Raw genomic sequence first — 57,671 nt, 5'->3', positions numbered from 1 at the left:
ATAAACTGATCGAAGGCAGCATCGCTTTATATGCAGCATCAGCACGCAGTGTTTCTGCTTCAATATTGAAGAAAGCCGCTTGAAGATCCGGACGCCCTGCCAGATCTTGCGTCGGCATATTGTCTAGCGGGTTAATGATGGTTGGGAATGAACCGAGTTCAGCAAGAGTCGCCTCATTAGAATCCCCACTCCACTGCCCCGTTAACAAAACTAACGCGCGTCGACTTTGTGCCAGTTGCTCTTGGTAATCGGCCAAAGTTGCTTGAGTCGATGCGCTGCTCGTTTTGGCGTTATCTAGCTCTTCAAGGCTACCTAGCCCTGTGCGATAACGTTCTAAAACCAGCTCTTCGTTATTTTCTAGAATCACCAAGCGCTGCGTTTCAATATCAACAAGCTGCTGCTTCAAACTGATATCAAGCCAACCTCTCATCACACTCGCGACCAAAAGATCTTGAGCGCCCTGAAGGTTAGCCTGAGACGTCGCAATATCTTTTAACGCGGCGTTGTTTGTGTCTGCTAATTTCTGCCATAAGTCCAACTCCCAACCGACCGTGACATCCGTGGTATAGGTTTCAGTGGTGCTTGAGCCGTTAGTGCCTTCGTCAGATTGACCAGAAAAGCTCGCATCGACGGTTGGTAAGCGGTCGCCAGACGTCACTCCTTGCTGTGCATAGGCAATTTTGAGTGCTGTGATGCTTTGTTGAAGGCTTGGACTGTTCTGCAGAGCGCGCTCGATATAGAGGTCGAGCTCCGGCGCATTCACTAAATCGGTGAGTTGTAGGTTCTCAGCGTCTAGATCTTGTTTAATAGACGTTTGATCACTAGAAGCCTGTTGAATCAGCTTTGCGAGTAAGCTTTGTTGTGTCTGATTAGTGCTTTGCTCAGCTAACGAAACAAAGTCAGCCTGACTGGTTGTCGTGCAACCGATCAACCCGATTAGAGCAAGTGAAATAAGGGAATGTTTTAAAGGAAGATTCAATTTCATCTTCTTGTCTCCTGTAAGAATCGAGACAAGATAACGAGCTGGAGGTTAAGGGAGGGTTAAGGCGAACGTTAACCCTAAAAGAAAATGCAAAAAGTGAACGTTTAAACTTCTGTTTTATGCTTCTGACTTGCTAGAAAAGAGCCCACCGATCTTATAACCAATCGCATAGCAAACCACTGCAATAGTCACAAACACCAATGCCGAGAAGAAGTACGCCACCGATGCGGCGACACCAGTGCCCCATACGATGCTGAAGACTAAACCGTGGTAAGCCTCTTGCGGCCACTGAGAGATAGGGAACTGAGTACCACCAGCAATAAGATAAACCATCGCAAACAAGCCGATAAAGGCAGTGATAAGACCGATGAGAACGCGCATGTTCATGGGGAGACCTTTGATTTATTGGACTTGGTTGCCATTATTCTTAATCGAAAGCGGATGTGCTTAGTCGAAATCGAATGTTCTTAGCCGAAACCGAACGATATTAATCGCAACCTGATGATATTCAAGTATATCGGATAAAACAGGCTTGCTCTATTACTCTTCCGAGTGAGCCTTATACACGACAGAGTAATGAAAGTGGTGGTTTGAATCTGAATCAACCTAACCAGCAGGCACAAAAAAGCGGATACCCTTCTTACGTAAACTCCGTAAGTAAGATACCCGCTTTTACTAAATTTAAGCGCTTTTATTGAATCTAGCTACTTTAACTTAATCTAGCTTAAAGCAGGATGAAGATACCCGCTAAACATGCACTCATTAGGTTTGCTAACGTACCAGCCGCTACCGCTTTCAAACCTAAGTTTGCCACTTCTGCACGACGCTCTGGTGCCATAACACCGATCGAACCTAATTGAATCGCGATAGAACCAATGTTGGCAAAACCACACAATGCAAAAGTCACAATCACTTGGCTATGTTCAGACAGCAGAGCTTTGTTCTCAACGAAGTCGATGAAAGCAACAAACTCGTTCATTACGATCTTCTGACCGATGTAAGAACCCGCCATTAATACTTCATCACTCGGGATACCAATTAACCATGCAAGAGGCGAGAATAGGTAACCGAAGATAGCTTGCAGGGTAATGCCCGCAAAACCGAACATTTCGCCTAGACTTTCTAAACCCGTGTTCACCATTGCAATCACACTCACGAATGCAACCAACATAGTGCCGACAGCAACCGCCACCTTCATACCGTTCATTGCGCCACTTGCCAATGCATCGATCACGTTGCTTTGGTCAGCTTTATCTAGCTCAATGTGGTCGTAGTCACTCGGAGTACTACGCTCAGGAACAATGATCTTCGCCATCAATAGGCTGCCCGGAGCCGCCATGAAGCTTGCTGCAATAAGGTATTTAAGCTCAACACCTAATCCTGCATAGCCACCCAGCACACTGCCGGCCACTGACGCCATGCCGCCCGCCATTACAGCAAACAGTTCAGAACGAGTCATAGACTTTAAAAAGGGACGAATAAGAAGAGGAGACTCACCCTGAGAAAGGAAGATATTACCTGTTGCAACTAGAGATTCAGCTTTACTGGTGCCCAGCAGTTTTTGCACCGCTCCACCAAGAACTTGAATCACTTTCTGCATAACGCCTAAATAATAGAGCGCAGAGATCAAAGCACTGAAGAAGATAATGATTGGAAGCACGCGAATCGCGAAAATGAAACCTTCAGTAGCCAGATCACCAAATAGGAAAGCGATACCAACGTCTGCAAAACCAAGCAAGCTCGAAACGCCATTGCTTAGGCTTGTTAACGCCAGTTGTCCCCAAGGGAAATACAACACCAAAGCAGCGAAGCCGATTTGAAGTAATAGTGCACGAGAGACCGTTTTCCAGTTAATAGAAGAACGACTCTCAGATAGCAGACATGCGCAAGCAATCAGTGCAATAACACCGACAAGACCAAATAGAATATTCATAATGTGTCCTAGTAATCCTTAAAGAGTGAACATGAGCCAAACGAATGACATCAAAGGAATAGGACAAAGAACCGCAAGCAAAACGCTACGCGATGAAGGAGCTAACAACGTTAGCGACTGTAATAACGAGTTGTTCATGTAAAAATCACCTTATACAAGCAGTGGAACGTAGCTGGTCCGGTCCGTGGGGTCATTCACATATCCATGTGACGGCTTGTATTGGCTAAGCACCGGCTTAAAACCGGAAAAGAAGTATAAACAGTTAAGTGAGACTTTCATCACATTTTTTGACGCAAACGATCGCGCGGTCAAGGATTAAACAAAACGCTGTGTTTATCGTCATTTGTGTGCATAAAAACTGTAAACAACCTGTATGAAGTTGAATTTGTAATGTTAAGCCTTTAAACGTACGAGCGTAATCACTCGGTTAATTCTGTGTGATTCTTACTACTTTTCTGTGCTCTGCCTCATTTCCCGATACTTCAAGATTCATCTTAAGTTTAGATGCGTATATACTTTGTATGATCTCACCAAATAATTATCTATAAAATACTAATAGAGCTGATTAGATATAACAGCCATCGAGACTAAGAGAGGAAACACTTGAAGAAAATGGAAGCTCCGCACGACATGAACAATGGAGCTAAATTCAAAACAAATAGACATGGCTATGTGACAGTAGTTGAATATTATAATACCTATACTGTTATTGTCGCGTTTGAAAACACCGGAAATATCCGCGCTATCAGTGCGGCGAAATTACGTACAGGTCAGTTAACTGATCGCTCTGTCGCACCTGAATCTATTATGATTGGTGAAAAGGTTGAATCCGTTAAGCATGGAATATTGACCATTACCCAAGTTGAATCTGAAAATATTGTGGTACTAACCAATACTAATAACGAAGAAATTCGAATGTTATTACCAGCCGTACAAAAAATGAAAGATAAAGTCGAAGATGTTGAGAATGATAAAACTGAGGCTCCAAAACCAACCTCTCTTAGTCAATTAACAAAAAGAAATAAAAAGACCAAAGACGTCAATAGTATGCTTAAGAAAATGCTTACCGATTACGGTCGATACGATTAGTTATCTATTTTATTTCACAGATCCTCTAAATATTTGCCTTCCGAAAAATAAATACATTTACTCCTGCCTTTCTCAATAAGATACGTTGCATATTCGAGTAAAAAGTTAAATTTGATCAAAGTCTCATTCTGGATCTTTAACACAAATTAAAGAGATCTCCATCACAATCTCATTTTAGCTTTGTGATGGAGGTCTTATTGAAATCTGAATATTTCCATTATTATGCTCTCACACAATAAGAGAACGCAGTTTCTCAACCCCTAAAATCCAATTGAGACAAATATTATGAAAAAGATTCTTGTAGTTTGCGGTAACGGCCTTGGTACTTCACTAATGATGGAAATGGCAGTGAAAGAAGTGGCTAAAAAAATCGGTTTCGAAGCAGAGATTGATCACGAAGATCTATCTTCTGCAGCATCAAGCAATGCGGATATTTGGGTCGCGGCAACAGACGTTGCTAACCAACTGAAAGACGGTGGAAAAGAGAATATCATCAGCCTTAAAAATATTTTTGACAAAGCATCAATCGAAGAACAACTAAAAACTTTCATGTAAGGTCAAAATTATGCAAAACTTTTTCGAATTCATGCTCGGCTTATTAAAAGAGCCAGCAATCATGGTAGGCTTAATTGCTTTCATTGGCCTTGTTGCACAAAAAGCTGATATTTCTACTATTCTAAAAGGCACAATTAAAACCGTAATGGGTTTCCTAATTTTAGGTTTTGGTGCTGGCGCTCTTGTTGGCGCACTAAATAACTTCTCAGTTGTATTTACTGAAGCATTCGGCGTAAGTGGTGTTATTCCAAATAACGAAGCAATTGTTGCATTAGCACAAGAAGCATTCGGTTATGAAATGGCTCTAATTATGTTCTTCGCATTCGTTGTGAATATTTTATTGGCTCGCATTACTCCTTTAAAATATATTTTCTTAACGGGTCACCACACAATGTTCATGTCTATGCTAGTAGCAGTAATTCTGTCTACAGCAAACATTGAAGGCACAGCTCTAGTCGCAATCGGCTCTATCATTGTCGGTACATTAATGGTTGTGATGCCAGCACTAGGCCAAAAGTACACTGAAAAAGTAATGGGTACTGATCAACTGGCTATCGGTCACTTCTCGACATTGTCTTACATTGTGTCTGGCTTCATTGGTAGCAAATTCGGTGACACATCAAAATCAACAGAAGACATCCAAGTTCCTAAAAGCTTAATGTTCCTACGTGATACGCCAGTAGCGGTAGCAACAACAATGGCAATCTTCTTCATGCTTGCATCTATTATTGCGGGCGGCGAGTTTGTAGAAACAGTATCAAGCGGTCAAAACTGGGTTGTGTTTACCTTCATGCAATCTCTAATCTTTGCAGGTGGTGTTTACATCGTATTGCAAGGTGTGAAGATGCTAATTGCTGAAATCGTTCCTGCCTTTAAAGGTATTTCTGACAAGCTAGTACCGGGTGCAAAACCTGCTCTAGACTGCCCAATGGTATTCCCTGTAGCGCCAAACGCGGTACTTATCGGTTTCCTTTGTTCTTTTGCTGCTGGTCTACTAGCAATGGCAGTACAAGGTGCACTTGGTTGGACAATCATTGTAGCGGGCGTGGTTCCACACTTCTTCGTAGGTGGTGCGGCAGGCGTTTACGGCAACGCAACTGGCGGTTTACGCGGTGCAATCCTAGGTTCATTCACGCAAGGTCTGTGTATCTCTTTCCTACCGATGCTGCTACTTCCTGTACTGGGTGGCCTGGGTCTTGAAGCAACAACGTTTGCTGACTTTGACTTCGGTGTAGTTGGTCTGATTCTAGGGTGGATTGTTTCATGAGCCTATTCGATTTAATCGGTGACCAAGGCGTTATCATCAACTCTGAAGAAAACCTAACGGTTGATGCTGCGATTGATTTAACCTGTTCAACACTGCTAGCAAGCAACAAAATCGAAGCTAGCTATGTTGAAGCTATCAAACAAAAGCACAAGGACATTGGCGCGTACTATGTTCTAGCACCAAAGATTGCGATGCCTCATGCTCGTCCTGAAGATGGTGTGAACGAAGCATCTCTGCAAGTGACGGTGTTCAAGAAGGGTGTTGATTTAGAGTCGGAAGACAACGGTGACGTTTACCTTTCAATTACTCTGGCAGCGATGGACTCAGATAGTCATATCCATACTATTATGGCGTTATCGGAATTGTTCCAAAATGATGATGACATTGATGCCATTATCGCGGCGGAAACAGAGCAAGCGATCATCGAGATCTTAAAGCGCTACTAGCCTCAATTTTTAGGTCCTAACCTTTGGCTCCTGCTGATGTTTATCTCCTTAAAGCCCCCATTAAAAAAGCGATAGCCGAGGCTATCGCTTTTCTGTTTCTGGTGCTTAGTCATTTATTTCTAGCGTGAATTGAAACGTATGGCTTGCCAATTCATGATTTACAAAAAGGCATGGCTTACAAATGCATGACTAACAAGTGCATCACGCCAACGCCTCACAACCAATCAGCATTCACTAGCGTTAAAACGCGTACATTCTTTTATCGGTCGATAATTCAAAACAGTACTGTGCGTGTTTTTCAAGACATTCAAACACTTCTCTATCCAACTTATAGTTTTCAACATGGTTTATCAAAATAGCCATCGTCTGTTCTAACGTCATACCAGCACGATACGGACGTGACTGAGATAATGCTTGGAATACATCTACGACAGCGACGATCCGACTCGGTTGATCCAGCTCTTCAGCCGTTTTACCCATTGGGTAACCTGATCCATCTAACCTTTCATGATGATTGGATGCCCATTGGCATACCTGAGGAGAACTAAACAGCTCTTGCAGTGCGAATCGAGTGTCCGTTGCGTGGCGTTTGATGCAGCAATACTCCTCTTCGGTCAGCAAATCTGGCTTATGAAGAATGTCATTAGGTGTTTGCAGTTTACCGATGTCATGAACTAGACCCGCTAGGTAGAGTTTACGCTGAGTGGTATATGAATAACCCAGCTGTTTGGCAAGGTATTCTGAAAGCTGCCCAACCTTCAACGAGTGCTTAAAGGTAAACGAACTTTTGGTATCAACAACATTGGCAATAAATTCGGCAAAGGCCACCGTCTCATCCAACGACATCTGTTGAGAGAAGAATGGCACAGGCTCAAAATTATCCCTCATGTTCTCGATGTAAGGGATTTCCATCGAGAACCAAAAATCATCCAGATCGACCAACTCACACATGTGTTGTACAAGGTTGGTTTCGAACATCTCATCCGCTTGTTCAGTCAAACGTTCGATAATGCTCGCTTTTCCATCTGGTGTCAGGTTTCCATAACGATCAGAAGAGGTGATGCCGTATAGATAATCGACTCTGTCGGCAAGCATCACAATGGCGGCCAGTTCTTTTTCTAACTCGCTGATATGAATAGCCTTTAACTCAACCCACGGGGTGTGATGATAAAGAACCGGTTTAGCAAATATAGAAAGAACTGGGCACTCTTTTAAGATTTGGTAGCCCTTTTGACAATGGTGATAGCTCGAGTCGGGCACAAATCCAGAAGTTAAGCTGAGCTGCTCATCAATTTGCGATACACCACAGTCGTGAATTAACCCCAATGAAAACGCAAGTTGCGCCTGCTCCTCTTCCCATCCGACACTCAGTGCACATCGATACGCGATATAACCGACCCTCTGTCCATGGTTTTTGCTTTCGAAACCGACGTTATCAAGCGCCTTAGCAATACCAAATAGAGCCTTTCTCAGGTCTACGGTTACCTCTTGGCAATGTTGAATCATTATTTAAGCCTAGCATTTTTATAGTTTTTATATATTTAGGCTGCTAATACTAATGCATAGCTAATGATTATATACACAACTATTGTAAGGTTTAATGAGTTTCGTGATAGAACTAACGTATCACGAAAAATCCGTGCTACAAGTGGTTGCATATTGAAAACCATGCGACATTATAGTCTGCCGACCAAAAATCACTAAATCATCAGCCAAAAGAAAAGGAAATACATGTTTAAAACGATTATCGATAATGAACTATCCATTGCATTGGTTGAAGAGAGTTTCGCTTCTCACTATGCGGAAATCTCACAAAGTCAGAATGAGTATCTAAGCCAATGGCTTGTGTGGCCACCACATTGTAAAACCGAGCAAGACTTTAGGATCTTCATCCAGCGCTCGCTACACGATTATGCGGAAGGCCAAAGCATGACATGTGCGATTGTGTATAAAGATAATATCGTCGGTAACTGTAGCTTCAACACCATTGACCACAACAAACAGAAAGTCACGATAGGCTACTGGCTGTCTGAATCATACCAAGGTAAAGGGATAGTCACCCGTGTGGTCGAAAAATTGATTGATATTGCTTTCAATGAGTTAGATATGGAAAAGATTGAAATATCAGCTGCCACTGAGAACATGAGCAGCCGTAAAGTTTGTGAGCGCTTACATTTCACGTTAGAAGGTATTATAACTCGTAACGAGAACTTGAATGGCCGCATCGTAGACCACGCCATTTATGGACTTCATCGCTCTAAGCTCTAGGCTCTAGGCTCTAGGCTCTAAGCCTAAGCCTAAGCCTAAGCAGTCACTATTATGTAAATGAGCATACTAGAAAGCCACGGTATTCAGCCGTGGCTTTGTTATTTTACAAACCTAGAACCTAAGTAGCTCTCAGAGCGCCCAGTTATACGGTCTTAGGAATCACGATACTGAACTTGGCTCCACCACGGTTGCTGTCGTCGATTTTGATATCCCAAGAAAGCTTTTTAGCCGCTGAAATCGCAATCGCGAGGCCTAAACCCAAACCACCGGTGGTTGAGCTTCTGCTAGAATCCAAGCGAGAAAACGGAAGGAATACTTCGTCACGCCTATCTTCTGGAATTCCAGAACCGTTATCTTCAATGAGAACCAGCCAATTTTCTGAGTTCTCATCCAGAGTCATCCATACTTTGTCTTGCGTGTAATTGCCTGCATTCTTAAGAATGTTATCAAACACCAAACGCGCCATCGAGCAGTCGCATTTAATGGCACAATCTTGCGTTACATTTGATTCGAAGATCACGTTATCCAGTTCGGAGTAACGAATCCGGTCTAAACAATATTCAAGTAAGTTCGCTCTTACTTTTACCAGTTCAAAGAAAGAGTTATCCATGACATTCAATTTCGACAGCATGATAATTTCTGAGGTGAGCTCGTTGATATCCTCAATGTAGGTATCAATATCATCGAAAAGAACCTGCTGCTTCTCGGGGGCTCCCCTTCTCAAAATATCGGTCGCCAGCTGAATACGACTCAATGGAGTACGTACTTCGTGTGGGATAGCTTGAGCGAAGATATGACTTTGTTTTACTTTGCTTTCGATCTCTTCAGCCATGAAGTTAAAACTGCTGGCCAAATCAGAAACAGGATGGATGTCGTCCATGTCAGATCGAGTACTAAGCTTGCCCTTACCAAATTGCTTTTGCTTCTCAACCAATAGCTCTATTCTTTCTTGAAAACGCCTCACAGGTAAGTAAACACTTGCGCCAATCGCCACAATGACAGCCAGTAACAGTCCTAACAAAAAGTGCCTTTCTGAATCCTCATACCATTCAATCTCAGGAGAGAAGAAGTCCCCTACCTCACTGAACGCAAAGCTAGATTCTGAATTTGGTAACTGAAACACCGCCGAATAGAGATTGTTGTCACTGAGGTATATCGGCACACCGTTCAAGGTCGTATATAACTCACATCGTTGGCAAGGTGCCTCTCCCGACCAATTTTTCAACAGGCGTAAATTGAAGATATAAAATTGTTGGTAGCCTGTTCTATCGAGCTCTTTATATAGCGAGTTTTCCTGATGGTGTTGGCGAACATACTGCTCAGCAAAGTAAATGCCATCGTTAAGGAACGTTTCGATCTCGGTGCGTCGCATGTGCCCTTCACCAAGGTTCAAAAACAAGAATATCGTCGCCGACATCCCAGTCACAATCCCAAGGTATAAACGAGCAAACATCGAAACCGAGCGAAGTTTCGTAGCAATGAACTTACGCAACCAACATGTACCCCTTATTGCGAACCGTACGGATCAACTGCTTGTCTTTTGCGTGAATACGTAACTTCCGGCGTAAACCAGACACTCGCATATCAATCGAGCGGTCGTTAAACGAATAGTCAATTCCTCGAAACAACTGACAGCACTGGTCTCGAGTCACGACTTGACAGATGTTATTCACAAGAAGGTTTAAGATTTCAAACTCGGCAGAAGTAAGCTTAAGATTTTGCCCATACAGAGTGGCACTTTGAGCAATATTGTTGATCACAATATCGCATTGCTTTTCAGCCGTCTTTTCCGGCGCGATAGCAATAGGAGCAGCTCGACGCAATAACGCTTCAATTCGCGCCAACAAGGCATGGCCACGAATAGGCTTTGCAACGTAATCATCCGCGCCAAACTTAAATAAGCTTACCTCACTCATTTCATCGGCAGAGGCGGTCAACACTAAAATTATTCCATTGTAAAACTCTCGAGCCTGACGGCAAATTTGAGCGCCACTCATGCCCGGAAGCATCAAGTCCAACAGCACTAAATCAGGTTCAATACTGCGGATCGCTTCAAGTGCTAAATTCCCTTCATGAACAACGCTAACATCGTAGCCTTCAGCTTCTAGATAAAGCGTAGTTAAACGAGCTATCTCTTGGTCATCTTCGACAATGAGCACTTTGGTTTTCGACATTCCTATCACCAGTATTTATTAAAAGCGAGGGCAGTATATATACTGCTCATATATCATCAATGTTGTGATTCGAGCATCACTTTTACCGTACGCAAAACATTGTAATCACTTTTGTACATACACGTTTACAAAACGCAGTGCTTAACCGCCAGTACGCCTTGGTTTATGAAGGTTGGCCATTAATAACTCGATATTCACGGTGTTTTAATTGCCTATACAACGCTTACGTTTGCTTTATTTTCTTACTCACACTTACATTTAAGGCATTTACAAAACCCAATCAAATCAACCCTCCAAATAGTAATGACCTGTCGGTTAATATCACTGACAAATGACACATTTATAGTTTTAAAATCCAACCCCAGCGTTCAACAGTCGAAGGAAATCGATTACGTTACCCACCATCCAGTGTTTTACATTTTCAGGGCCTCGGCAGGCGCTATTAAGCAATATCTTCTTCAAGTAACATTCATGAAATTGATAATTCGATCCAGCATTTGCTAATCACCACTACCTCACAGGGTCCACTTTAAGATGAATAAACCGCTTTCACTGTTACTGACCAGCACCGCTTTATTTTCAACGCAGTTATTAGCTGATAGCAATAAACAAGAAATAGTGAATCCGATTCAAGCGCAGGTCATTTCTTGGATATACATTCAGGTCGCGCCAAAAATAGCATTCGTCAAAAGATGGCCTTCAACTGTGAGTTCTATAGCGCACTCCTTTCTGTAGCACTTTTTTCTTCTTCAACACGGCTTTTTAACGACTGTTGAAGACCAGAATTCAATTTGATAAGCGCCTACTGAATGCATGATCTCGGTAGGCACTGTTCGACCAACACATCAGTTCACCGAGTTCAATATGATGACCAATTATCAACCTTTCGAGCATCTCAAGTGTCCTATTTGGATATATGACATTGATAATAAAAGAATAACTTGGGCAAATAGTAACGCCCTCCCCCTCTGGGAGTCTGAGTCGATGTTTGAGCTGACATCACGTGACTTTAGTGTCGAGATGTCAAAAGCGATAGAAGCAACACTGGAAGAATACCAAAGACAATTTCTACGTAACGAAAGCATCAAAACATGGTGGAACTTCACGCCAAACTACATTTCCAAACGTGCATTATGCCTATTTTCTGGGATCCCATTGCCCGATGGTCGAACTGGAATGTTGGTACAAGTCATTGCCGAAGAAGGCAGCCTAAAGCACGACTTAGCTTGCTCTGATGGCGCAAATCTATCCCTTCTATTTGATAACTCAGGAAACGTAGTGAGTGCTAACTCCGCATTCTTTCAAAACTATGGCTCACCGTTTAGTACTCTATCCGACTTCGTTTCAAGTGAAGAGACAGCAGCACAATGGTTGTTTGCTGCGCGTAAAGGCCGCGAGATTTTAGAAGAAGTCAGCTGCGAAATAGATAACAAAACCCATCATTTTGACGTTCAAGGAAAATGGCTATTTGATAAAAGCGAGCTTCTGTTAAACCTCACCTGTACAACTAAACAAAAAGAGAAACTGATCAAAGCCAGATACAACGCTGAGCACGACTGTTTAACTGAGCTTTATAATCGCCGCGGTATCACCAACCTTTTGGAAACCAGTATTGCCTATCGCTCGCCCTTTGAGTTGATGTTTGTCGACCTTGATGGCTTCAAATTGGTCAATGATACTTATGGACACAGTGTCGGCGACCAACTACTTAAGCAGGTTGGCGAACGTCTTAAACACCTCGTCGACGAGACGTGCATGATCGGTCGATTTGGTGGCGACGAATTTATTGTGATTGCCCACGCCTGTCGAAATCACAATATCCCACTGCTCTGCTCGCGTATTATTGAAGCCTTGAACAGGAGTTTCCACATCAGAGGAATTGGTACCTTGTCTGTTGGTTGCAGCATTGGTACTGCTCATTTCCCTGATAATGCCGTCGATCAAGAGTCACTGCTCAAGCAAGCGGGTATGGCGATGCATATGGCCAAAGCAAATGGACGAAATCGATTTCAAACTTTTACACCTTGCTTAGCACAAACCCTTCACCGCAAGGTAGAGATCCGTCATCGACTCACGCATGCCTTAGAGAACGACGACCTCAACCTTCATTACCAACCGATAATGAACACTAACAGCGACAAGGTGAAAGGATTTGAAGCCTTACTTCGATGGTCGGACGAAGAACTTGGTGACATCGCTCCTGACGAATTTATTACCTTAGCGGAGGAAAGTGGGCAAATAGTTCCTCTCGGAAAATGGGTTCTCAATTCCGCACTCAAACAGTTATCGATGTGGCAACGAGAGTTTGATCATGAGTTGATGATGAGCATCAATATCTCGAGCATTCAGATGCACGCTACCTTTGCCGAACAGCTATCGGCAATGCTGAACTTCTACAATATCCAGCCTCAAAGCGTTGCCCTTGAAATCACCGAGTCTTCGATGATCTTCAAGCATGGTGAAGTCAGACAAGCATTAAGTGATATATCAAAATTGGGCGTAGAACTTCACCTTGACGACTTTGGTACAGGGTACTCCTCACTCTCAATGTTGCATGACTTGCCAATTAGCACCGTTAAACTCGATAAAAGTTTTGTCCATGGCTCGCACAAAGGGAGCAAAGCAATAGTCCAAGCCACCCATGCCATCTGCGACAAACTGGGGCTAAAAGTAGTTGCTGAAGGCGTCGAGACCGAAACGCAAAAAGCGTTCTTGATCGATTGTGGATACCAGTATCTTCAAGGGTTCTTGTTTAGTAAGCCCATCCCGTCAAATGAAGTCGAAAGACAATTTTTAACGGGTCGATTAATAGACATTTAAAAACTTATTTATCAATAAGTTAGAGTTTTTGAACACTTCGTAGTCCAGAGAGTGATACCCGCATCAACGCTTACGTATGCTTACATTGCGGCCAACAACGACAAACCGAAGTTAAAGCATTGTTTATTATGTAATTATTGATAAAAATCAACCTGTAAGCCATATAACAGATATACCTACCTTCTGTAATGGCTTTGGTATTTAGATTACCCTCATGCAGCCCCTAAATCAGATCAAATAATCGGTAAATATGAAAAGACAAAACGGCTTCACTCTCTTAGAACTTATCATCGCTGTCTTAATTTTGGCTATCCTGTCTGCCACGGCTATGGTCAAGTTCTTAAACGTTCAAGGAAGCGCCCGTGCGAGTAAAATACACGACGTAGCGGGTAACCTACGTACCGGTATCGATATGATCTACGCCAAGTCTGCGATTGCTGGCGTTGAGGGAGAGTGCAACTATGTAGAAAAAACGGAAATTGAAACCTACTACGTCTGTCATGGTTACCCAATAGCTTATGTGGATTCACTAAGAAGACTGCTCAATATCGACAGAACAGAGCTTCACGTGATCAACAAAGAAGTCGATCCTGGCAGCAATGCCGAAAGAGTAGCTGCTATCTCTTTTGACGCAGATAACTACACCTATTCACCTGAAGGTGACTTTTGTCAGGTACTCTATCAACCAGAAAAAGAACCTCAAATCGTCGTACTTGATGGCGCATGTTAAATACTCAACGATTTTACTCATTCAGAAGTTAGAGCTAAGCCATCGAGACAGCTCTTTGAATATCATGTGGTTACGATAAATTTGTTCAAAAATAATACGAATAGGGTTAAGTTGTTGCTACTTACATTTTTAAGTGCTGTTTACGTTATAACATGAACCTTATTCATATCTTATTTTTTATAATTAGCCTATAAAGATCTACATAGGTGCATGTCTGATATATATCAACAGTGTTTTGATTAAACATCTTTCATAAATAGATAGGTATCAATATATAAAAATAGCATCCTCGTGCTATCTAAAACTTCCCACCTAAAAATTTCATTATTTAACAAGACGTAACAATACAAATAAAGCAAACTCAAAATACAATATTATCAATGCCATCATCTAGCCATATAATTCAATTACTAAAATCATGTCTCAATTAAATTATATTAACATTACATAAATTGACATAATCTAAGTTTATCCTGAAAAATTCTGATAAATCTCACACATCAATAAACCGAATGAATACCATCAAAAGCTACATTAGAAACCTCTAAATCCAGTAGCTAAACCTTCCACATAGAAGCGGTGAAATGGATAAATACCAAAACAAATGGATAAATCCCCTTTACCCCTTGTAAATCATCGGCTTTCATTTATAAATTCAACTTTTGGATGAACATCTCCATAACCTTTCATTCAAGCCCAAATTCTGTGATTAGTATCAACATCTTAAGAGAAAATGGTGACATTTTGGTTATATTATTTGGAAAGGACTCTTAGGTTGAATGAAAATCCCAGCCAATACACATCAATCACATAAATCACATAAATCACATAAATCACATAAATCACATAAATATAATAACTGTCGCTTAGGAGTTGAGCCATGCACTGTTCTTTCAATATAAACAACAATAATGAGAGCTTGCAACTGATCTACAATGAAGAAAAAATATACATCAAGAACAATAGCAATAAGATATCAGAGGAAAGTCTTAATAGTAAAGAGAGTTTTGTATTCAAATACCTTATTGAGCACTCATCAATATCTAACCCTCAATCTGCACGAGATGTTGAAGAGTCTTTTAAATTACATTTTGATGAAGAGTTTAGTTTGTATGCATTAAAAAACATCATCGCCTCAATAAGAAAGAAGTATCGAAACTTATGTAAAAAAGCAAAGGTAGATAATAATAGCGAGCTTATCTCTAACCTTTATAAGGTGGGTTACTTCATCGATCTCGATAAGAGCTCTACAAACTGCATCGCACCAAAGTATGACATCAATCAATTCAAGCCCAGTCAGATAGAAATGTTGAAAATGATGTTCAACACCTATCATAGAGAACTGATTAAGGCTCTGATAACCGTGTTCACCATCTCTTCATTTTTCCTCTTCGTTGTCTACTTTTTCCAAATCCTTTATACGACGAAGATTGCAGATGAATACAGCGAAAACACCAAACATATTGCTGAAGAAATCATGCTCTATGGTTGCGATAACCAAGGGGCTGTGCACTCATTAAGGCATTCGCTCAACCTAGATTCTGTCATCATGACTACGTCTTATGGTTCATGTTATATCTCCAAAACACGATCGAAAATGGTAGACCTTGATCAAGTTGATGACTTTTACGATAGTGCCGATTTCGCTTATTCACGTTTCGCAGACACTAAGCATGGCATTGACCTTACAGTGCGTATTTCTACGCGCTCTATTGAAGCTCGATACAAAAACTCACTATTGCCTCTGTTAGTCGACTCGGTCTCGATCCAGAAAAATGGTTATTACATTCTGAACCTTGGTGAAGAAAGTAAAGCTATCTATCAAACACCACTGCCAACCGGCGCAACCATTACCTTTTACAGTGACGATATTGTCGTACTGTGGACTGCGCTTTCTCTGATTCTCGCCACACTGCTTTATCGCTCCTATATTCTGGGCTTTATGATCTACCTGTTTCGTTGGAAACACATCTCCTTTGAAGAAGAGCCCATCATCAACACCGAAGACAACAGCGTCCTGTATTACGAGTTGCTATCTCGAGTTCGTAACGTTGGCGTTTTAAGCTTCATCAACACCATGAGACGCACCAATTTACTCACCTTTCACACTATCTTGCTCATCGAGACGGTCAGAAAAGCCAAATTACACAACAGCCATGAGATCTATGGTGTCAACGTGTGTCCGAGCGCTTTGGTGGGGTCGAACTTCGCAAGGCTCAGAGAGCATTTGGCCGCGATGGAAGCGAATGAATTTGTCGTCGAGATTACTGAATATTCGAATATTGGCTATGGATGTGAGGTTATCGATAACATTAAGGATATCAAAAAGCTTGGTATTACCATCGCTCTGGATGACTTTGGTACGGGTAATAACAACATCGAAATCATCAATGTTATCTCTCCGGCCTATCTAAAACTGGATCGTTGCTTTGTTAAGGATATCGAGTCAGGAGAGCATCATCAGGGTGTATTGCTTAATATCTCTGAGATTGGACGCTTATCAAATATCACGATGATTTATGAAGGTGTCGAGACGCGCAGGCAGCAATATATCTTGTGCCAGCTAGGCTACAACTTACATCAAGGCTATCTGTATAGCCGGCCCAATGACTCAGCGGAGCAATAGGCCCCCCTATTAGAAATCTTGACGAGCAACCATTTCCTATTCAAATAATCATCGCTCATACAGCTGCTTGAAAGCCCACAAGGACGTAGGCTTCAAGTACCCTCCCCGCCAAACATGCTTTATCCAAACTTAAAAATATCCGATCTATTTTCATAAAACCCTTGCCAAGTCGAATAAAAAGGTTAGTGTTATACACATGTATATCACCATGCAGTTTTGATTATGACCGAATGGAAAGACGACCAACCGATTTTTAGGCAACTTGCCGCAAAGATCAGTGACCAAATTCTTCAAGGTGTTTGGTTAGAGCAACAAACATTACCCTCTGTGCGTGCGGTTGCTGCCGATCTCAAGATCAACCACCTTACTGTCATGAAAAGCTATCAGTTACTGGTGGATGAAGACTTGGTAGAGAAAAAACGCGGCCAAGGCATGTATGTGGCCGAAGGGGCACTTCAAAAATTGAAAGAGTCTGCACACCAATCATTCATCAACACACAGATCCCAGCCATCGCTGAGACGCTAGGCATCATTGATATGAGTGTCGAAGAACTCGTGAAACAGCTAGCACAACATATAAAGGACAAGTCATGAGTACGTTACTTTCCGTGAAAAACGTAACCAAAACCTATTCAAATCAAGTGGGTGTCGAAAACATCAGCTTTGAGTTAAAGCCAGGACAAGTACTTGGTCTGCTTGGCCACAATGGCGCGGGTAAATCGACTCTGATCAAATCACTGCTTGGTGGACACAACTATCAAGGTGAGATTGAAGTAAACGGCTACCACCCTATCCACCAGCACGCAGAGCTCATGCAGCACTTGTCGTACATCTCAGATGTTAACGTGTTACCAGAGTGGATGACGGTTAAACAACTGCTTCGATACACACAAGGTGTGCACCCTAGCTTCAACAAGCAAAAAGCAGAACAGACGTTAAGCAGCACCAACATTAAGTTTTCTTCTACTATCAAGCAGCTTTCTAAAGGGATGAAAGTACAACTTCACCTTGCGATCATCATCGCGACTGACACTCAAGTGTTGATCTTAGATGAGCCTACACTGGGCTTAGATTTGCTGTACCGCGATACTTTTTATCGCCACCTACTAGAATGGTTCCACGACGGCGAACGCGCCATGATCATTGCAAGCCATGAGGTTTCAGAAATTGAACACCTATTAACGGATGTACTGATTTTGAAGCAAGGTCATTGTGTCCTGCAAAAAAGCATGGAAGACATCGAGAGCGACTATTTCATTATTGAAGTCGCAAACAACCATTCAAGCGAGATTCAGAAACTCAACCCACTGACCTCACAATCAGGGCTAGGCACTACTAAGTGGTTATTGGAAGGTCAATACAAAGCGCAGGTTGAATCACTGGGTAACATCTATAACGTTGGTCTCGCAGATCTATTCCTTGCAACACAGATGGAGAAGGCATAATGCATCCAAGTTTTTACATGCTAGAAAAAGAACTCATCGAGCACAAAGTTAACACTCGATTGCCTCTGTTTGTCGCGTTATGTGGTTTCTTACTGTTCGTTGGTCTGTTCTTTAATGGCGCAGCACAACATGAGTTTTTCTTTGAAATGCAAGTGAACGGTGACGTGAGCGACATCCACAGAGAGTTCGCACAAGATCTCAACTCAGTGATCTACTTTGGCGCGGGCCTTATTTCACTGATCCTGTCGACGCTATATATCCCTAAAACGCTGCGTAAAGAGCGCCAAGAAGGCAGTTCGATGTTTTGGAGAAGTATGCCGGTATCTAACGCAATGACTCACGGCGTGAAACTCGGCTTCGGTTTAGTGGTTATTCCGGCTATCTGTGCATTGTTAGTACTGTTCGCAGATTTTCTATTCTGGATATTGAACGTCTCAAGTGAACAACAACTGGCGCTATTGGTTGAGCAGCAATCTCTGTTTTATGTGCTGAGCAACTGGGTCGTGTTTTTTGGACGAATGATGTTAGTTGCACTGGTTTTATTGCCACTGGCAACCGTCACTCTAGCGATTTCGCAGCTGGTAAACTCTCCATTGCTTGTCATTTTCATCTCAAGCTATGCGATTAAGTTCCTCTCTGTCGCCGTGTTTGGGTTCTATGGCATCAATGACTTCCTATCTCTCATCGCGTCATTACCAATGAATGTGCTCATAGCAAGCAACCCATTAAGTGCGATTGCAGAAGCGCCGATTTTATCTTTAGGTATTTACGCACTGATCGGTGTTGGTGGCTATCTGCTGAGCCTAAAGCTGAACCGAACCGATGATGTCAGTTTGAAGACGCTCTTCCAACGTTAACGCATTAGCTCCTGACGTTGGTGTTATCTCTCACGAGCAGTTAACCACATCAGATATCAAAATCTAAATCAAAGCTTCTGAGAAATCGGGAGCTTTTTTTGATCACGACTTTGCGAATACAGATATGCGTAACAAGAGCAAAGGGACAAAGGGGTTTTAGTGAGGAGTAACAGAGTGAAGCAACAAGAAAATCTAAGAGGAGGTATTAATGAGCTGACATTGAATGCATTGTTGTTAATGCCTGTCAGCTCTTTGGAGGATGATTTCTTTAGTCGCCGACCAGATGAAGGTCCTTGAGAGTGCTAATGAAATCGATTTGTTGCGTTTTACATTTGATTAAGCTTTTCAGCTTTTTTTATCTTAAAGCTTTACAATTTAAAGCTTATTTCTTTGAAGCTTCTTTCGCTGTGTCTTTCCAGTATTGGATGCGAACGCGATGAAGCTGTGCTCTTCTCATTTTTTTCATAAGGGATATTTCCTTTTCTTTAACTGCTCTTCATGAGCTATTTTTATTGCCAACCATTTGAATCTAACGGTGTTTGATGTCCAGATCAATGATACAAATCACAAAATTTATAGAGTTTTGAGTACCATTTACATCAAAGTATGACCTAGATATCAACTATGGCTCAATTCAATCCTATGAGCCGCTCTTCAAAATTAAGGTTAGTTCTCTCAGATGACAAATTCATTTCAGTATCAATACAGTTCAATGATACTAATTTAATAGACCGGACCAACGCGGATTTAGTTCCAACGTCTTATTTTTTATTGCTCACACCGCCCCTAAAGTTACGCTGTAACCAATGATGTATTCAATGTGAACAATTAATCGCCACATTAGCCTATACGTCACAACATCAAAATGGGATTATGTTTGTAACGGGTAAAGCTTTTTATAGAAAAAAGCCGTAGTGGACAAAATTAAATAGACGTAATTAAATGGACGTAATTATGAGTAAAGTAATTCTGCAAGGGCATATTCTAGTGCCAGACAACGACCTAGAAGCCGTCACACAAGCCTTGGTTGTGCACAAAGAACTGACACTGGAAGAACCTGGTTGTATTGTGTTTCGAGTCAGTCAGAGCACGCTTCAACCTAATCGCTTTGAAGTGTATGAAGAATTCACTAGCCGAGAAGCATTCGAAGCGCACCAACAGCGAGTAAAAACGTCTGAATGGGGTGAAACCTCCAAGAACGTGACACGTCATTACCAAGTCACCGATGTTCCGACATCATAATGATACATCCGCTAGCCAACAGTATCGTCACGTTGATCAAACAAGATCCCTTACGAATACAGGTTTTAGACTGTGTCGCTCAGCTGGATTTGCCGCAGTGCTATGTTGCTGCCGGCTTTGTGAGAAACCTCGTTTGGGATCACCTACATGGTTATGCCTCCCCGACTCCACTCAATGATATTGATGTGATCTACTTTGATCCCATTGATACCTCTTACGAATCGAATCTTCAATACGAGGCTCTGCTTAAACAACGGTTACCTGAACTGAATTGGCAAGTTCGCAATCAAGCCTGCATGCACACCAGAAATGGGGATGAACCTTACCAAGGCTCATTGGATGCGATGAGTTACTGGCCAGAGAAAGAGACCGCAGTCGCCGTAAAGCAAAGCCTCAATGGAGACATCGAATGTATTTCGTCTTTTGGTTTAGAGAGTTTGTTTGATTTAAAGATCACACCGAATCCCAATCGCAGCAGAGACGTGTTTGAACAACGAGTTCAGTCTAAAAACTGGTTAACTCATTGGCCGAAGTTAACTATTGGTTGTTTGAGTCTCAAAGGGTCCTTTGTCGCTCGTACTAATTAGTCGCAAATTTTATACATTAATATGTTTAATATAAACTATGGTTAATATTAACTCACATCCATATAAGGTAGCTATTATGTCGATTTTACGTGCGTTACTGATACTTATAAGCTTAGTTATCATTGGGTGTGCTGATACACATAAACTTCAGGTTACGGATGTAAACTCGACAGCTAAATTTGAAACAAGTGATTCAGTTTTAATCGGCCGCTCAAAGAATGGGGAGTATGGGAAGCACTATTATTCAGGCTCAGGACTAATGGTGAGTAAAGCTCTTCAATCAGAGTTATTCACAAAACTAAACAACGTCGCAATCGCTAACCAAGCAGCTGATTACAATTTTGTCCTTGAATATGCAAAAAGCAATGAGTTCGACTACTTAATTTTTCCTACCATATTACACTGGGAAGATCGCGCGACTGAGTGGTCAGCAAAGCCAGATAAAGTAAGCGTAAAAATTACAGTTGTTGATGTTAAAACAAAAGTAATTATTAAGTCTGGCATAATCGAAGGAAAAAGCGGGCTAGCTACCTTTGGCGGTGACCACCCACAAGATTTATTGTCAGAGCCGGTCAGCGAATTTATGGCTAGCCTATTAAATTAATTATCGTGGTGATTCAATAATTGAGCTCTATTGCGTAGACAACATCAACTCTACCTTATGACACCGTAGTTAGCATGGTTAACCTATGTCGAATCAAACTTTGCCTCTGTACTAAAACCATTGACTAAAAACCCAATCAGATCGAACATGCCCCCACTTGTTAGCTTATTAATTTATTAGCTTAGTAACTAATCAACTCATCAACCGCGCGTGGCGACTAGCTGCTGCGCGCTCTCGTCATACTGAGTAACGACCATGAACCAACAATACATGCTGCAAGCACTCGAAGCTTCGCGCCAAGCCTTACCTGATTGCCAACCAAACCCGCCAGTAGGCTGCGTTTTGGTAAAGAACGATAAGGTGGTGTCTGTTGGGTACACGCAAAAAGTCGGCGGAAACCACGCCGAGATCGAAGCGCTCAATAGCTATGACGACGGATTGGACGGAGAAATGGAAGGGGTTACCGCTTACGTAACTTTAGAGCCATGTTCATTTGTCGGCAGAACTCCCGCTTGCGCCAATACATTGGTTAAAGCAGGTGTAAAACACGTGGTAGTAGCGATGCTAGACCCAGACCCTCGCAATAATGGTCGTGGTGTTGCGATCCTTGAATCGCACGGCGTGAAGGTGGATGTGGGGTTATGCCAAGCGCAAGTGAGTGCTTTTCTAACCCCATATCTTGGTAAATCTTAGCTCTTAAACAGCCAACGCTAGCTCAATTTGACTCGATAAAGCGGATTGACTGGCTTATCGACAAAATATGACCAAATATGATCGTAGACGGCATGTTGGTTAGGGAATGGTGCCAACGCTTTTGCCTCTTCTAAATTGCACCAACGATACTCGGTATGCTCGTCATTCAGTTCAACCGCTTGGTTGGGCGGGCATAGTACTGCAAAGACCGGGATTAGCTGAATCACATTCACGTGCGCCTCGTAAAACTGCTCCAGAAACTGCGCGTTATACAAAGCTTCCACTTTAATTTGGGTCTCTTCTTCAAACTCGCGCACGATAGCCTGCCAGCCTGTTTCTCCCGCTTCAATCGAGCCTGCGACATGGCACCAAAATTCGCCCTTCACACGCTTCATTAGTAGCATTTTCATTTGTCCGTCGATCTCTGAAATAGCGACACCAGATACAATCGAAGTATTGAGTGGAATCATAACGTTACCTTAGGTTGAACAAGAGGGCGGCAAGGCTACCACCCTTCGCATGTGAAGTTACCTTCTCTGACCAAAAACGAGAAGTTACTCGTCAATTAATGAAGTTTAAGCTATGACTCATGGGTTCAGTGTTAACCGTCTCGCTTAGCTATCCAGTAATAGAACCATTTCTTATTTGAGGCGCTTTTCGATAAAGAGTAGAATCGCCGCCTTGTACTGTGTTTAAAGTCTCTAAACATACACAGTAGACTCACAACCATTTATCACCACGATATAAGTATTAATACGACTATGCACTCATCAAAACCAACGCACGACTCAGAAAACAGCCATACACCTGAGCATTGCTTCACTCGTTTTCAACAGCCGATCGAGTCATATTCGTTGCCTGAGCGTTTCACATTCCCGTTCTACTACGAACCACACCCACTGTGTGAAATCGCATCTCATCAGCTTCAACAGCATCTAGAAACACAAACCGACTGGCAACACGACTTCGGGCTGGATTCTGATGAAGGTCGCGGCAAAATGTTTGGTGTGTTGCTGGTTAAAAGCCCTGAAGGTGAGCTTGGTTACTTTTCTGCTTTCTCCGGAAAAATCGCAGACCAGAACCTATTGCCCCACTTTGTGCCACCAGTATTTGACATGCTAAGCAGCGACAGTTTTTTCCATCAAGATACTGCCGACATGATGGCTGTGAATGCAAAATTCAAAGCACTACAAGCTAACGCAGAATACCTTGAGTTGTGCGAGCAACTGGCGCAGCAAAAAACGCAAGCTGAGCAAGAAATTGAAGCTCAACGTCTATTGATTATTGAAGGCCGAAAAACGCGTAAAGAACAACGTGAACAAGGTAAAGAAAACCTTGATGAGCAAGCCTTCGAGCAATTGAACAATGAGTTAAACAAGGCCAGTGTTGCCGACAAGAACCAGCAGAAGTACCTAAAACTCAACTGGGAACAGACCCTGCAAGTGCTGCAGGCCAAAGTTGAAGTGTTCACCACTCAACTGGTTGAGCTAAAAGAGCAAAGAGCACAGCTTTCTCATCGACTTCAACACAAGCTGTTTTCAAAATACGCATTCAAAAATGCAGAGGGAGACACAGAAGATCTGAACCAAATCTTTGAAGATACCCCAAATAAAGTACCACCAGCAGGTTCGGGCGAATGTGCTGCACCTAAATTGCTGCAATACGCCTACCTGAATGGTTACACACCATTGGCATTGGCTGAATTTTGGTGGGGTCGTTCACCGAAATCGGAAATCCGAAAGCACAAGAAATACTACGCCTCCTGCCAAAGTAAGTGTGTACCGATTTTAGGCCATATGATGAAAGGTCTAGAAGTCGATCCCAACCCATTGCTAGAGAACCCTGCTGAAGGCAAAGAGCTGGATATTCTGTTCCAAGATGAGCACATCGTTGTAATACACAAGCCGGCAGGTTTTCTATCCGTGCCGGGTAAAACCATCAAAGATTCCGCCTACACACGCGTTCAAGAAATGCATCCCGACGTTGAAGGGCCATTTGTAATTCACCGCTTAGACATGGCAACCTCGGGTATTCTAATTTTCGCTCTCACACGACGTGCGAACAAGAGCTTGCAGAAGCAGTTCATTACTCGTGAAGTCGAGAAGCGATACGTGGCAATGATTGAAGGCGTTCTAGCAGACGATGAAGGCTATGTTAGACTGCCATTGCGTGGTGATTTGTATGACCGCCCTCGTCAGATTGTCTGCTTCGAACACGGCAAGCCTGCAGAAACCAAATGGGAAGTGATTGAGCGAAACGAGCAAACCACTAAGGTTTACCTGCACCCTAAAACAGGGCGTACACACCAGTTGCGTGTTCACTGTTCACATGAAGAAGGCCTTAACATGCCTATCGTCGGTGATGGCCTATACGGCAATAAAGCCGACCGACTGCACCTACACGCAGAAAGACTTGCGCTGCACCACCCTGTGACCAAAGAGTGGATGGAATTCCAGTTCGACGCTGAATTCTAAAAGCTCTCATTAATAACGAGTCTTAATTAAGGGAGTCACAACCGCTTGTGGCTCCTACCTCTTTTGGGTAAATCTCCACGCTTATTGCACTACATCAAGATTCACTTTGTTGTGAAGAGTAGCATGCCCACCTTCTTCTCTCCTTGAGGCCTTTGATATGTCATCAGCTGCTTTGAATTTACAACCTAACAAACTGACTTCCCCATTAATTGCGACTCAAGCACCAAGCTTGAAGCCACTGACATCCAAAAAACCAGACTTAAACTCGGCAATGCTTAACTTAATTGAAGAAGTTAAAAACGAACTCCCACTTTACGAGTCGGAGACGTTTATCTGTGGTCCAAAAGGAAACTGCTCGGGTTGCTCTAAGAAACTACTTGAGATGGTCGACAGCGAGTTAATGTATTGGGAGCACAGTATTTCCATTGGCCAAGGCCCTAACTTCGAAGAACTGCGCCGCTTTGGTAAACTATGCAGCAGCGTTCGACGTGGTTTAGAGCGTAACGGCTTAGTCGAAAAACGCCCAAAGAAAAGATAACAAGCCAACTCGATAATCATTACAATGTGTCGCTGGCGATTACAAGCTACACTGCTACTAACTGATTGAACTCGTTAGCTATAAAAGCAATAATGTTTTGTAATACAATTCAGTGCGCAGACCGACTTCATAGATTCGAACTCATAGAGATAAGTTCATCGTTACTTTCACCATATTCTTGAACGACTCTATCCTTCTTGTCTGACGTGCCTTAGCCTTCTGTATAGCAATATCACACCAATTAAAAACCTATTTTGGACAACGGAGAGCCACCTTGAAGAGACCACAATCAGTACTGGGAAAGACCGGTATGCTATTTTTTCTCGTCATAATAAGTGCTTTCCCTCCATTGACTATCGACCTTTACTTACCTGCGCTTCCACAGATGGTCGAGGTGTTTAATACTGACCGATCCATGGTCAACCTAACCCTGAGCAGCTACTTCGTTACTTACGCCATCGGTCTTTTGTTCTGGGGGCCACTCAGCGAAAAATTCGGTCGTAAGCCGATCCTATTAATTGGATTAGCGGGTTATATGGTCGCGAGCATATTGTGCGCGATGACCAATAGCATCGAACAGTTAATTGGTGCTCGTGTATTCCAGGCCTTTGCTGGTAGTGCTATCACCGTTATCGCTACCGCCATTGTCAAAGATCTTTATGATGGCCGAGAACGTGAAAAGATCATGGCGACTATCATGTCACTGGTGATCATCGCGCCAATGGTTGCGCCTGTATTTGGTGCCTTTCTACTGAAAATTGCGTCTTGGCGAATGATGTTCGTCACCCTCGCCATTTTTGGTACATTTGCGTCAGTATTAGCTTGCTGCTATCGAGAAACGCTCGAAACCAAATACCAAGGTTCCATGTTCCGTTCATGGGGAAGAATGGGCGTGGTCATGAAAAACCGCTCGTTCCTCAAGCTACTGGTCATTTTCTCTATCATACCGATGGCGTTGATGGGCTTTCTTGCGGCGGGTTCTTATATCTACATCGATCACTTTGGATTGACCGAACAACAGTTTAGCTACGCGTTCGCATTCAATGCATTATGCGCCTCATTTGGTCCAACAATTTACATGAAGTTGTCCTACCGAATGCCGGTTCAAAAGGTCATCTCAGGATGTTTTGCTTTGTTGGCGCTAGCGGGCATCTTCACCCTAACCATTGGTGACCTGTCCCCTTGGTTCTTTATGTTCATCGCTGCACCGGCGACACTGATGGCGATCATCATGCGAGTACCGGGCACCAACTTAATGTTGAATCAACAAGATCATGACACAGGCTCTGCCGTCGCACTGATTCAGTTTTTCAGCATGATTTGTGGTTCGCTTGGCATGGTATTAGTTTCAATACGCCCTGAGTCACTGATTGAAAACCTAGGCTTTATCCAATTATCCATCGGTACGCTTGGCGGCCTAATGTGGCTGATGGTTAGAAACAAAGAGTTTGTGACGACGAAGCTGAATTAGGGTTGTTCAAATATGGCTATGTTGTGATGAGAAACCTCTATCTGCATAAAGACTTAGACCTCGGGTCACTCCGGGTCACTCCGGGTAAGTTCCTCAGTGACCCTTTGTAGACTGCATAGTAATAACAGACACAAAAAAGGCGCCGATTACGACGCCTTCTCATTAAAATCTATTCTAATTAAGCGTTAGCCACTTGACGCGCTGGGTGTTTAATAAACACAGCGACCACAGCCACAATTGCAAGTGCGAAACAGTAGTAAGAGTTAGACACGATCTCTAGAGGCGATAGGTTAAACACAGAGCCCAATAGCAATACCTGAGCACCGTAAGGCAATACGCCTTGAATCACACACGAAAAGATATCCAACAAGCTTGCAGAGCGACGTGGAGATACATCGTTTTCTTCAGCTAATTGACGAGCAACACTACCAGACACAATGATTGCGACCGTGTTGTTTGCCGTACATAGGTTCACCATTGATACCAAGCCTGCAATGCCTAGCTCACTTGCGCGGCCATTCGCTTGCTTAGAGTGAGAAGAGCCAAACGCACGAATCACACCACTTACCAAGTTAGTCAGAAACGCCAATCCACCTTGACGACGCATTAGCTCACTCAAACCACCAATCAGCATCGACAGTAAGAAGATCTCTTGCATGTTGCCGAAGCCTGCATAGATATCTTGAGCGTAATCAGTCATACCGTAGTTCTCAACAGAACCTAGGCTCACGCCACCCGCCAGCAAGATACCAATCGTCAACACGACAAAGACATTCATGCCCGATACCGCAAGAATCAAGATAGTGATGTACGGAAGGACTTTTAGCCACTCGATTGGACCTGTTTCAGGAACCTGAGTTGCCGTGCTGTTGAAAGCAAAGATAACAATCGCGATAAGAGCAGCAGGCAGTGCAATGCGGATGTTCTCTTTAAACTTGTCTCTCATCTCACAGCCTTGCGAGCGTGTCGCGGCAATCGTGGTATCAGAGATGATAGAAAGGTTGTCACCAAACATCGCGCCACTTAAAACAACACCAGCCGTCAGTGGAATGCTCATGCCAGCTGAGTCAGCAATACCTAGCGCAACAGGGGCAACCGCAGCGATAGTACCCATAGAGGTGCCCATTGCCGTCGCGATGAAAGCTGAAATTAGGAAGATACCCGGCAGGATCATGCTTGTCGGAATCGCAGATAGACCAAGATTTACCGTCGCGTCTACGCCGCCAGACGCTTTAGCTACAGCCGCAAAAGCACCCGCCAATAGGTAGATCATACACATTGCGATAATGTCTTTGTGACCCACGCCACCTAAGAACTGCTCGATCGCACGGTTCAATTTATCCTTGCTCAATAGCAGCGCTAACATCACGGCAGGCAGAGCCGCAATTGGAGCTGGAAGCTGATAGAAAGCAAAATCGACGCCCTGCAGTGACAAGTACGTACCTACGCCAATAAACAACGATAGGAACACGATCAGAGGGATAAGCGCAACTGCCGAAGGGGCAATTACCGCATTAGAATTTTTTGAATTGGACATGGAACATCAACGCAATAGAACAGGAAGATGAGCAGACTAATGTCACACTTAGAGCTTGTCAACGTCTAGACGTCTAAACGCCCAATTTAATGCAAAGTAATAAGCACACCATTGAACATCACATAATAGAAAAGGCTATTTACTCACCAGTAAATAGCCTTTTGAGAACAGATTGCTTTTCGAGAACAGATAGCGTTTACGCAGAAGCTAGCTTTTTGCTTACTTAAGGCTTTTGCTAAGTTAGCGTTTTTGTTGGAACGTTACTTGGTATTCACCAATGCCTTCGTAGTGGAAGGTCGTTGGCTTATCGAATCCCATTTCTACGATACCGCAGTAAGAGCCCGTGATAATGGCTTCACCAGCTTGGAAATCAACACCACGACGAGTCATGGTGTTAATCAGCCAATAGATTGGGCTTGGCGGTAATGTATTTGGGTGCTTACCATCGAATGCTTGAACTTGTACGCCTTGGGTCACTTCAATGTTGATCTCAGCAGAAGTGAACGCTTTTTCGCGGTCAATCTCAGGGCCAATGAACAGACCTTGGTTCACTAGGCCATCAGCAAGCTTTTCATAGAACTCAGCGCCGCTGTCATCCGCAAAACGAGATTGCATTAACTCAAGTGCCATATGGCAAGAGCCAATCGCTTCGTTGATTTGCTCTTCGCTATAACCTTCTTGGCTTGCAGGCAAGCTCTTAGCAAGAGTAAATGCAATTTCAGGCTCAACACGTACTACGTCGTTGTCAGCAAACAGTTCGCAAACCTCGCCTTGTTGAACACTACCCGAAAAGATAGGCGCAACAATGAACTTGTCTTCAGCTAAAGGAAGCAAACACTTCCAACCACCGACTTTATCGCTTTTCAAATCGATCATTGATGATTGGATCTTTAGCGCATCTTCCAAGTTATTCGGACGGTACTGTTCGTCCAATCTTGGTGCTTTGGTGCCTGCAACGCGACGACTCAACAGTTCTTCAGCTGCTTGCTTAAATACATTTGTCATATAATACCACCTTTAGTTTTATGACCAGTATAATATCGGATTTCTTAAAGCTTGAATAGACAATTAAACAACGGTGCAACACCGAAAATTTAGTCCTCAATTTTCGCATATTCTAGACGCAAACAACTGAAACTATTTTGATTTAAATGTAAATAAAGCCAGTAAGTTGGTTACTGGCTTTTCGATGTATTACTGATGATTAGGCTTTACTGCCCTTTCAATGTCTTCTTCAGATTCTGCATGAAGTTTCTGAAGTGAGGCATGAAATCAACAAACAGAGGGTGCTTTCTATCTTGCATCATCATTGGGCCAAGTAAGCGGATGCTCACCCCGAGTCGCGCTGCAGATTGCTCGTCTAAGCCGCTGTCTTGTTTGATCTTCTCAACAATCGCGAACATGTTTTCTCTGTCTTCAATTTCAAACTGCATGGTTTGAAGTTCACGGTCTTCTTTAACGCTCACTTCTTCAATAGTGATGCGGTAGTTATTGTGTTTACCTGTAAATGCTGTCATGTGGATCTCCTACAATGCTGTGAAATGTTTTGGCTAGCTCTTCATGAATCGTTCAAGCTTAGGTTTAACCGTCATCGACATTACGACCATGATCGTAAGGCCAACAGGAAGCGCGGCAATAAATCCATTAAACCATCCACTGGTAAACGCCGATGTATCCGAAAATCCAATATTATTTGCAGCTGTTACAAATGCCATGATGGACTCCATGATAAAAGCCATGATCAGTCCCACGATCAGGTTGCGTACTTTCTCGCCATAAGTTGTGAACACTCTAGCAACGGCTTTGGTGACTAAAGCCATCATCACCGCGCCCATTGGCATCATGATCACGACAACAAGGGCTAATGAAGAAAGCCAGTTGCCAATAAATGCCTCACCGAATCCGACATTCATGTAAGTCATCACGGCCGTTAAACTGCCGCCAATCGTTAGCATTAAGCTCATCATGACCAAAATTTTGTATAAAACCGGTGTGCCTTTTTGCTCAGGAAGAGTTGGCGTTAGAGTTGCTTGAATCGTCATATCTATTTCCTGTCTTGAATTTACGAACAATTAAGTTGATAATGTCAACTATAAATACAGTAGTTGACAATGTCAACTATATTTCTAAGGATCGTTTATGTCTGATAACACATCGCTAGAGTCTATCTTTCGTTTAGTGCACTCTTTGAAACGTCAAATGAGCGAACAGATTGAGAGCTTAGACTCAGAGATCGCACCTATGAACATTCGTGTCATGAAGATCATTACCAAGAAGTCTCCATGTACCGCTATCGATATCGCACACTTCCTAGATCGTGATAAAGCACAGGTCACTCGGCTCATTAATGCCTTGATCAATCAGGAACTTGTGAAGAAGTCTCCGAACCCGGAAGACAAGCGCAGCCAGTTATTGGTTCTGACTGATAAGGGTCAAGAGATCATGAGTAAGGTCTCGGATATCGATCGAGACATGCTGAAGAGAATGACCAAAGGCATGGCCGAAGACGAGTTAGAACAATTCAGAAAAATTGCGAAGAAAATGGCGCAGAACTTAGAAAGCTGATCTTCAAAATAAAACGAAAAAACGCCACCGAATCGAATGTTCGGTGGCGTTTTTTGTATCAACTGGCTTTATATAGATTAGCAGCATGACTACTTCTAACTTAGATGAGAGTGTTAATTAGATGTCCGTTCTAATTATTCGATGCCAGTTTCCACCATGCCTGAACAGGTACGGGCTCTGAGATCACCAAACGTTCACCCATCACAGGGCTTACCATTTGCACATCTCGCTCTTTGCTAATCGCCAGAGCTTGTTCCATTGGATCTTGCCAATCGTGCATAGAAAGGTCGAAGGTACTGTTGTGGATTGGCATCATCACCTTACCTTGCAGGTCAATGTGGGCCTGAACGCTCTGCTCTGGGAACATATGAATATCCGCCCAAAGAGAGTTATACGCGCCCGTTTCAACCATGGTTAAATCAAACGGCCCGAAGCGGTCGCCAATCTCTTTAAAGCCGCTGAAGTAACCGGAGTCACCGCTAAAGAAGACTTTTTTGTCGGAAGCGTTAATAACCCAACTGCCCCACAGTGTTTGGTCACGATCAAGTAAGCCACGGCCAGAGAAGTGCTGTGTTGGAGTCAAAGTAAATTCGATGTCGGCAGCTGTCGCTGATTCCCACCAGCTCAGCTCGATGATCTTTGCTTTATCCACGCCCCACTTTTCCAGTAGCGCACCGACTCTGAGTGGCACCAAAAACGTACCTACTTTATCGGCTAATACCTTAACCGCGCCTTTGTCTAAATGGTCGTAGTGATCGTGGCTGATCACCACCACATCAATATCGGGTAGCTCTTGCAGCGTAATTGGTGTTGGATGAAAACGCTTTGGTCCCATCCACTGAACTGGTGATGCACGATCACTGAACACAGGGTCAGTCATCACTAACTTGCCATCCAGCTTCATCATCACACTGGAATGACCCAAGCGATAAGCAACATCATCTTGCTCTTCGATCAATTGCTCAGCTGTCATTGGAATCAAAGGCAATGCAGTGCGCGGCACTGGCTCGTTTCTTTCCACAGTCACGTATGCTTTCAAGATTGAAAAAATATCAGACATACCCGATTTGTATTCCAACTCACTGTTAGCAAACTTCTTTGGAAACTTATCTAGATTGTCGTTTGATTGTGAACCTGTGCTTACGATAGCGACCACGGCAAGTACTCCTAAAATCGGTAATAGATATTTTTTCATTGGTATCTCTTCATCGGTTGGGATAGACCCAACACATAAACTACACCGTTCAGTTTACATATCAAAACCAAAAAGTAAACCAGCAAGTGTAATTTTTTAATTTACCTAGACGTGAGCATGCCAAAGTCGATTTTGGAGAAACCGACTTTGAAAACGAGCTAACTTAGTTATTTAGTTAGTAAGAAAGGTTAATCAGCAGACCATACATTCTTGAAATCTGGCCATCCCCAGTTTGTGATGGCCACGTTTTTCAAAATGCCTTGGAAACGAACTGTTTGTAGGTGATGGAACATAGGCACTAACCAATAATCAGAAATCAACGTGGATGCAACGGGCTCCAACTCTGCCAAGTAATTAGGCAGTTCAACGGATGCTTTATGACTATCCAAGCGCTGCTTGAGCCAATCACTGTTCATCTCTCCGAGTGCAGAGTGCAAAACAGGATCATTCATCATCCACGAAAACAGCGAAGACGGGGCATTATCATCGAGATTCAGGTTACACAACACCAGATCCTCCTTTAACTCACCACTCTGAGAGAGCTGCGCCAATTCTCGAAAACTGTAGGTGTTCACCTCAACTTCCACACCATATCGTTTCAATATGTCTGAAACGCAGATGGCACATCGGTACAACGCATAATAGTCATAAACTGCAATACTCATCTTTTTCGGTAATTGTGCTTCTTTCGAAGGCGTTCGATACAATTTTTGCCAACTTGGCAGTATGTTTTGAGCTAAAGAGACACTGAACAAACCCTTATTTTTTTCCAACTGAGATAAAATCGCTTGTGGGTTGGTCAGTTCTGAAAGGTATTTTCGCTGCTCATTATTAAGCGGAGTTGCAGCTGAATTCTGATTAAATAGGATAAACAGGCATCCATCCTCGACTCGGCTACGAAGGCCATCTGTGTCTGCAGAAACAAGCTCCGTATCGCTTTTTCCGAGTTGATGAAAACAAGACGAATCTTCATAAGGTGACACCTGCATTTGGCTGTCATCAAAGCGAGCACTGCCCGTCATCGACTCTTCGAATTGCCAAATCGTCACTTCATCCGTCAGGGAACGACACCCGTAATAATGTTCGAACGCGGCAAGTTTGATACGTTCGTTATTAACCTCAACCACTTTAAATGGGCCGGTTCCAATCACGGCATGAGACACCGAATTTAAGGGCGATGGCTCACGAGTCACTTGCGCAGCAGGTTGAATCGAATACTTAACGCCAGCCAATAAGCCCGCGAAGCCGGTGTCGGCTTTGGTCAATTGAAAGCTGATCCTTAACGGCTGTTCACTGTAAACCGAAGCTACATGGGCTAACTCTGTCTGATAGAAAGGTAGCGGTTGTAAGGCGGTAAACAACGACACGAGCTGCTTGGCGTCAACGGGTTGGCCATCGTGAAAGGTTAAGCCGGGGCGCAAATAGAAGGTCCAAACTAATTTTTCAGCATCATATTCCCAATGGTGCGCCAGTTCAGGCTTCAACTTGCCCTTGCCATTACAAGTGACGAGGCAACTGAACACTTGCCTGATCAAAAAGCGTTCGCTACTGCGGTGAATATGATGCGGGAACAAGTCTTCAAACTTACGTTTATAGGTTAATTGAACGTGCAGCAGCCCTTCACGCATCGTCGCGCCAGAGGTTTCTTGGAGGAGAGAACCAAATACAGCGCGGTCATTGTCTAGAATTGAGAGTGCTTTTTCGTATTTGCCCTGCTCTATCAGTTTACCGGCAACGTGTTGAGTCAGCTGTTGATTACTAAAGCGCAAAGTCAAATTTGAACGTTGATTCCTACCGACTTTTGGCTCCCAAATTACCCATTCAGCCTGATGCATCTTGCCTAACAAAGTTCGTGCATGGCGTAAACTGGTGAACAGCTTGTCTGCGACCTCGGTTAAGGTCACCGAGTGTGAAAGATTAGGCTCAAACGAATCCAGCCTTGTGTAGTAACGCATCATGTTTAGATCAGACAAATAATGAACCTTTTTAGAAACAACCCTTCCTGATTAAGCCCATTATAAAACACATCAGTCAAAAAGTAGCGATAAAAGACAAAAACAGGAACAACTTAGTAAAAACCTATCTGTTTATTACTTCCTATTAAGTAACCATAATTAATGGGTCAACAAGGAACTTTGAGCTCCCACCAAAGCCTAATACAAGAGAAGTAATCATCATGAGAAAATACTATCTTAATAAGCTAAAAAGCACCTGTAGCAAGCTCGAAAGAGAAGCACTACGAACACTTATAGAGCTATGTAACTGGCGTTATTAGTACACTTTTAAGCACCGAGTTAACGCGAGTTGAGTACAACCTAATAGGCTCCTACCCCCAATATGAGTTAGGTCTCAACTCGCTTTTCCATTCCAAACTCCCTCTCAACCTAGTTGTACCAATCGCTCACACATTCGATAAATTTCCGTTGTCGACTCGACAAATTTAATTCGTTTTCTTAGTTAAACGAAAAGCCTTAAGGTTCGCCCCGAAGCAAGCAAAGAGCCTCAGAAAAACTGAAAGCTCAGCTAACAACTCATTTATTTGCAGTTACCAATCAGGTATTAACTAAGGAAACGCCATGCGTATCGCAATTCTTTCTCGCAACGAAAACCTATACTCTACTTCTCGCTTAAAAGCGGCTGGAGAAGCTCGTGGTCACCAGGTCGATGTTATCGACACGCTGCACTGTGATATAGATATCGCGAGTAACAATCCGAAGATTCGCTACATGGGTGAAGAGCTACCTCAATACGATGCTGTTATTCCACGTATTGGCGCTTCCATTACCTTTTACGGCACTGCGGTTGTTCGCCAATTCGAAATGATGGGCACTTTTTGTATCAATGAGTCAGTAGCAATCAGTCGTTCTCGCGACAAACTGCGCTCACTACAACTGTTATCTCGTAAAGGTATTGGCTTACCAAAAACAGGTTTCGCTAGCCGCCCAGACAAGATTCAAGACTTGATCAAAAACGTAGGTGGCGCGCCACTGGTTATCAAGCTTCTTGAAGGCACTCAAGGTATCGGTGTTGTTCTAGCAGAAACAAACAAAGCAGCTGAAAGCGTTATCGAAGCATTCATGGGCCTAAAAGCGAACATCTTGGTTCAAGAGTTCATTGAAGAAGCTAATGGCGCAGACATCCGTTGTTTTGTTGTGGGTAACAAGGTTATTGCAGCAATGAAACGTCAAGCTGGTGAGGGTGAATTCCGCTCTAACCTGCACCGTGGCGGTACAGCTCAATTGGTTAAACTAACCAAAGAAGAGCGCGCTACAGCGATCAATGCAGCTAAAATCATGGGGTTAAACCTATGTGGTGTCGATATTCTACAATCTAAGAATGGCCCTGTTGTAATGGAAGTGAACTCTTCTCCAGGCCTAGAAGGTATAGAGAAAGCGACAGGTAAAGATGTAGCAGACATGATTTTCGGATTTATCGAGAAAAATGCAAAACCAAACGCTAACCGTACTCGTGGCAAAGGCTGATTAAACGCCGTTTACTCATGATTGGAAAAAACATGAACGATAAAATGATCATAGGGAATACAGAAGCACTTTGCTTACCAGAGTTAGGGATAACTGGACTACATACGCGTGTTGATACAGGGGCTCAAACCTCTTCTCTACACGTAGACAATCTACTATGTGTAAAAACAGATGGTGAAAACTTCGTTGAGTTCGATCTTCACCCAGACGTTTACCACTTAGAAGAAACAGTGCGCTGCAAGGCGAAGCTGAAAACAAGTAAAAGAATCAAGTCATCGAACGGCGAAGTTGAACACCGTTGTGTGATTGAAACCATGCTAAAAATTGGTGGTCAGGAATGGCCTATCGATATCACACTGAGCAACCGTCAAGATATGACTTATATGATGCTGCTTGGTCGTCAAGGCATGAGTGACAAAGTGATTGTTGACCCAGCGGGTGAATTTCTAATTTCTCACTAATTGAACTGCTCCACAGCTCAAATAGTGAGTCAACAACGCGCAATAATAAAGGCCAGTCTTTAAGACTGGCCTTTATTATTTATGGCGATTTTTTTTATCTTTAAACCCAAATCGCCAAACAGATTTAACCAAACCTTTGAGTTTGATTTTAGTCACTCGCCAATGTGTCACTGGCCTTCTTGGCGCACTCATCAACAGGTGTTCAAACGCTTGCTCACTCAAATTCACTTGTCCCCCATGCGCCACCAGCAAGGTGTCGAGCTGCATGTCATAGATACGAGATACCGACGCTCGATACTTATTGGGATGAAAGATAGGAAACGGAGGAATCAGTTTCTTCTTAACCTCGACCATCAAGTCCGCCACATAAGCAACGCTGTGTGATGGGCAATAGACAGAGAGATCTCTGTCGGTATGGCCCGGCGTTTCCAGAACCAACCAATCATCAAAGCCAGGAATGCTATCACCATCCGACAGCTTGTAGTCCGGCTTCAACTTTCTTGAATACCATAGGTTTGCTTTGGGCTTGCCCAATCGGTTCGCCATCCACCGTGCTAATGCCAAATCGGTCAAATGCATCAATATGCCATCGATGCCGTGGTACCAATCCTTATCTCGATTTGCTGCAACCAAATTACAATTCGTGAGCTTTCTGAGTTTGTGCGCTGCCCCTGCGTGGTCTGGATGCATGTGCGTAACAACCACTGTGTGTAGGTCGCTAAATTCACGGCCAAGATCATCTTCAATGAAAACTTTAAGATGCGGGATGTCGGCTCGGCACGCACCATCAAGTAACAACAACCTGTCAGGGTACTCTACGAGATACATGTCTTGGATATAGCCTTTGATGGTATGCAGCTGCAAAACCGCTCCTTGTGATAAAACAACTGGTCAGACCTACACAATAGCAAACTCACCTTCAATTGTGATCATTTTGTTAAAAACAACAATCTAAAACCAGATAGAAAGCTCGAATCTAGATTTCCATTTGTATCCACTAAATTACTCAAATCCAATGTTACTCAAATCCAATTAAACTCAGAACAATGAAGACACATTACAAAAATGAGCATCAATTTCATCCGATAATTTTCAGCATTATCGAATGCCAACATTGCCGTAAACCTTGCTCTATAGGCCTTGCGATTCAAGCTGCCAACACCATTTATCGTAACGACAAAACATGTGATTTGGTGACCTGAGTTATTAGGACTATATATGCGCCTCCAATTTATTGTCTGAGTGCTATACATGAACCAATTGATCGATGCTCTTTCTACCCAAGGTTATTTCGTTTGGGATGACTTCTTAACTCACGAAGAAGTAGTGGCATTGAGGGATTGCATTCCAGAGAACTGGAAAAAGGCTAGGATCGGCCGTAACGATGACGTAGCACGAGAAGCAACGATTCGTAGTGACAAAATTCAGTGGGTACGCCGTGATATGGGCGAACCAGCATCTCTGTTCCTAGACAAAATGGAACAAATTCGTTTAGAGGCAAACCAAGCGTTCTTTTTAGGTCTGTTCGAATACGAAGCGCACTTTGCTAAATACGAAAAAGGTGACTTTTACCAGAAGCACTTAGACTGCTTCAAAGGCAACGAAAACCGCCGCCTGACCACAGTATTCTACATGAATGACGAATGGTCTGAGGAAGACGCAGGGGAGCTCGTGGTTTACGATCTAAAAGACAACCACATCGCGACCATTCCACCAAAGGGTGGTCGACTGTTGGTATTTTTGTCTGAACAGTTCCCACACGAGGTACTGCCAACCAACACAGAGCGATTCAGTATCGCGGGTTGGTTCCGTATTAACGGCGTGAAAGACAACCAATTGGACATCGCGCACTAAAACTGTATCCACATCGAACCTTCTTCTAAGCCTCTCCATCGAGAGGCTTTTTTATTGAACAACAGTTATCCAATAAAACGTCTTAAAAACCAAACATGTTCAACATCAAAACCATCAATAACTTTTCTCTTAAATAAAATCGAAACGAATCTTTCATATCAGTGAAACGGTTTAGCCACGTAAGTGAAATATGGCCTGTTCAAGATAGCTTCAAACGACACCCCTACCGTCTCGTTAATACTCTAATTCAATACCTCTACATCGATTTCATCCAAAAGGAAACGAAGATGAATAAGCTAATTTTGGCAGGCGTTCTTTCCGCAACAGCGGCAATGCCAGCGTTCGCAACGACTCAAGTCACTTGGTGGCACGCAATGGGCGGCCAACTTGGAGAGACCGTCAATAAGATTGCGACTGACTTCAATGCGTCACAAGATGATTACAAGATCACGCCAATCTATAAAGGTTCATACACAGAGACCTTAACAGCGGGTATCGCAGCATATCGAGCAGGCGAAGCTCCTAACATTCTACAAGTATTCGATGCCGGTGCTGCAACCATCATGAACGCTAAAGGCGTCGCCAAACCGGTACAGGATATTCTGGTTGAGTCTGGCTACAACTTTAATTCGAACGACTACCTAGCGGGCGTTCGTAACTTCTATGCAGACAGCCAAGGCAAGATGATTGGTATGCCTTTCAACAGTTCGACGCCAGTTCTCTACTACAACAAAGACCTTCTTGCGGAAGTAGGTGCCGACGCGCCTAAGACTTATGAAGAGTTAGAAGTGGTGGCCAAGAAGTTGAAAGCAGAAGGCCATATTGCGTTTTCTCAATCTCTAACGCCATGGATCATGTTCGAGAACTTCAAGTCTCGCCATAACCTGCCAGTGTCTGACCAGAACAACGGCTACGACGGCCTATCCACTAAAATCATGTTCAACACCAAAGACATGATGATGCACGTTAGCAAGATGAAAGAGTGGTCAGATCTAGGTTACTACAAGTATTACGGCAGCGATTGGGATGCGAACCAAACGCCTTTCGAGCGCCAAGAAGTGGCAATGTGGATGGGCTCTTCAGGTTCATTCGGTGGTTTACGTAACCGCGTACCTTTCGAATTAGGCACAACTTACCTTCCATACTGGAAATCAGTTAACCCAGATGCTGGTTTAACCTTCATTGGTGGTGCCGCTCTGTTTGCACTCAATGGCCATGACCAACAACAAGACAAAGGTGTGGCAGCATTCTTTGACTACCTGACTAAGCCTGAAACTCAGGTTTACTGGCACAAAACCACTGGCTATGTGCCTGTAACAACCGCTGCATATGAACTAGCGAAAGAGTCTGGTTACTACAAAGAACAACCAGACGCAGAAGTGGGCGTTAAGCAGCTAAGCCTTAAATCGGGCGAGTGGACTAAAGGCTACCGCCTAGGTTATTACCCGCAGATCCGTGAAGTGATGCACCGTGAGTTCGATAACATCTTCGCAGGCCGCTCTAGTGTCGAGAACAGCCTAGACAAGGTCGAAGATGAGAGCAGCAAACTACTGAAACGCTTCGCTCGAACCATGAACTAATTCTGCTTTTTAGCTAGAGCAGATAACTGAACTGAAGGCTTAACACACCAAAAGTCGTTCATTGCTCCTCACCACTTGTCACTGCGTTATTAAAAACGTAATGGCAAGGCGTGAGGAGGTTCTTCATTAGCGCCATTTCTTGCTCCAACAACGATAACTCAACTGGATGCATGCCTTGATATCGCGCTAGTGGTAACGGTCGCTAATCTAATAGTGGCCACTGTAACTATTTTTAGGGATTACCCTGTGGAACGACGTCAGCAATTCTTTCACTCTCCGCTGCCTTACCTATTTTTGGCGCCTCAGATCCTCATCATTGCCGTTTTCTTTATCTACCCAGCAGCCAAGGCGGTTTACCTTTCATTTATGCTGGAAGACCCTTGGGGCACCTCATCTATATTCGTCTGGTTTGAGAATTACCAAATGCTATTCGAATCGAGCGAGTACCTGAACTCGATTGGCTTTACTTTGATGTTCGCGATTGTGGTCTCTTTCTTATCACTTGCCTTGGCCCTGCTGCTTGCCGTGAAAGCCGACAACATCATTCACGGACAAGGCGTATACAAAGTCACACTCACTTGGGTTTATGCGGTTGCACCCGCGATAGCAGGCGTTATAGGTGCTTTCTTGTTTAACCCGCACATTGGTGTATTTACCGAGTTATTTGCCGTTGTGGGTTGGGACTTCAGCTTCCAAACCGATCCTGTTGATGCCACGTTTGCTCTGATTTTGGTGTCCGTGTGGAAACAGGTTTCGGTGAATTTCATCTACTTTCTGGCGGGGCTTCAATCGATCTCTTACGCCGTAAAAGAAGCAGCGATGTTGGATTGTATCAGTGACTCGAAACGTTTCTGGACCATCACTTTCCCACTACTGGCCCCTACTGGCTTCTTTCTGTTGGTCATCAACCTCACCTACTCGTTCTTTGAAACCTTTGGCGTAATCGACACCATGACCAATGGCGGCCCGGGTGGCGGCACAACGTCGTTGGTGTACAAGGTGTATCGAGACGGTTTTGTTGGCGCAGATTTAGGCGGCAGCTCTGCACAGTCTGTTGTGTTGTTACTACTGGTACTCACTCTTACATTTATCCAGTTTCGCGTTGTAGAAAAGCGTGTTCACTACTAGCCCATCACAGCTAGGTTTTAACGCGACAGGAGTTATTTATGAAAAGTAATAAGGTCTCTGACCACCTAATTTTAATTGCTGGGATGCTGTTTATGTTGGTCCCTATCTGGCTAATCTTTGCCAGCTCGACGCATAACCCGAACACCATTGTCAGCGAAGGCCTGCAATGGCTACCGGGCGATAACTTTACGGCTATTTATAGCGAAGCTTGGAACAAGAGTATGGGCTTCAGTGGCGAAGTCACCGCCAGTAAAATGATCGCCAACTCAATGATCATGGGGCTAGGTTTTGCGATCGGTAAGATCATCATTTCGATGATGGCGGCGTATGCTTTAGTCTACTTTCGACTGCCTTACGCCACTGCGTGGTTTTGGTTGATCTTCGTGACGCTTTTGCTGCCACTAGAAGTGCGCATTATTCCTTCCTATGAGGTTGTCGCTGGGCTTGGACTGCTTAATAGCTACACAGGATTGATTCTACCTTTGATCGCATCAGCCACCGCGACATTCTTTTTTAGGCAATTCTTCAAAACCATCCCCGATGAATTGTTAGAAGCCGCACAGTTAGATAACGCAGGTCCATTTCGATTCTTTGTCGATATCTTGCTGCCTCTTTCTAAAACCATGATCGCCGCGATCTTCATCATCATGTTTGTGGTGGGTTGGAACCAATACTTATGGCCGATCATGATGACTACCGATGAAGGCTACAACACCATCGTGATGGGCATAAAACAAGTACTCAACAACATCAATGAAACCAGTTTACCGCGCTATGACTATGCTTTCGCCATGGTGATTTTAGCCATGTTGCCACCCGTTTTAGTGGTGGTTGTATTTCAGCGTTGGTTTGTAAAAGGGCTAGTAGAAAGTGAAAAATAATAACGACACAACTCAAATGAACAATAACCGCATTCAATATCTCAATGAGTACAAGACATCTCACCTGCCTTCTCACCAAGCTATCCACAAAAATACAGAGGACACCCCGATGCCAAACCTAAAGCAGACGCTAGTGCACAACCAAGCCACTCACGATCGTACGCGTAAAGCTCCCACCATGTTGGGTATCAAAAACTTGGTCAAGACGTATGAAAACGGCCATCAAGCCGTCAAAGGAGTCTCTCTTGATATCGATGAGGGTGAGTTCCTTGTTTTAGTGGGTCCTTCTGGTTGTGGCAAGTCTTCTATTTTGCGTTCCATTGCGGGTTTAGAAAGCATCTCTGGCGGTGAGATACACTTAGGTGGTCGTCGGGTTGATACAGAGAAACCTGCCCTGCGTGATATCGCGATGGTCTTCCAGAATTACGCGCTCTACCCTCACATGACGGTGTATAAGAACCTCGCTTATGGCTTAAAGAACCGAGGTGTCAGTCAGCACCTTATTGAAGATAAAATTGAGAAAGTCGCCAAAACGCTGAAGATCGAAGAATACCTAGACCGAAAGCCAGCCAAACTTTCTGGTGGTCAACGTCAACGTGTTGCTATGGGGCGAGCGATCGTTCGCGATCCACAACTGTTCCTGTTTGACGAACCTCTGTCTAACCTAGATGCCTCGCTGCGTGCCCACATGAGGTTAGAAATCAAAAAGCTGCAACGCGAGCTTGGCGTGACCAGTGTTTACGTCACTCATGATCAAGTTGAAGCCATGACACTGGCTGACAGAATTGTGGTACTCAACAAAGGCCAGATAGAGCAAGTCGGGACTCCAAGAGAAGTCTACCACCAGCCAGCCAGTACCTTTGTGGCAAGCTTCATTGGCAGCCCAGCGATGAATTTCTTAACTGCCACGCTCGATGATGGCTATCTTGAAATCGGCGACCAGCAAATGTACTTACCCGAATACGCCCACGTAAAAAATACAGCCATCACACTTGGTATTCGCCCAGAACACTCTGAGGTTTGTGCCGACTTAGTCATGAACGCGCTGCCGCTTGAATTACGCATCAGTGTGGTTGAGCCTTTAGGGCCAAATCAATTGGTTCATGGCCTTGTGAACGAACAACCCTTTATTGCAGTGACACCCGAAACGACGCTGTGCCAAGCCGTCCCTCTCGGGCTAAGCATCGATAAATCCAACCTGCATATTTTTGACAATCTTGGCAAACGCATTCACCCAAATAACTTCACATCACAGGAGTCACACGAAGATGCGACAAGCTTAACGACGGCTCTAGCTTAATCGAGTACACTGATATTTAATGCGTTTTTACGGTGCGTCTTTAAGAAGGATTAATTATGTCGTCTATCATCGTAGGTCATCGGGGTGTCGCAGGTACTCACCCAGAAAATACCAAAGCAAGCATTGAACAAGCCGCTAAACTCGGCTTGAAATGGATTGAAGTTGATATTCAGCCCACTCAGGATGACCAACTGGTCGTTTGTCACGATCACACGCTTGAGCGCTGTAGCGATGGCAAGGGTCGAGTTGATGAACACACCCTTGCTGAACTACGTCAGCTCGATTTTGGCAGTTGGAAGTCTGAGCAGTTCGCTGGAGAAAAAATACTGACGTTGGAAGAGTTACTCACACTTGTTGAGCAGCATGATCTTAGCGTCAACCTCGAAATCAAAGTCGACAGCCGACATCAAGCCCCTTATGTCGTTGATTTGCTGCACGACGAGTTGATTCGCTCAAATCTAGACACCGATAAGGTCTTACTTTCGAGCTTCAGCCATAAGGTGGTTGCTGAAATGGCTCGTCATTTACCGAGATATCGAGTGGGCGTAATCACAGAGCAACTGACTCAAGATGATCTTATGCTCATCAATGAGGTCAAAGCGTTCAGCTGTCACATGAACTATGAACACGTTGATCAGAGCGATCTTGACACACTCAACGAAGCGAACATTCAAGCATGGTGCTACACCGTCAATGATCCGTCTCGCTTCAAATTTCTCTCAAAAGTAGATGCTGTATTTACTGATTTTCCGAATCAATTCAACCCTATAAATTGACCTCGTAAATACCGAAAAAGTACCCCCGAGAGACTTTAAAATTAACCCTGAAAAACCTGAAAATTAGGTAGCAAACACAAGTGAGTAGGAGTACATTCCGCTACTCACTTGGTTTCACTAGCTCGCCTTATTAGACAGCTTCATTGGTTACTTAATTTATGGATCTCATTTTTAGTCCAACCTTCCCAATTTTGGGTGCAATCTTCATTTTCGCCGCTATTGTTCGTGGCTTCTCAGGTTTTGGTTTCACCTTAGTGGCATTGCCATTGAGTGCGTTATTCGTGCCTGTTATCGAACTGGTTCCTGTTTTCATGCTGATCGACCTGTTAGGCAATATCCAATTGCTGCCGAAGGTTAAACATCACGTAAATTGGCGATGGGTTTCAAAGGTATTTATCCCTTGTTTGGCCTTCACGCCCGTCGGCTTGCTGTTGCTCAAATCCGTTAGCCAAGACACGATCATATTGATCATCAGTGCCTTCATTTTTGCGTCAGCAATCATGATCTACAAAGGGTTCCAATACAAAAGCGAACCTAGATTTGCTCCCTATATTCTAGGCAGCCTTGCGGGGATAATGAATGGAGCAGCTTCAATGTCTGGCCCTCCGGTTGGCACGCATGCATTGGCAAGTCCTGTCGCACCACACATTGCCAGAGCCGGCCTGATTGCGTTCTTTGTACTAGCTGATTCCAGCGCCTTTGTTACGGCCTCTATCGCAGGGTTAGTCGATCGTGATGTGGTCTGGCTTACTCTAGCACTCTTACCAAGCAGCATGTTTGGCGGCTATGTCGGTTCAAAATTGTTTGAGAGGTTTGGTGGGGCGAAGTTCAAGCCAGTCACGATTGCACTGCTCATTGTGATTGCTATCTTCAGTGCGGGTCGAGTCTTACTGTAACTGGCTCTAGCGCTGATTTCGGCAATTGTTTTCGAGAGTTTTTTTCGAGAATTGTTCAGGGAAATTGGGTACCGATAGCTACCATTCAATATGGATAGGGGTACCCATTTTTACGAGTTGAATGAACTCATCCATATCTTGATTGGTTAACGCAATACAACCATCCGTCCAATCGAAGCTTTGTATAAAACTAGGTGAACGACGCTCACCATTCTTGATTCCGTGGATCTTGATATTGCCCCCAGGATCAACATCATTTTTTTGTGCCCACTGCATATCTGATGATCGTGGGTAGTTGATATGCACCGAGCGGTAGAAGTCTGATTCTTCCATAACATAATCGAGCTGGTATTGCCCTTCTGGCGTTCGGTTGTCCCCTTCAAAGCGCTTATGCCCTTTCGGTTGTTTACCTAGCGCAATACGAAATTCCTGAACCACTTCCTCCCCTTTGAGCAGATACATTCTACGTTTAGATTTGTCGACTTTAACTAAGGTGACCACTTGCAATAACGGGTCTATGCCAGAAGACGCGTCAGGTAGAGTGTAAAACTCTTGAGAGGAACTTTGAGGTTGACCTAATGAAGAGCTTTGAGAAGGATCGAGTGAAGAGCGTTGAGAAAGCTGGGCGACCTTTTGTTGAGAGCCCCCCTCGAGAGCATCGTCCATAACAATGACATGCTTTGAATTCGCGGTGACCGATGACGTAGGTGTGCGATTAGAATGGGAAGGTGCTGACTCAAATACAATGGTTTCGATAGCAGTCGCATCAGACACAATTTTTTCGACGACGAGCTTCTCCGCATAAGCGAGCGAAGTAAAAAAGAGTAAGCACAACGATAAAGGCCAAATCAAACGCACCCTTAAATCTCCTCAAAACGCATGGACATGGTTCGAGATTGAGTTTCCATCCCTAACGACTCATAAAAACCCTGAGCTTGTTGGTTGAACTCCATCACTTCTAACCTAAGCTCGATAGCACCGCTCGCTTGAGCCCACTGATTGAATGACTTCATTAAAGCTCGACCGACACCTTGGCTTTGAACTTGATCGTTAACCACAATCGTATTCACTCTTGCCACCTTATGCGGCTGAATAAAGCTCACCCCTTTGTTCTGTGTCACCTTCCCGGCTAAGAAGCCGACCACTTGTTGCTCATCAACGGCAACGAAGAAAGCCCCTACAGGATCGATCATCAACCCTAACCAGTACTCTTCACTGTCAGTAAAACCCAACGAAGGTGGCGCAAATACCATAGGGGCACCAAGATGATGTTGACGATTTATCTGCTCTGAGAGCTCTAAGATCGAGCTTATATCAGTGACCTTGGCAGTCCGGATTTGCATATCATTACCTTATTTGAATTCACTAATACCTTAGCAAAAATGACTTGGTTGTGCACCGTTGTACTGGTCAACCCAGACGTTCTGTGAAGGCTGATTATTAATATTAGGCACTATGTTTAGGGAAATTGTTCCGTAAATCTCAGGCACATTGCCAGCCGTTGAGTGCTACTATCTCTGCAGAATCAATACACTAACTATTGGACACCTATATGATTAAGTTTGCTGTAATTGGAACCAATTGGATTACACAAAAGTTTGTTCAAGCTGCTCACGAATCTCAATCAATGCAACTTGCTGCGGTTTACTCTCGAAATCTAGACAGTGCGGCACAGTTCGCCCAAGAGTTTGACGTTGAAACGACGTATAACTCACTCGACGCATTGGCCAATGACAAAACGGTTGAAGCCGTATACATCGCTTCACCGAATTCACTCCATTGCGAACAGTCCATCTTCATGATGGAGCACGGCAAACATGTCATCTGTGAAAAGCCTGTCGCATCGAATATTGATGAAGCAACCCGAATGTTTGAGGTCGCTCAGAAGAACGGTGTGGTGATGTTTGAGGCGTACAAATCTCAGTTTCTGCCGAACTTTAAGCAAATTCAACTTGGTTTAGAAAAGATTGGCAAGGTACATAAGGCACACATCAACTACTGCCAGTATTCATCGCGCTACCAAAAATACCTAAATGGCGAGAACCCAAACACCTTCAACCCAGCTTTTTCTAACGGCTCATTGGTCGATATTGGCTTCTACTGTGTTGCCGCGACAGTCGCGTTATTTGGCAAACCTGAAAATGCACAGGCTTCTGCAAAGCTGCTTGATTCTGGCGTGGACGCACATGGCTGTGCGATCTTCCAATACCCTGAGTTTGATGTGACCCTTGCGCACTCCAAAGTCAGTGATTCTTATACGCCAAGTGAGATCCAAGGTGAACTAGGAGCGATCATCATCGATCACATCGCCGAATGCACCGACATTAAGATCCGCTACCGCGATGGCACGGTAGAAAACCTCACTCAAGCACAAAGCGAAAATTCAATGTGTTACGAGGCGCAAGCCTTTGCTAGTTGCATTGCTGGAGACAACACAACACAAACGCAAGCCCAACAGCGCGCTTTAACGGTTGCTAAGTTAATTACAGAGATGCGCCAACAAGTTGGTGTCGTTTATCCGGCAGACAAATAACATCGCTGAATGAGTTAACAAACTGATTTTTAAGAAATACTGTTTTATGCATAACTAAATTTAATCTTTACGACAAATAACCGGATTAGTTGATTGGGGTGCCATCTGTTTAAATCCGCGTTCGATATCTATCGTATTTATTTAATTTATTGAAGGTGTGTAAAGTGTTTTCAGTTGACGATCGCGTTGTAGCAACAAAAGGTGTTGAGCTTGGTGAAATGGTAGTGACTGGCCTAAGTGCTGGTGGTGGCTACGTTCACGTTACAACGGTAGAAGGCGCAATGACGCTTACTTACCCAGCACAAGACCTTAAAAAAGCATAGTTTAACCACTCTGCTCTTTTAGTAGTCACTCTGCTAAAGGTAACAACATTGAGGCTTTGGCTGACTTCACTCTTCTGCATTAGAGTGAGCCGCCAGAGCCTTTTTTGTGCCCGTTATTTCTCACTAGCCTTCCCATTAGTCTACTCATTGCAGTAAAGCCGAATCCAACAGACAATAGAATTAATGAAAGAGTATTTATACCAAACACTTATTGTGTGTTGTTGATGCTTGCTGTTTATCAATACTTAGCATTGATTAGTACTTAGCGTTTATTGACGCTTAATGTTCGTAATACTTTCTGGTACATTAGCATTAACTTATATTTATAATATCCTGAACTAAGGGAAGCTATGAAGCTTTACATTTACGACCACTGCCCTTTCTGTGCAAGAGTTGCCTACATCGCTCAATCTTTAGGCTTGAACATCGAACTTGTTTCTGTAGATTATGATGATGCTCAAACCCTTATCGATCTGATCGGTAAGAAGATGGTGCCAGTCCTACAAAAAAACGACAGTTCGATTATGGCTGAAAGCCTAGACATCATTGTTTACTTCATGGATTTGAAATCAAGTGACGAGCAACGTGATCCATCTGAGCAGGCTGCGCTTTTTCAAAGCCGCGCTTTCCCTCTGACTCAACAGATCGGACGCCCACGTTGGTGGAACCTCGACTTGGCTGAATATCGCTCTGCTGGAGCCAAAGAGGCTTGGCGTGCAAGTAAAGAGACCGAAGGTTTTAACTTTGAAGAGCTCTTAGAAAAGACCCCACAATACGTTCAACTGATTAACCCATTACTGAAAGATGCAGAGCTTCTATTGGATCTAGAGAATGGTGAATCATCGCTACCTTTAGTTGATCAAGCACTCTATTTCTCAATGCTTCGTGGCTTCTGTGTTGAACCAAGCATCACATGGCCACCAGCACTTGAGCGTTGGTTAGAAAAACAGAGTCAAACGTTAGGCATCAAGCTTCTTCGCTAATTTCCTAATTTGCTAAGTCGTTAGTCGTTAGTCGTTAGTCGTTAGCAACGAGCCTAAACGAAAAATCGAAGCTCCCCGAAACATTGTTCGTACGAGCTTCGATTTTTATGACTCAATTGTCTTTTCTACAACAAGCGCCTTCTCAACCCTGTTCGCTCCAAGATTCGCGTTGAAATTTCTTCAACCGATAACGAAGACGTGTTGATGTAAGGTATCGCTTCTCGGCGAAACATCGACTCTACCGTTTGCAACTCATACAAGCATTGCGAATCACTCGCGTATTCACTTCCGGCTAAACGGCTCTCTCGAATTTCAGTCAACCTTTCCGCATCAATGGTTAAACCAAACAGCTTGTGTCGGTAGATCTCAAATTCGGGTAACAGCTTCAAGCGCGCCAAGTCATCATGAATGAACGGATAGTTCGCTACGCGCAAGCCAAACTGCATCGCCATATACAAACTTGTCGGTGTCTTACCGCTTCGAGACACACCCAATAGGATGATATCCGCCTCTTCAAGCCCTTTCAGCGTGATGCCATCATCATGAGCCAACGTGTATTCAATCGCAGCAATACGGTCGAAGTACTTCACTGAATCTTTATTAACACTACGTGAGCGCTGCAGCTTAGGCACCGGGGCCATTTGGGTATCGTCTTGCACTTTCTGCACAATACTCTCTAGCACGTCATAACAATGCGCTGGTGCCTCCAAGAGCTTCTGCTTGATGTCTGGAATCACAATCGAAAAAAAGACCAACGGGTGGTTGCCCGTATCACGATACGAAATTTCGATCTCTTTTAATAAATCAGAAAGTTTGTCCTCACTTTCGACAAACGGGAAAGTTTTTTCATTGGCTTCGAATGGGAATTGACCTAGAACAACATGCCCTAAAGTCTCACATGTTATGGCCGTTCCATCAGAAACATAGAATACATCACGACTTTGGATATCAATTTGCATTTTTTATTTAATGTTTAAAATTATTTTGAGTAGGATGGGAACCATAATATATATAACGAAACCCTGCTGACTATTACGTCCCCCACAGCTTTAGAAAATAATTTACATTTTTTTAAACTGATACGTAATCGTTTGCCTTTAAATCCCTACAATGCTTGCTATGTTTCTGGAGAAATAAATGCAAAATAACACCCTATGGTTCAATGGCCTTTCCATGGAAGATGTCGACAAAGTCGGCGGTAAGAATGCTTCACTTGGCGAGATGGTTTCTAACCTAGCCAACGCTGGCGTATCAGTACCTAATGGTTTTGCTACCACATCTTATGCGTTTAATAACTTTCTTGACTACAAAGGTCTTGATGAGCGCATTCACCAACTCCTTGATGAACTTGATGTTGAAGACGTTGACGCACTGCGTAAGACAGGTGCAACGATTCGACAATGGGTTCTAGACGCACCCTTCCCAGAATCACTAGAGCAAGACATCCGTGATAACTACCGCGAACTGATTGAAGGCAACGAAGAATTGTCTGTTGCGGTTCGCTCATCGGCAACAGCTGAAGACCTTCCAGATGCTTCTTTTGCAGGCCAACAAGAAACCTTCCTTAACGTGAAAGGTATCGATGCGGTTATCGAAGCGACCAAACACGTGTTCGCTTCTCTGTTTAACGACCGTGCTATCTCTTACCGAGTACACCAAGGCTTTGATCACCGTGGCATTTCATTGTCTGCGGGCATCCAGCGTATGGTTCGCTCAGACAAAGCTTCCTCAGGTGTTATGTTCACGCTTGATACTGAGTCAGGCTTCGATCAAGTGGTATTCATCACCTCTTCTTGGGGTCTAGGTGAAATGGTTGTACAAGGCGCTGTAAACCCAGACGAGTTCTACGTTCACAAGCCAATGCTAGAAGCGGGTCACTACCCAGTTGTTAAAAAGACGTTTGGTTCTAAGTTGATCAAGATGATCTACTCAACCAACCAAGAGATCGGCAAGCAAGTTGATATCATCGACACCGATACTCAAGAGCGTAACGAGTTCTCATTGAACGATGAAGAAATCAAAGAACTAGCGAAACAAGCGATGATCATCGAGAAGCACTACCAACGTCCGATGGACATTGAGTGGGCGAAAGATGGCATCGACGGCAAGCTTTACATTGTTCAAGCTCGACCAGAGACGGTATGTTCTCAAAGCGACCAAAACGTTATCGAGCGTTACGAGCTAAACAACAAGGCTGATGTCTTGGTTGAAGGCCGCGCTATCGGTCAACGTATCGGCTCAGGCCCTGTTCGCTTGGTTGATTCACTAGACCAAATGTCACTGGTTCAAGAAGGCGATGTACTGGTAACCGACATGACAGACCCAGACTGGGAACCTGTGATGAAGAAAGCGTCCGCGATTGTGACTAACCGTGGCGGCCGTACTTGTCACGCTGCAATCATCGCTCGTGAGCTAGGCATTCCTGCCATTGTTGGCTGTGGTACAGCGACAAGCAGCCTAAATGATGGCGACATCGTGACAGTGTCATGTTCAGAAGGTGAAACGGGCTACGTTTACAACGGCGAACTCGACTTTGAAATCAAACGTTCTGAGGTTGATGAGCTACCAATGCTACCAACCAAAGTCATGATGAACGTAGGTAACCCAGATCGTGCCTTCGACTTTGCTCAAATCCCGAACGAAGGTGTTGGCCTTGCTCGTCTTGAATTCATCATCAACAAGATGATCGGTATTCACCCGAAAGCTCTGCTGAACTTCGATGAGCAAACGGATGAGATCAAAGCAGAAATCAACCAACGTATTCGTGGCTACAAAGATCCAATCGATTTCTACGTAAGCAAGCTAACAGAAGGCATCGCGACCATCGCTTCTGCATTCTGGCCTAAACGTGTGATCGTGCGTATGTCTGACTTTAAGTCAAACGAGTACAGCAACCTTGTAGGTGGCAAAACATTTGAACCACATGAAGAGAACCCAATGCTGGGCTTCCGTGGTGCATCTCGTTACATCTCTCCAGTATTTGAAGACTGTTTCGAACTAGAAACTCAAGCGCTAAAACGCGTTCGTAACGAGATGGGACTGAAGAACGTTGAAATCATGATTCCATTCGTTCGTACTCCAAGCGAAGCGGCATCGGTTATCGATATTCTGGCTAAGTTTAACCTACGTCGTGGCGACCAAGGTCTGAAAGTCATCATGATGTGTGAGCTACCATCGAATGCGATATTGGCTGATGAGTTCTTGAAGTACTTCGATGGCTTCTCTATCGGTTCAAACGACATGACACAGCTGACACTTGGCCTAGATCGAGATTCAGGCGATGTGGCACACCTCTTCGACGAGCGCAATCCTGCAGTTAAAGCGATGCTGAAAATGGCTATCGATGCAGCGGCGAAAGCGGGTAAGTACGTCGGTATTTGTGGCCAAGGCCCATCTGACCATGACGACCTAGCCGAGTGGTTGATGGAGCAAGGCATCAGCTCTGTTTCACTAAACCCAGATACGGTTATCGACACGTGGTTGAAACTTGGTAACGTTGCGAATAAGTAACGCTTAGCCACTCAAATAGAAACACCGAAAAGTAGAGTCAACAAAGCCAGTCATTGCGACTGGCTTTTTTTACGTTTAATCGAGCAAAGCTCGTGCATTATCACCTTGCGCATATATACACAGGCTAACACTAGATAATGTCTTTATATCATCCAAATTCACGAGTAATGAGTTAACTCCATTCGCGAGGTTTTGATTAAGACGGTTAACAATCGCTTGTACCTTAGCAATGTCTTCCTTTGCTTTCGGTACTCGGGTATTCATAAAGTTGAACCACTTCTCATTCATATTACGAGAGACCTTCGCCAGCACTTCTGAGTTTGTAATGGTGAATGGCTTATCCAGTGTGCCACCGTCACGCAGAATATCGTAAATGATGTGCCCGTTCTTTTTCGCAACCATCATATTTTTCGTGTTCAGTTGAAGCTCACCAATATGTCCATTCTCCATCTCTAGAAAGAATTTTATATCTTTGTATCCAGCTTCAGTCGCACCACAGTTGTACTTTGCGTTTTTGCCTTTACTGGTGCCATAGCGATCTTTCATTGCTGATTGATGGTGTTTCAATTTGTCAAATTCTGTCGATAGCGCAATGATGGATTTCGCTGCGATCATATCTTGTGAGGTTTCAAACACGATTGTCATACGTGCGGCGTCTTTGAGATCGCCAATATCATAGTGCCGTTTACGGTTGGTGATCTTATCTAACGCACCGTGGAAGTCTTTAACCCCAAGATAAGCACCCGGAGGCTGTTTGACGGTTCCATTACACACCGAAGCCACTTTAACCGCGTATTCTTTTAACGCCTCTTGCGCTTCTACAGTTTCCATAAACATCATGAAAAGTTGTTTCTTCTTAAGTGTTGCATTGGCGACTTGGTTTCGAGAACCAAAATCTAGGTTGCCGCTGGCTAATTTCTGACTCGATGTTTGATCCAAGTAGTCATGAATTTTTTCTTTTTCAGTCATGATATCGAGTATCACTTGGTCTTGCTGTTTGTTCGCTGCGTTCAGGTAGTCAAAATTTTCTACTTTCTGTCTGAGCGCCTGTAACCTTTGATTATAGTCTTGGACATTCACCAATCGGAATCCTTGCGACATAATCCCTTGCTGGTTTATCTTCGCCAAGACCTTGGCTTTGTTCTTTCTCACTTGTTCTTGGCTGATCTGTATTTCTTCTGCCCCTGGCATATTTTGGCTCCCTCTCAAATATGCATTTAAAACTGTGCTTGCTGACTCGCAATTCCTTTTCACTCCAACGATATTAGTTTATGGATTTGATAATTACATTAGCCAATTTAGATAAGCCTATAAAATAAATAAGGTTTGAGAGGTACTTCCATAAAGTCACAGTGCCGAATGCACCGAACCTACTGGGAAGAAGCAAAGGTAATATGTTTAGATCGGGGAACATTTATTGGTATCGAGCTGACCTTACGTTATCCTTTACGCAATTCTTCATTGAGAGGTTTGTCATCACAACAAGCCTAACTTCAAGACCGATAAGAGTGTTATGAATTCTACGACCGCAACTCCCTCGCCTTCTCTTGGCCGACAACTCTATACAATGACATGGCCAATGCTGTTTGGGGTGCTTTCCCTAATGAGCTTCCAGCTTGTAGACAGTGCTTTCATTGGCCAACTGGGCGTACTACCGCTCGCTGTACAAGGTTTTACACTTCCAATACAGATGATCATCATTGGTATTCAGGTCGGGCTAGGTATCGCGACAACTGCGGTAATCGCTAGAGCCATTGGCGCGAATGAAACGCGCTACGCTAAGCAGCTTGGTGGATTGGTCATTGCGATGGGCAGCGTGAGTGTCGCGCTTTTCTCCGTCATCATCTATCTGCTGCGTGGCCCTATTTTACAACTCCTCGATGCACCACCGACGGTATTGCCGATCATTGATTCTTACTGGATATATTGGCTTGTAAGCTCTTGGACAGGTGCACTGCTCTACTTTTTCTACAGCGTGTGTCGTGCAAATGGTAATACCATGCTGCCCGGTTCGATGATGATCGCCACCAGTATCATCAACTTGATATTGGACCCGATTTTCATCTTCACGCTCGACATGGGTATCAACGGAGCCGCGATTGCGACCATCTTAGCGTTCGGCGCCGGTATTTTTATCGTTGCTCCGAAGGTGACTAATAAGCATTGGATGACATTCGACTGGCACGATCTTGATATTGGCAAGAGTGTTCGCTCCATTGGAAACATCATGGGGCCAGCCATGATCAGTCAACTGCTGCCACCAGTCTCTTCGATGCTCGCCACCAAACTGCTTGCTGGCTACGGCACAGCAGCCGTTGCGGCTTGGGCGCTAGGTTCACGTTTTGAGTTCTTTTCGATTGTTGCAGTGCTTGCTCTAACTATGTCGATGCCACCTATGATTGGCCGAATGTTGGGAGAAAAGAACCTAGAAAACATACGCAAGCTCGTCAAGATTGCCGTGACGTTCGTATTAGGGTTCCAATTGGTGATCGCACTAGTAACTTGGGTGTTCTCTGGCGGGTTGGCAAATCTCATGACCAGCGAAGACGAAGTCTCGGCCATCTTGAACTACCACTTGCTTATCGTTCCTATTAGCTTAGGGCCTTTGGGGATCTGTATGCTGATGGTTTCTGTCTCTAACGCATTAGGCAAGTCTTACACAGCCTTGACGATATCAGCACTGCGCCTGTTTGCTTTCTTCTTACCTTGCTTATGGGTTGGTTCGCAGCTTGCTGGCATTGAAGGCCTATTCTGGGGCGCTATGGTAGGTAATGTACTTGCCGGCACCTGTGCATGGTTTATGTACCAACGCGCACTCGGGCAAGTGGAGGCTAAGCTTGCCAAATAGGCAAGTCGGGAGCTCATCAACCAAGCAATTTCCAAAGAACATTTAATTCGACATCAAAGCAGGGCGATGACGCTCTGCTTTTTAGATAACCTGCAATCTTAGAGTTCATCTGATGGAAGAACAAAGTCGACATATAACGCAAAATTTCCGATTCCAGAAGCTTTAATACCATCCAAGTCTAAATCATTTGTCGAATAGATCATGGAAGAAACCCCCATGTTGCTTAGTTCTATCGCCTTCTTATACTCACTCCCAAGCGAGCCAAGGTTATCACCCCGATACGTCACAGCCTTAATTTTATTCAAATCAATCCAATCAAGAATAAATGGTGTATTTAGATCTATATTTAATGCGACATTATTAAAACCTAAATCTATTGCTTCATTATATTTATCTATACTGAATACTTCGATAATAGATTTATCTTTATCTATTATATATTTTGAAAGCAAGGCAAGATTTTTTATTTTATCCGTAACTAACACCACATCATTTTTATCTAGAATATCAATAGCTGTAGATATATTTAATGTTTTATATTTATCATAAATTATCTTTGATTCAAATTCTTTAGAACTAATAGACCCAGTATTATTAGAATTTGTCATTTCGTGAAAAGTCTTCCAATCATGAACAGCAACAATCCTTCCATCCGATGAGATAAGTAGATCTAACTCTACCATCTTGAATCCATGTTCAATTGATTGCTCCATCGCTTCTAAGGAGTTTGTATATTTTAATCCGTTGATTCCCCCACCGGCATGTGCGATCAAACCACCAGAATTACCGATAATATTAGGGATGTTATTATGTTCATTTGGGTATGCCTTTACATTGCCTCTCCATACATCAATGACTACACTCATCGAAGAGCCGATAACAAAAGCTACCCAAAAACATATGAGAACTAGACAAAATATTGATATTAAGACTCTGATTCCTTTAAGTATCATGACATTTTACCTGTTGAGAACTGGGGCTGATGATAATGTGTGGTTTACCCTGTCAATATTGAGTTTAAACATGTTATGTATAGCAACTATAATAGCATTTGTCGGTAATAGGTTTGTATTTCTTCTTCTCACGGTAATAATGACTTTTGATTTCTATTTAAGATTAAACTCTCTAAGCTTAGACTTAGGTGTCTTAGGGTCGGTTTTAGAGTCTAATCGAGGTGAAGCTCTTGAACATATAAAAAGCATTAGCATCATAACATATGTAAAGATTATTATATTTTCCATTCTACTTTTTTTATCATTTCACATTACCTTAGGAAAGGTTGGTAAGCCATTTTCATTAATTATGTTGATATTATTTTCCAGCATATTAATCACCAAATTTTATAGCTTACATGATAATAAAAAGACGACATACCTCAATGAAGAATACTCAAAAACAATCCATCATGAAGTGTGGTTTGGTTTTTTAGGTTTAATTACAGTTGTTAAACCTATTTCTTTATATTATGAACTGTCTCTTCTCGAAGGGGGAAAATCAGTAATCTCTTCAAAATGGGAGAATGTTCATACAAATAATGTATTAAAGGATATTTACATCGTAAATATTGGTGAATCTGTTATTAAAAATTACTTCCCATCGTATAACGAAGAGAATGGAAAGATAAAAGGAGCAGCCATATTTAATGGTGTTATTTCCCCATCCGTTGTTACATATTTCTCAGTCCCTCGAATATTATCAAAGAGCCTAGATGTAAACAGGCATGATAAAAACTTAAATGTGATAGATCTTGCTAATGATGCTGGAATGAAAACTTATTGGATATCAAATCAAGCTAAGATCGGGCAATACGAGACACAGGTATCCGCAATCGCGAGTAGGGCACATTACCAATATTATAAGAATACGTCTTATGATAAAGCTGAACCCGATAACATTCTCCTACCAGAAGTGATCAAGGCGATTCGTGAAGAAACTAAAAAACCGAAAGTCATTTTCATTCATACCATGGGGTCACACTATGACTTTTGTAAGAGATTTGATGAAGAAATTTCACTAAAAGCCTCCGATAACAAGTATCTAGCATGCTATTCAAAATCAGTGGCTTATGGCGTGGCTTTTATAGAGAAGCTTAGAGACCTACTCACGATGCATGATAAAACATATAAAATCATTTATTTTTCTGACCATGGCCTAACGTCTGTAAATGCCCCCCCATATTTGATTCACGGTACTGGATCACACTTTTCAAGGCAGGCAGTAGAAGTGCCGTTTGTAACAATGAGTGACGATACTCAAGAAACAAAAACACATTCGGTCAAATATAATTTGAGAGACTTTTCAGACACATTTGCGCAATGGATAGGAATAGATTCAGAACAGACAGAGCAACATAAAAGTATCTTCAATACCGAGTACATAGGAAAGGAGTATGACTCAGTGTTAACGAGTGAGTTTAAGGTAAGAAAAATCGACTAAGCGAACAACTGATACAGAAGATTCTGAATAGCATAAAGTTTACTTAGTAAGTAACCTTCTCCGCACATCAAGTTATCCCTTATTTAACACTGTGTAGGCAGATATCAGCTCAATTTTACTTATTCAAGAACTTCATTAACCTTGTTAGCAAACAGCCTAATGAGATGATTTAGGAAACTCTGACAGTATCCGTGGGTGAATTAAGTGCGTGTGTAAATATTTGGATGATACATAATGATTTGAAACAGATAAGAAAAAAGCCCGCTGATTTCTCAGCGGGCTTTCCAATGGTGGTGGAGGGATAGGGATTTGAACCCTAGAACCGCTATTAACGGTTGCCGGTTTTCAAGACCGGTGCTTTCGACCACTCAGCCATCCCTCCAACAAATTGTCATCAATAGATTAGTACACTAATGATGTTGTTAATTGCTAATGCAAGTAACGATACCTTTTGTCTTCACTTTTTAAAAAGTGAAAATAAATAGGAGCCTGGCGATGTCCTACTCTCACATGGGGAAACCCCACACTACCATCGGCGCTATTGTGTTTCACTTCTGAGTTCGGCATGGAATCAGGTGGGTC

At 43.4% G+C, this 57,671-nt stretch carries 53 protein-coding genes, 1 tRNA gene and 1 rRNA gene (1 of these 55 running past the window's edge); 34 read left to right on the top strand and 21 right to left on the bottom strand.

The annotated features are described in order from the left end of the window. The 3 genes from AACR09_RS08210 to AACR09_RS08200 all read right to left on the bottom strand — a co-directional run. A protein-coding gene (locus tag AACR09_RS08210; protein ID WP_193834711.1) for a TolC family protein crosses the window boundary here: on the bottom strand, positions 1-985 show its 5' portion. It extends 449 nt beyond the left edge of the window; 985 of the gene's 1,434 nt are visible here — the first part of the coding sequence; it begins with the start codon at positions 983-985; the stop codon falls past the left edge of the window. Positions 986-1,099: 114 nt separating this feature from the next. Further along, entirely contained in the window at positions 1,100-1,369 is a 270-nt protein-coding gene (locus tag AACR09_RS08205) for a hypothetical protein (RefSeq protein ID WP_065205837.1), read from the bottom strand. A gap of 337 nt (positions 1,370-1,706) precedes the next feature. Continuing rightward, on the bottom strand, positions 1,707-2,915 hold the full coding sequence (locus AACR09_RS08200; protein WP_004729974.1) for a NupC/NupG family nucleoside CNT transporter: 1,209 nt from the start codon (positions 2,913-2,915) through the stop codon (positions 1,707-1,709). A gap of 612 nt (positions 2,916-3,527) precedes the next feature. Between AACR09_RS08200 and AACR09_RS08195 the strand changes: the two genes are divergently transcribed. From AACR09_RS08195 to AACR09_RS08180, 4 genes are all read left to right on the top strand, one after another. Next, a complete protein-coding gene (locus tag AACR09_RS08195) occupies positions 3,528-4,004 on the top strand; it encodes a hypothetical protein (RefSeq protein WP_004729970.1) in 477 nt (158 codons plus the stop codon). 285 nt (positions 4,005-4,289) lie between these two features. Further along, a complete protein-coding gene (locus AACR09_RS08190; protein WP_004729968.1) occupies positions 4,290-4,559 on the top strand; it encodes a PTS sugar transporter subunit IIB in 270 nt (89 codons plus the stop codon). Between the two features lie 10 nt (positions 4,560-4,569). Then, a complete protein-coding gene (locus AACR09_RS08185; RefSeq protein WP_004729966.1) occupies positions 4,570-5,826 on the top strand; it encodes a PTS ascorbate transporter subunit IIC in 1,257 nt (418 codons plus the stop codon). Beyond that, a complete protein-coding gene (locus AACR09_RS08180) occupies positions 5,823-6,272 on the top strand; it encodes a PTS sugar transporter subunit IIA (RefSeq protein ID WP_017066503.1) in 450 nt (149 codons plus the stop codon). The genes AACR09_RS08185 and AACR09_RS08180 overlap by 4 nt, the downstream gene beginning before the upstream one ends. 240 nt (positions 6,273-6,512) lie before the next feature. Here AACR09_RS08180 and AACR09_RS08175 read toward each other — a convergent pair whose 3' ends face one another. Beyond that, a complete protein-coding gene (locus tag AACR09_RS08175; protein WP_102442151.1) occupies positions 6,513-7,778 on the bottom strand; it encodes an HD-GYP domain-containing protein in 1,266 nt (421 codons plus the stop codon). A gap of 225 nt (positions 7,779-8,003) precedes the next feature. Here AACR09_RS08175 and AACR09_RS08170 point away from each other — a divergent pair, with 225 nt between their 5' ends. Continuing rightward, entirely contained in the window at positions 8,004-8,540 is a 537-nt protein-coding gene (locus AACR09_RS08170) for a GNAT family N-acetyltransferase (protein WP_004729960.1), read from the top strand. A gap of 142 nt (positions 8,541-8,682) precedes the next feature. Here AACR09_RS08170 and AACR09_RS08165 read toward each other — a convergent pair whose 3' ends face one another. Both AACR09_RS08165 and AACR09_RS08160 read right to left on the bottom strand, forming a co-directional pair. After that, positions 8,683-10,032 carry a sensor histidine kinase gene (locus AACR09_RS08165; protein WP_019350814.1) on the bottom strand — a complete coding sequence of 450 codons (1,350 nt, stop codon included), beginning with the start codon at positions 10,030-10,032 and terminating at the stop codon, positions 8,683-8,685. Next, complete coding sequence (locus AACR09_RS08160; RefSeq protein WP_004729957.1) at positions 10,025-10,714, bottom strand: response regulator transcription factor; 690 nt, start codon at positions 10,712-10,714, stop codon at positions 10,025-10,027. The genes AACR09_RS08165 and AACR09_RS08160 overlap by 8 nt, the downstream gene beginning before the upstream one ends. Before the next feature lie 813 nt (positions 10,715-11,527). Here AACR09_RS08160 and AACR09_RS08155 point away from each other — a divergent pair. From AACR09_RS08155 to AACR09_RS08110, 10 genes are all read left to right on the top strand, one after another. Then, on the top strand, positions 11,528-13,534 hold the full coding sequence (locus AACR09_RS08155; protein ID WP_076648540.1) for a putative bifunctional diguanylate cyclase/phosphodiesterase: 2,007 nt from the start codon (positions 11,528-11,530) through the stop codon (positions 13,532-13,534). 250 nt (positions 13,535-13,784) lie between these two features. Next, positions 13,785-14,264, top strand: a complete 480-nt coding sequence (locus tag AACR09_RS08150) for a type II secretion system protein (protein ID WP_193834710.1) — start codon at positions 13,785-13,787, stop codon at positions 14,262-14,264. An 880-nt stretch (positions 14,265-15,144) separates the two neighbouring features. Beyond that, positions 15,145-16,890 carry an EAL domain-containing protein gene (locus AACR09_RS08145; RefSeq protein ID WP_193834709.1) on the top strand — a complete coding sequence of 582 codons (1,746 nt, stop codon included), beginning with the start codon at positions 15,145-15,147 and terminating at the stop codon, positions 16,888-16,890. A 222-nt stretch (positions 16,891-17,112) separates the two neighbouring features. Further along, positions 17,113-17,484, top strand: coding sequence for a GntR family transcriptional regulator (locus AACR09_RS08140; RefSeq protein ID WP_193834708.1), 372 nt, complete (start codon positions 17,113-17,115; stop codon positions 17,482-17,484). Next, positions 17,481-18,335, top strand: a complete 855-nt coding sequence (locus AACR09_RS08135) for an ABC transporter ATP-binding protein (protein ID WP_193834707.1) — start codon at positions 17,481-17,483, stop codon at positions 18,333-18,335. Before AACR09_RS08140 ends, AACR09_RS08135 begins: the two co-directional genes overlap by 4 nt. Beyond that, complete coding sequence (locus AACR09_RS08130; protein ID WP_017083226.1) at positions 18,335-19,192, top strand: hypothetical protein; 858 nt, start codon at positions 18,335-18,337, stop codon at positions 19,190-19,192. The genes AACR09_RS08135 and AACR09_RS08130 overlap by 1 nt, the downstream gene beginning before the upstream one ends. 954 nt (positions 19,193-20,146) lie before the next feature. Beyond that, a complete protein-coding gene (locus tag AACR09_RS08125) occupies positions 20,147-20,434 on the top strand; it encodes a putative quinol monooxygenase (protein ID WP_017085393.1) in 288 nt (95 codons plus the stop codon). Next, the gene (locus AACR09_RS08120; protein WP_193834706.1) at positions 20,434-21,021 is read left to right on the top strand and encodes a nucleotidyltransferase family protein; all 588 of its coding nucleotides are present in this window, start codon (positions 20,434-20,436) and stop codon (positions 21,019-21,021) included. The genes AACR09_RS08125 and AACR09_RS08120 overlap by 1 nt, the downstream gene beginning before the upstream one ends. A 76-nt stretch (positions 21,022-21,097) precedes the next feature. Continuing rightward, the gene (locus AACR09_RS08115) at positions 21,098-21,625 is read left to right on the top strand and encodes a DUF4823 domain-containing protein (RefSeq protein WP_009844743.1); all 528 of its coding nucleotides are present in this window, start codon (positions 21,098-21,100) and stop codon (positions 21,623-21,625) included. A 255-nt stretch (positions 21,626-21,880) separates the two neighbouring features. Then, the gene (locus AACR09_RS08110; RefSeq protein WP_102488361.1) at positions 21,881-22,318 is read left to right on the top strand and encodes a bifunctional diaminohydroxyphosphoribosylaminopyrimidine deaminase/5-amino-6-(5-phosphoribosylamino)uracil reductase RibD; all 438 of its coding nucleotides are present in this window, start codon (positions 21,881-21,883) and stop codon (positions 22,316-22,318) included. A gap of 17 nt (positions 22,319-22,335) precedes the next feature. On the opposite strand, the gene AACR09_RS08105 is transcribed toward AACR09_RS08110, so the two are convergent. Then, positions 22,336-22,788: an NUDIX hydrolase gene (locus AACR09_RS08105; RefSeq protein ID WP_193834705.1), complete on the bottom strand. Its 453-nt coding sequence runs from the start codon at positions 22,786-22,788 to the stop codon at positions 22,336-22,338. 291 nt (positions 22,789-23,079) lie between these two features. Between AACR09_RS08105 and AACR09_RS08100 the strand changes: the two genes are divergently transcribed. From AACR09_RS08100 to AACR09_RS08090, 3 genes are all read left to right on the top strand, one after another. After that, positions 23,080-24,792: an RluA family pseudouridine synthase gene (locus AACR09_RS08100; protein ID WP_193834703.1), complete on the top strand. Its 1,713-nt coding sequence runs from the start codon at positions 23,080-23,082 to the stop codon at positions 24,790-24,792. Between the two features lie 157 nt (positions 24,793-24,949). Next, positions 24,950-25,330 (top strand): hypothetical protein, encoded by a 381-nt coding sequence (locus tag AACR09_RS08095; protein ID WP_017064884.1) that lies wholly within the window; start codon positions 24,950-24,952, stop codon positions 25,328-25,330. Positions 25,331-25,604: 274 nt separating this feature from the next. Further along, positions 25,605-26,801, top strand: coding sequence for a multidrug effflux MFS transporter (locus AACR09_RS08090; protein ID WP_445329552.1), 1,197 nt, complete (start codon positions 25,605-25,607; stop codon positions 26,799-26,801). Between the two features lie 178 nt (positions 26,802-26,979). Here AACR09_RS08090 and AACR09_RS08085 read toward each other — a convergent pair whose 3' ends face one another. The 4 genes from AACR09_RS08085 to AACR09_RS08070 form a co-directional block, all read right to left on the bottom strand. Then, entirely contained in the window at positions 26,980-28,338 is a 1,359-nt protein-coding gene (locus AACR09_RS08085) for a Na+/H+ antiporter NhaC family protein (RefSeq protein ID WP_193834699.1), read from the bottom strand. Between the two features lie 240 nt (positions 28,339-28,578). After that, positions 28,579-29,343 (bottom strand): hydratase, encoded by a 765-nt coding sequence (locus AACR09_RS08080; RefSeq protein ID WP_193834697.1) that lies wholly within the window; start codon positions 29,341-29,343, stop codon positions 28,579-28,581. A 206-nt stretch (positions 29,344-29,549) separates the two neighbouring features. Next, positions 29,550-29,855: a DUF3861 domain-containing protein gene (locus AACR09_RS08075; protein ID WP_102575782.1), complete on the bottom strand. Its 306-nt coding sequence runs from the start codon at positions 29,853-29,855 to the stop codon at positions 29,550-29,552. A gap of 33 nt (positions 29,856-29,888) precedes the next feature. After that, complete coding sequence (locus AACR09_RS08070) at positions 29,889-30,380, bottom strand: DUF2798 domain-containing protein (protein WP_108092460.1); 492 nt, start codon at positions 30,378-30,380, stop codon at positions 29,889-29,891. 97 nt (positions 30,381-30,477) lie between these two features. Here AACR09_RS08070 and AACR09_RS08065 point away from each other — a divergent pair, with 97 nt between their 5' ends. Continuing rightward, positions 30,478-30,903, top strand: a complete 426-nt coding sequence (locus tag AACR09_RS08065) for a MarR family winged helix-turn-helix transcriptional regulator (RefSeq protein WP_017060573.1) — start codon at positions 30,478-30,480, stop codon at positions 30,901-30,903. 130 nt (positions 30,904-31,033) lie between these two features. Here AACR09_RS08065 and AACR09_RS08060 read toward each other — a convergent pair whose 3' ends face one another. Together AACR09_RS08060 and AACR09_RS08055 are read right to left on the bottom strand one after the other, a co-directional pair. After that, a complete protein-coding gene (locus tag AACR09_RS08060) occupies positions 31,034-32,098 on the bottom strand; it encodes an MBL fold metallo-hydrolase (protein ID WP_193834695.1) in 1,065 nt (354 codons plus the stop codon). 188 nt (positions 32,099-32,286) lie between these two features. After that, positions 32,287-34,071, bottom strand: a complete 1,785-nt coding sequence (locus tag AACR09_RS08055) for an SgrR family transcriptional regulator (protein ID WP_193834693.1) — start codon at positions 34,069-34,071, stop codon at positions 32,287-32,289. A gap of 603 nt (positions 34,072-34,674) precedes the next feature. Here AACR09_RS08055 and rimK point away from each other — a divergent pair. Together rimK and AACR09_RS08045 are read left to right on the top strand one after the other, a co-directional pair. Beyond that, positions 34,675-35,580, top strand: coding sequence for a 30S ribosomal protein S6--L-glutamate ligase (gene rimK, locus AACR09_RS08050; RefSeq protein WP_010428457.1), 906 nt, complete (start codon positions 34,675-34,677; stop codon positions 35,578-35,580). 32 nt (positions 35,581-35,612) lie between these two features. After that, positions 35,613-36,041: an ATP-dependent zinc protease family protein gene (locus tag AACR09_RS08045; RefSeq protein ID WP_193834691.1), complete on the top strand. Its 429-nt coding sequence runs from the start codon at positions 35,613-35,615 to the stop codon at positions 36,039-36,041. A 75-nt stretch (positions 36,042-36,116) separates the two neighbouring features. Here AACR09_RS08045 and AACR09_RS08040 read toward each other — a convergent pair whose 3' ends face one another. After that, complete coding sequence (locus AACR09_RS08040; RefSeq protein ID WP_009846309.1) at positions 36,117-36,905, bottom strand: MBL fold metallo-hydrolase; 789 nt, start codon at positions 36,903-36,905, stop codon at positions 36,117-36,119. A 387-nt stretch (positions 36,906-37,292) separates the two neighbouring features. On the opposite strand from AACR09_RS08040, the gene AACR09_RS08035 reads away from it, so the two are divergent. The 7 genes from AACR09_RS08035 to AACR09_RS08005 all read left to right on the top strand — a co-directional run bounded on the left by AACR09_RS08035 (position 37,293) and on the right by AACR09_RS08005 (position 44,456). Continuing rightward, entirely contained in the window at positions 37,293-37,895 is a 603-nt protein-coding gene (locus AACR09_RS08035; protein WP_009846307.1) for a 2OG-Fe(II) oxygenase, read from the top strand. Between the two features lie 287 nt (positions 37,896-38,182). Further along, positions 38,183-39,475 carry an extracellular solute-binding protein gene (locus AACR09_RS08030; protein WP_108223709.1) on the top strand — a complete coding sequence of 431 codons (1,293 nt, stop codon included), beginning with the start codon at positions 38,183-38,185 and terminating at the stop codon, positions 39,473-39,475. A gap of 246 nt (positions 39,476-39,721) precedes the next feature. Beyond that, on the top strand, positions 39,722-40,603 hold the full coding sequence (locus tag AACR09_RS08025) for an ABC transporter permease subunit (protein WP_029222195.1): 882 nt from the start codon (positions 39,722-39,724) through the stop codon (positions 40,601-40,603). 38 nt (positions 40,604-40,641) lie between these two features. Continuing rightward, positions 40,642-41,484 (top strand): sn-glycerol-3-phosphate ABC transporter permease UgpE, encoded by an 843-nt coding sequence (gene ugpE / locus AACR09_RS08020; RefSeq protein WP_012601047.1) that lies wholly within the window; start codon positions 40,642-40,644, stop codon positions 41,482-41,484. Further along, complete coding sequence (locus AACR09_RS08015) at positions 41,474-42,784, top strand: sn-glycerol-3-phosphate import ATP-binding protein UgpC (RefSeq protein WP_193834689.1); 1,311 nt, start codon at positions 41,474-41,476, stop codon at positions 42,782-42,784. Before ugpE ends, AACR09_RS08015 begins: the two co-directional genes overlap by 11 nt. 56 nt (positions 42,785-42,840) lie before the next feature. Further along, positions 42,841-43,560, top strand: coding sequence for a glycerophosphodiester phosphodiesterase family protein (locus tag AACR09_RS08010; RefSeq protein ID WP_017083204.1), 720 nt, complete (start codon positions 42,841-42,843; stop codon positions 43,558-43,560). Between the two features lie 158 nt (positions 43,561-43,718). Next, on the top strand, positions 43,719-44,456 hold the full coding sequence (locus AACR09_RS08005) for a sulfite exporter TauE/SafE family protein (RefSeq protein ID WP_017094284.1): 738 nt from the start codon (positions 43,719-43,721) through the stop codon (positions 44,454-44,456). Positions 44,457-44,534: 78 nt separating this feature from the next. Here AACR09_RS08005 and AACR09_RS08000 read toward each other — a convergent pair whose 3' ends face one another. Both AACR09_RS08000 and AACR09_RS07995 read right to left on the bottom strand, forming a co-directional pair. After that, on the bottom strand, positions 44,535-45,314 hold the full coding sequence (locus AACR09_RS08000; RefSeq protein ID WP_193834687.1) for a L,D-transpeptidase family protein: 780 nt from the start codon (positions 45,312-45,314) through the stop codon (positions 44,535-44,537). A 2-nt stretch (positions 45,315-45,316) separates the two neighbouring features. After that, a complete protein-coding gene (locus tag AACR09_RS07995) occupies positions 45,317-45,799 on the bottom strand; it encodes a GNAT family N-acetyltransferase (protein WP_004733067.1) in 483 nt (160 codons plus the stop codon). A 209-nt stretch (positions 45,800-46,008) separates the two neighbouring features. On the opposite strand from AACR09_RS07995, the gene AACR09_RS07990 reads away from it, so the two are divergent. The 3 genes from AACR09_RS07990 to grxB all read left to right on the top strand — a co-directional run bounded on the left by AACR09_RS07990 (position 46,009) and on the right by grxB (position 48,295). Beyond that, positions 46,009-46,989 (top strand): Gfo/Idh/MocA family protein, encoded by a 981-nt coding sequence (locus AACR09_RS07990; RefSeq protein ID WP_102450156.1) that lies wholly within the window; start codon positions 46,009-46,011, stop codon positions 46,987-46,989. Between the two features lie 164 nt (positions 46,990-47,153). After that, positions 47,154-47,312, top strand: a complete 159-nt coding sequence (locus AACR09_RS07985) for a hypothetical protein (protein ID WP_004733064.1) — start codon at positions 47,154-47,156, stop codon at positions 47,310-47,312. 350 nt (positions 47,313-47,662) lie between these two features. Continuing rightward, positions 47,663-48,295 carry a glutaredoxin 2 gene (gene grxB, locus AACR09_RS07980; RefSeq protein ID WP_102566516.1) on the top strand — a complete coding sequence of 211 codons (633 nt, stop codon included), beginning with the start codon at positions 47,663-47,665 and terminating at the stop codon, positions 48,293-48,295. Positions 48,296-48,420: 125 nt separating this feature from the next. On the opposite strand, the gene ppsR is transcribed toward grxB, so the two are convergent. Further along, a complete protein-coding gene (gene ppsR, locus AACR09_RS07975; protein WP_102502707.1) occupies positions 48,421-49,254 on the bottom strand; it encodes a posphoenolpyruvate synthetase regulatory kinase/phosphorylase PpsR in 834 nt (277 codons plus the stop codon). A gap of 178 nt (positions 49,255-49,432) precedes the next feature. Here ppsR and ppsA point away from each other — a divergent pair, with 178 nt between their 5' ends. Continuing rightward, entirely contained in the window at positions 49,433-51,805 is a 2,373-nt protein-coding gene (gene ppsA / locus AACR09_RS07970; RefSeq protein ID WP_017086817.1) for a phosphoenolpyruvate synthase, read from the top strand. Positions 51,806-51,880: 75 nt separating this feature from the next. Here the strand turns inward: ppsA and AACR09_RS07965 are convergent, their stop codons facing one another. Continuing rightward, positions 51,881-52,996, bottom strand: coding sequence for a hypothetical protein (locus tag AACR09_RS07965; RefSeq protein ID WP_193834685.1), 1,116 nt, complete (start codon positions 52,994-52,996; stop codon positions 51,881-51,883). Between the two features lie 322 nt (positions 52,997-53,318). Here AACR09_RS07965 and AACR09_RS07960 point away from each other — a divergent pair, with 322 nt between their 5' ends. Further along, on the top strand, positions 53,319-54,653 hold the full coding sequence (locus tag AACR09_RS07960) for an MATE family efflux transporter (RefSeq protein ID WP_193834683.1): 1,335 nt from the start codon (positions 53,319-53,321) through the stop codon (positions 54,651-54,653). A 98-nt stretch (positions 54,654-54,751) separates the two neighbouring features. Here AACR09_RS07960 and AACR09_RS07955 read toward each other — a convergent pair whose 3' ends face one another. Then, complete coding sequence (locus AACR09_RS07955; RefSeq protein ID WP_193834682.1) at positions 54,752-55,606, bottom strand: glycerophosphodiester phosphodiesterase family protein; 855 nt, start codon at positions 55,604-55,606, stop codon at positions 54,752-54,754. Here AACR09_RS07955 and AACR09_RS07950 point away from each other — a divergent pair. Beyond that, on the top strand, positions 55,506-57,089 hold the full coding sequence (locus AACR09_RS07950) for a phosphoethanolamine transferase (protein WP_228010465.1): 1,584 nt from the start codon (positions 55,506-55,508) through the stop codon (positions 57,087-57,089). The two genes, AACR09_RS07955 and AACR09_RS07950, sit on opposite strands and share 101 nt — an antisense overlap. 291 nt (positions 57,090-57,380) lie before the next feature. On the opposite strand, the gene AACR09_RS07945 is transcribed toward AACR09_RS07950, so the two are convergent. Together AACR09_RS07945 and rrf are read right to left on the bottom strand one after the other, a co-directional pair. Continuing rightward, positions 57,381-57,471 (bottom strand) — tRNA-Ser (locus tag AACR09_RS07945). Between the two features lie 105 nt (positions 57,472-57,576). After that, positions 57,577-57,671: ribosomal RNA gene (gene rrf, locus AACR09_RS07940) — 5S ribosomal RNA — on the bottom strand; the annotation flags it as partial.

Source organism: Vibrio sp. OPT20, from assembly GCF_963889365.1.
GTDB classification, from domain to species: Bacteria; Pseudomonadota; Gammaproteobacteria; order Enterobacterales; family Vibrionaceae; genus Vibrio; species Vibrio splendidus.
The sequence above is the reverse complement of the archived record's forward strand: the minus strand, read 5'-3'. Positions and strand labels throughout refer to the sequence as shown.

Excerpts from the sequence above, each read along its gene's own strand:
- AACR09_RS08205 (WP_065205837.1), bottom strand. The coding sequence starts at position 1,369 with ATGAACATGCGCGTTCTCATCGGTCTTATCACTGCCTTTATCGGCTTG.
- AACR09_RS08200 (WP_004729974.1), bottom strand. The coding sequence starts at position 2,915 with ATGAATATTCTATTTGGTCTTGTCGGTGTTATTGCACTGATTGCTTGC.
- AACR09_RS08195 (WP_004729970.1), top strand. The coding sequence starts at position 3,528 with ATGGAAGCTCCGCACGACATGAACAATGGAGCTAAATTCAAAACAAAT.
- AACR09_RS08190 (WP_004729968.1), top strand. The coding sequence starts at position 4,290 with ATGAAAAAGATTCTTGTAGTTTGCGGTAACGGCCTTGGTACTTCACTA.
- AACR09_RS08185 (WP_004729966.1), top strand. The coding sequence starts at position 4,570 with ATGCAAAACTTTTTCGAATTCATGCTCGGCTTATTAAAAGAGCCAGCA.
- AACR09_RS08180 (WP_017066503.1), top strand. The coding sequence starts at position 5,823 with ATGAGCCTATTCGATTTAATCGGTGACCAAGGCGTTATCATCAACTCT.
- AACR09_RS08175 (WP_102442151.1), bottom strand. The coding sequence starts at position 7,778 with ATGATTCAACATTGCCAAGAGGTAACCGTAGACCTGAGAAAGGCTCTA.
- AACR09_RS08170 (WP_004729960.1), top strand. The coding sequence starts at position 8,004 with ATGTTTAAAACGATTATCGATAATGAACTATCCATTGCATTGGTTGAA.
- AACR09_RS08160 (WP_004729957.1), bottom strand. The coding sequence starts at position 10,714 with ATGTCGAAAACCAAAGTGCTCATTGTCGAAGATGACCAAGAGATAGCT.
- AACR09_RS08155 (WP_076648540.1), top strand. The coding sequence starts at position 11,528 with ATGATCTCGGTAGGCACTGTTCGACCAACACATCAGTTCACCGAGTTC.
- AACR09_RS08150 (WP_193834710.1), top strand. The coding sequence starts at position 13,785 with ATGAAAAGACAAAACGGCTTCACTCTCTTAGAACTTATCATCGCTGTC.
- AACR09_RS08145 (WP_193834709.1), top strand. The coding sequence starts at position 15,145 with ATGCACTGTTCTTTCAATATAAACAACAATAATGAGAGCTTGCAACTG.
- AACR09_RS08140 (WP_193834708.1), top strand. The coding sequence starts at position 17,113 with ATGACCGAATGGAAAGACGACCAACCGATTTTTAGGCAACTTGCCGCA.
- AACR09_RS08135 (WP_193834707.1), top strand. The coding sequence starts at position 17,481 with ATGAGTACGTTACTTTCCGTGAAAAACGTAACCAAAACCTATTCAAAT.
- AACR09_RS08130 (WP_017083226.1), top strand. The coding sequence starts at position 18,335 with ATGCATCCAAGTTTTTACATGCTAGAAAAAGAACTCATCGAGCACAAA.
- AACR09_RS08125 (WP_017085393.1), top strand. The coding sequence starts at position 20,147 with ATGAGTAAAGTAATTCTGCAAGGGCATATTCTAGTGCCAGACAACGAC.
- AACR09_RS08120 (WP_193834706.1), top strand. The coding sequence starts at position 20,434 with ATGATACATCCGCTAGCCAACAGTATCGTCACGTTGATCAAACAAGAT.
- AACR09_RS08115 (WP_009844743.1), top strand. The coding sequence starts at position 21,098 with ATGTCGATTTTACGTGCGTTACTGATACTTATAAGCTTAGTTATCATT.
- AACR09_RS08110 (WP_102488361.1), top strand. The coding sequence starts at position 21,881 with ATGAACCAACAATACATGCTGCAAGCACTCGAAGCTTCGCGCCAAGCC.
- AACR09_RS08105 (WP_193834705.1), bottom strand. The coding sequence starts at position 22,788 with ATGATTCCACTCAATACTTCGATTGTATCTGGTGTCGCTATTTCAGAG.
- AACR09_RS08100 (WP_193834703.1), top strand. The coding sequence starts at position 23,080 with ATGCACTCATCAAAACCAACGCACGACTCAGAAAACAGCCATACACCT.
- AACR09_RS08095 (WP_017064884.1), top strand. The coding sequence starts at position 24,950 with ATGTCATCAGCTGCTTTGAATTTACAACCTAACAAACTGACTTCCCCA.
- AACR09_RS08085 (WP_193834699.1), bottom strand. The coding sequence starts at position 28,338 with ATGTCCAATTCAAAAAATTCTAATGCGGTAATTGCCCCTTCGGCAGTT.
- AACR09_RS08080 (WP_193834697.1), bottom strand. The coding sequence starts at position 29,343 with ATGACAAATGTATTTAAGCAAGCAGCTGAAGAACTGTTGAGTCGTCGC.
- AACR09_RS08075 (WP_102575782.1), bottom strand. The coding sequence starts at position 29,855 with ATGACAGCATTTACAGGTAAACACAATAACTACCGCATCACTATTGAA.
- AACR09_RS08070 (WP_108092460.1), bottom strand. The coding sequence starts at position 30,380 with ATGACGATTCAAGCAACTCTAACGCCAACTCTTCCTGAGCAAAAAGGC.
- AACR09_RS08065 (WP_017060573.1), top strand. The coding sequence starts at position 30,478 with ATGTCTGATAACACATCGCTAGAGTCTATCTTTCGTTTAGTGCACTCT.
- AACR09_RS08060 (WP_193834695.1), bottom strand. The coding sequence starts at position 32,098 with ATGAAAAAATATCTATTACCGATTTTAGGAGTACTTGCCGTGGTCGCT.
- rimK (WP_010428457.1), top strand. The coding sequence starts at position 34,675 with ATGCGTATCGCAATTCTTTCTCGCAACGAAAACCTATACTCTACTTCT.
- AACR09_RS08045 (WP_193834691.1), top strand. The coding sequence starts at position 35,613 with ATGAACGATAAAATGATCATAGGGAATACAGAAGCACTTTGCTTACCA.
- AACR09_RS08035 (WP_009846307.1), top strand. The coding sequence starts at position 37,293 with ATGAACCAATTGATCGATGCTCTTTCTACCCAAGGTTATTTCGTTTGG.
- AACR09_RS08030 (WP_108223709.1), top strand. The coding sequence starts at position 38,183 with ATGAATAAGCTAATTTTGGCAGGCGTTCTTTCCGCAACAGCGGCAATG.
- ugpE (WP_012601047.1), top strand. The coding sequence starts at position 40,642 with ATGAAAAGTAATAAGGTCTCTGACCACCTAATTTTAATTGCTGGGATG.
- AACR09_RS08010 (WP_017083204.1), top strand. The coding sequence starts at position 42,841 with ATGTCGTCTATCATCGTAGGTCATCGGGGTGTCGCAGGTACTCACCCA.
- AACR09_RS08005 (WP_017094284.1), top strand. The coding sequence starts at position 43,719 with ATGGATCTCATTTTTAGTCCAACCTTCCCAATTTTGGGTGCAATCTTC.
- AACR09_RS07995 (WP_004733067.1), bottom strand. The coding sequence starts at position 45,799 with ATGCAAATCCGGACTGCCAAGGTCACTGATATAAGCTCGATCTTAGAG.
- AACR09_RS07990 (WP_102450156.1), top strand. The coding sequence starts at position 46,009 with ATGATTAAGTTTGCTGTAATTGGAACCAATTGGATTACACAAAAGTTT.
- grxB (WP_102566516.1), top strand. The coding sequence starts at position 47,663 with ATGAAGCTTTACATTTACGACCACTGCCCTTTCTGTGCAAGAGTTGCC.
- ppsR (WP_102502707.1), bottom strand. The coding sequence starts at position 49,254 with ATGCAAATTGATATCCAAAGTCGTGATGTATTCTATGTTTCTGATGGA.
- ppsA (WP_017086817.1), top strand. The coding sequence starts at position 49,433 with ATGCAAAATAACACCCTATGGTTCAATGGCCTTTCCATGGAAGATGTC.
- AACR09_RS07965 (WP_193834685.1), bottom strand. The coding sequence starts at position 52,996 with ATGCCAGGGGCAGAAGAAATACAGATCAGCCAAGAACAAGTGAGAAAG.
- AACR09_RS07960 (WP_193834683.1), top strand. The coding sequence starts at position 53,319 with ATGAATTCTACGACCGCAACTCCCTCGCCTTCTCTTGGCCGACAACTC.
- AACR09_RS07950 (WP_228010465.1), top strand. The coding sequence starts at position 55,506 with ATGACTACACTCATCGAAGAGCCGATAACAAAAGCTACCCAAAAACAT.
- AACR09_RS07955 (WP_193834682.1), bottom strand. The coding sequence starts at position 55,606 with ATGATACTTAAAGGAATCAGAGTCTTAATATCAATATTTTGTCTAGTT.